This window comes from Halopseudomonas yangmingensis, from assembly GCF_900114825.1.
GTDB lineage: Bacteria > Pseudomonadota > Gammaproteobacteria > Pseudomonadales > Pseudomonadaceae > Halopseudomonas > Halopseudomonas yangmingensis.
The window spans coordinates 1-54689 of the sequence record NZ_FOUI01000017.1 but is presented as its reverse complement, the minus strand read 5'-3'; the positions used below and the strand labels follow the sequence as shown (position 1 = coordinate 54689).

The 54689-nt window shown below is 62.1% G+C and carries 56 protein-coding genes and 2 riboswitches; of the genes, 27 read left to right on the top strand and 29 right to left on the bottom strand.

Annotation, left to right across the window (positions count from 1 at the left end):
* Positions 1-73: 73 nt before the first annotated feature.
* The 5 genes from BMZ23_RS13400 to BMZ23_RS13380 all read right to left on the bottom strand — a co-directional run bounded on the left by BMZ23_RS13400 (position 74) and on the right by BMZ23_RS13380 (position 6464).
* The gene (locus BMZ23_RS13400) at positions 74-823 is read right to left on the bottom strand and encodes an electron transfer flavoprotein subunit beta/FixA family protein (protein WP_093478432.1); all 750 of its coding nucleotides are present in this window, start codon (positions 821-823) and stop codon (positions 74-76) included.
* 156 nt (positions 824-979) lie between these two features.
* Entirely contained in the window at positions 980-2113 is a 1134-nt protein-coding gene (locus tag BMZ23_RS13395; protein ID WP_093478429.1) for an acyl-CoA dehydrogenase family protein, read from the bottom strand.
* 11 nt (positions 2114-2124) lie between these two features.
* Positions 2125-3321, bottom strand: a complete 1197-nt coding sequence (locus tag BMZ23_RS13390) for an acyl-CoA dehydrogenase family protein (RefSeq protein WP_093478426.1) — start codon at positions 3319-3321, stop codon at positions 2125-2127.
* A gap of 61 nt (positions 3322-3382) precedes the next feature.
* On the bottom strand, positions 3383-5476 hold the full coding sequence (locus tag BMZ23_RS13385) for a 3-hydroxyacyl-CoA dehydrogenase NAD-binding domain-containing protein (protein WP_093478423.1): 2094 nt from the start codon (positions 5474-5476) through the stop codon (positions 3383-3385).
* Between the two features lie 193 nt (positions 5477-5669).
* Positions 5670-6464, bottom strand: a complete 795-nt coding sequence (locus BMZ23_RS13380; protein ID WP_093478420.1) for an IclR family transcriptional regulator — start codon at positions 6462-6464, stop codon at positions 5670-5672.
* 203 nt (positions 6465-6667) lie between these two features.
* On the opposite strand from BMZ23_RS13380, the gene BMZ23_RS13375 reads away from it, so the two are divergent.
* Together BMZ23_RS13375 and BMZ23_RS13370 are read left to right on the top strand one after the other, a co-directional pair.
* Entirely contained in the window at positions 6668-8293 is a 1626-nt protein-coding gene (locus BMZ23_RS13375; RefSeq protein WP_093478417.1) for an AMP-binding protein, read from the top strand.
* Positions 8290-8955, top strand: a complete 666-nt coding sequence (locus BMZ23_RS13370) for a crotonase/enoyl-CoA hydratase family protein (protein WP_093478414.1) — start codon at positions 8290-8292, stop codon at positions 8953-8955. The genes BMZ23_RS13375 and BMZ23_RS13370 overlap by 4 nt, the downstream gene beginning before the upstream one ends.
* Positions 8956-8957: 2 nt before the next feature.
* Here BMZ23_RS13370 and BMZ23_RS13365 read toward each other — a convergent pair whose 3' ends face one another.
* The 8 genes from BMZ23_RS13365 to BMZ23_RS13330 all read right to left on the bottom strand — a co-directional run bounded on the left by BMZ23_RS13365 (position 8958) and on the right by BMZ23_RS13330 (position 17202).
* A complete protein-coding gene (locus BMZ23_RS13365) occupies positions 8958-9779 on the bottom strand; it encodes an acyl-CoA thioesterase (protein WP_093478411.1) in 822 nt (273 codons plus the stop codon).
* An 8-nt stretch (positions 9780-9787) separates the two neighbouring features.
* On the bottom strand, positions 9788-10600 hold the full coding sequence (locus BMZ23_RS13360; protein WP_093478408.1) for an acyl-CoA thioesterase: 813 nt from the start codon (positions 10598-10600) through the stop codon (positions 9788-9790).
* Positions 10601-10845: 245 nt separating this feature from the next.
* A complete protein-coding gene (locus tag BMZ23_RS13355) occupies positions 10846-12075 on the bottom strand; it encodes a nucleoside recognition domain-containing protein (RefSeq protein WP_093478405.1) in 1230 nt (409 codons plus the stop codon).
* Entirely contained in the window at positions 12075-12932 is an 858-nt protein-coding gene (locus BMZ23_RS13350) for an N-acetylmuramoyl-L-alanine amidase (protein ID WP_093478402.1), read from the bottom strand. The genes BMZ23_RS13355 and BMZ23_RS13350 overlap by 1 nt, the downstream gene beginning before the upstream one ends.
* A gap of 255 nt (positions 12933-13187) precedes the next feature.
* Positions 13188-14834, bottom strand: a complete 1647-nt coding sequence (locus BMZ23_RS13345; protein ID WP_177197289.1) for a GGDEF domain-containing protein — start codon at positions 14832-14834, stop codon at positions 13188-13190.
* 53 nt (positions 14835-14887) lie between these two features.
* Entirely contained in the window at positions 14888-15766 is an 879-nt protein-coding gene (locus BMZ23_RS13340) for an endonuclease/exonuclease/phosphatase family protein (RefSeq protein ID WP_425431698.1), read from the bottom strand.
* Positions 15767-15777: 11 nt separating this feature from the next.
* On the bottom strand, positions 15778-16428 hold the full coding sequence (locus BMZ23_RS13335) for a thiol:disulfide interchange protein DsbA/DsbL (protein WP_093478397.1): 651 nt from the start codon (positions 16426-16428) through the stop codon (positions 15778-15780).
* A 159-nt stretch (positions 16429-16587) separates the two neighbouring features.
* Positions 16588-17202, bottom strand: a complete 615-nt coding sequence (locus BMZ23_RS13330) for a c-type cytochrome (RefSeq protein ID WP_093478395.1) — start codon at positions 17200-17202, stop codon at positions 16588-16590.
* Between the two features lie 279 nt (positions 17203-17481).
* Between BMZ23_RS13330 and yihA the strand changes: the two genes are divergently transcribed.
* The 4 genes from yihA to BMZ23_RS13310 all read left to right on the top strand — a co-directional run bounded on the left by yihA (position 17482) and on the right by BMZ23_RS13310 (position 21689).
* On the top strand, positions 17482-18132 hold the full coding sequence (gene yihA / locus BMZ23_RS13325; RefSeq protein ID WP_093478392.1) for a ribosome biogenesis GTP-binding protein YihA/YsxC: 651 nt from the start codon (positions 17482-17484) through the stop codon (positions 18130-18132).
* Positions 18133-18465: 333 nt separating this feature from the next.
* Entirely contained in the window at positions 18466-19278 is an 813-nt protein-coding gene (mutM, locus tag BMZ23_RS13320; RefSeq protein ID WP_093478389.1) for a bifunctional DNA-formamidopyrimidine glycosylase/DNA-(apurinic or apyrimidinic site) lyase, read from the top strand.
* 166 nt (positions 19279-19444) lie between these two features.
* Positions 19445-19747 carry a hypothetical protein gene (locus BMZ23_RS13315; RefSeq protein ID WP_425431699.1) on the top strand — a complete coding sequence of 101 codons (303 nt, stop codon included), beginning with the start codon at positions 19445-19447 and terminating at the stop codon, positions 19745-19747.
* A gap of 64 nt (positions 19748-19811) precedes the next feature.
* Entirely contained in the window at positions 19812-21689 is a 1878-nt protein-coding gene (locus tag BMZ23_RS13310; RefSeq protein ID WP_093478383.1) for a Na/Pi cotransporter family protein, read from the top strand.
* On the opposite strand, the gene ggt is transcribed toward BMZ23_RS13310, so the two are convergent.
* From ggt to BMZ23_RS13280, 6 genes are all read right to left on the bottom strand, one after another.
* Complete coding sequence (gene ggt, locus BMZ23_RS13305) at positions 21690-23375, bottom strand: gamma-glutamyltransferase (protein WP_245748230.1); 1686 nt, start codon at positions 23373-23375, stop codon at positions 21690-21692.
* A gap of 2 nt (positions 23376-23377) precedes the next feature.
* A complete protein-coding gene (locus BMZ23_RS13300) occupies positions 23378-23629 on the bottom strand; it encodes a YfhL family 4Fe-4S dicluster ferredoxin (RefSeq protein WP_093478380.1) in 252 nt (83 codons plus the stop codon).
* A gap of 22 nt (positions 23630-23651) precedes the next feature.
* A complete protein-coding gene (coaD, locus tag BMZ23_RS13295) occupies positions 23652-24131 on the bottom strand; it encodes a pantetheine-phosphate adenylyltransferase (RefSeq protein WP_093478377.1) in 480 nt (159 codons plus the stop codon).
* A gap of 96 nt (positions 24132-24227) precedes the next feature.
* On the bottom strand, positions 24228-25823 hold the full coding sequence (locus BMZ23_RS13290) for a GMC family oxidoreductase (RefSeq protein ID WP_093478374.1): 1596 nt from the start codon (positions 25821-25823) through the stop codon (positions 24228-24230).
* 25 nt (positions 25824-25848) lie between these two features.
* Positions 25849-26382, bottom strand: a complete 534-nt coding sequence (locus tag BMZ23_RS13285; RefSeq protein WP_093478371.1) for a twin-arginine translocation pathway signal protein — start codon at positions 26380-26382, stop codon at positions 25849-25851.
* Positions 26383-26417: 35 nt separating this feature from the next.
* The gene (locus BMZ23_RS13280; protein ID WP_093478368.1) at positions 26418-27842 is read right to left on the bottom strand and encodes a coniferyl aldehyde dehydrogenase; all 1425 of its coding nucleotides are present in this window, start codon (positions 27840-27842) and stop codon (positions 26418-26420) included.
* An 89-nt stretch (positions 27843-27931) separates the two neighbouring features.
* On the opposite strand from BMZ23_RS13280, the gene BMZ23_RS13275 reads away from it, so the two are divergent.
* Entirely contained in the window at positions 27932-28570 is a 639-nt protein-coding gene (locus BMZ23_RS13275; protein ID WP_093478365.1) for a TetR/AcrR family transcriptional regulator, read from the top strand.
* A gap of 12 nt (positions 28571-28582) precedes the next feature.
* On the opposite strand, the gene BMZ23_RS13270 is transcribed toward BMZ23_RS13275, so the two are convergent.
* From BMZ23_RS13270 to BMZ23_RS13255, 4 genes are read right to left on the bottom strand one after another with little or no spacing between them, the layout of a single operon-like run.
* Complete coding sequence (locus BMZ23_RS13270) at positions 28583-29584, bottom strand: hydrolase (protein WP_245748229.1); 1002 nt, start codon at positions 29582-29584, stop codon at positions 28583-28585.
* On the bottom strand, positions 29566-30162 hold the full coding sequence (rsmD, locus tag BMZ23_RS13265) for a 16S rRNA (guanine(966)-N(2))-methyltransferase RsmD (RefSeq protein WP_093478361.1): 597 nt from the start codon (positions 30160-30162) through the stop codon (positions 29566-29568). Before rsmD ends, BMZ23_RS13270 begins: the two co-directional genes overlap by 19 nt.
* Entirely contained in the window at positions 30159-31661 is a 1503-nt protein-coding gene (locus BMZ23_RS13260; protein ID WP_093478358.1) for a M16 family metallopeptidase, read from the bottom strand. The genes rsmD and BMZ23_RS13260 overlap by 4 nt, the downstream gene beginning before the upstream one ends.
* Positions 31658-33019, bottom strand: a complete 1362-nt coding sequence (locus tag BMZ23_RS13255; protein WP_093478355.1) for a M16 family metallopeptidase — start codon at positions 33017-33019, stop codon at positions 31658-31660. The genes BMZ23_RS13260 and BMZ23_RS13255 overlap by 4 nt, the downstream gene beginning before the upstream one ends.
* A 129-nt stretch (positions 33020-33148) precedes the next feature.
* Here BMZ23_RS13255 and ftsY point away from each other — a divergent pair, with 129 nt between their 5' ends.
* The 5 genes from ftsY to BMZ23_RS13230 all read left to right on the top strand — a co-directional run bounded on the left by ftsY (position 33149) and on the right by BMZ23_RS13230 (position 37642).
* Positions 33149-34348, top strand: coding sequence for a signal recognition particle-docking protein FtsY (gene ftsY / locus BMZ23_RS13250; RefSeq protein WP_093478435.1), 1200 nt, complete (start codon positions 33149-33151; stop codon positions 34346-34348).
* A 2-nt stretch (positions 34349-34350) separates the two neighbouring features.
* Positions 34351-35013 (top strand): cell division ATP-binding protein FtsE, encoded by a 663-nt coding sequence (gene ftsE, locus BMZ23_RS13245; protein WP_093478352.1) that lies wholly within the window; start codon positions 34351-34353, stop codon positions 35011-35013.
* Position 35014: 1 nt separating this feature from the next.
* Complete coding sequence (gene ftsX / locus BMZ23_RS13240) at positions 35015-36034, top strand: permease-like cell division protein FtsX (protein WP_093478350.1); 1020 nt, start codon at positions 35015-35017, stop codon at positions 36032-36034.
* An 86-nt stretch (positions 36035-36120) separates the two neighbouring features.
* Complete coding sequence (rpoH, locus tag BMZ23_RS13235) at positions 36121-36978, top strand: RNA polymerase sigma factor RpoH (protein WP_093478348.1); 858 nt, start codon at positions 36121-36123, stop codon at positions 36976-36978.
* A 61-nt stretch (positions 36979-37039) separates the two neighbouring features.
* Entirely contained in the window at positions 37040-37642 is a 603-nt protein-coding gene (locus tag BMZ23_RS13230) for a hypothetical protein (RefSeq protein WP_093478345.1), read from the top strand.
* Here BMZ23_RS13230 and mtgA read toward each other — a convergent pair whose 3' ends face one another.
* Entirely contained in the window at positions 37643-38401 is a 759-nt protein-coding gene (mtgA, locus tag BMZ23_RS13225) for a monofunctional biosynthetic peptidoglycan transglycosylase (RefSeq protein WP_093478342.1), read from the bottom strand.
* Between the two features lie 111 nt (positions 38402-38512).
* On the opposite strand from mtgA, the gene BMZ23_RS13220 reads away from it, so the two are divergent.
* The 5 genes from BMZ23_RS13220 to BMZ23_RS13200 all read left to right on the top strand — a co-directional run bounded on the left by BMZ23_RS13220 (position 38513) and on the right by BMZ23_RS13200 (position 42465).
* The gene (locus BMZ23_RS13220) at positions 38513-39739 is read left to right on the top strand and encodes an FAD-dependent oxidoreductase (RefSeq protein ID WP_093478339.1); all 1227 of its coding nucleotides are present in this window, start codon (positions 38513-38515) and stop codon (positions 39737-39739) included.
* A 75-nt stretch (positions 39740-39814) separates the two neighbouring features.
* Complete coding sequence (gene thiS / locus BMZ23_RS13215) at positions 39815-40015, top strand: sulfur carrier protein ThiS (RefSeq protein WP_093478336.1); 201 nt, start codon at positions 39815-39817, stop codon at positions 40013-40015.
* Positions 40016-40067: 52 nt separating this feature from the next.
* Positions 40068-40859, top strand: a complete 792-nt coding sequence (locus BMZ23_RS13210; protein WP_093478333.1) for a thiazole synthase — start codon at positions 40068-40070, stop codon at positions 40857-40859.
* Between the two features lie 8 nt (positions 40860-40867).
* Complete coding sequence (gene trmB, locus BMZ23_RS13205; RefSeq protein WP_093478330.1) at positions 40868-41596, top strand: tRNA (guanosine(46)-N7)-methyltransferase TrmB; 729 nt, start codon at positions 40868-40870, stop codon at positions 41594-41596.
* 2 nt (positions 41597-41598) lie between these two features.
* Positions 41599-42465, top strand: coding sequence for a prenyltransferase (locus BMZ23_RS13200; RefSeq protein WP_093478327.1), 867 nt, complete (start codon positions 41599-41601; stop codon positions 42463-42465).
* A gap of 106 nt (positions 42466-42571) precedes the next feature.
* On the opposite strand, the gene BMZ23_RS13195 is transcribed toward BMZ23_RS13200, so the two are convergent.
* The 3 genes from BMZ23_RS13195 to BMZ23_RS13185 are packed head-to-tail and all read right to left on the bottom strand — an operon-like array spanning position 42572 to position 44361.
* A complete protein-coding gene (locus BMZ23_RS13195; protein WP_093478324.1) occupies positions 42572-43213 on the bottom strand; it encodes a transmembrane anchor protein in 642 nt (213 codons plus the stop codon).
* Between the two features lie 12 nt (positions 43214-43225).
* Positions 43226-43960 carry a HupE/UreJ family protein gene (locus tag BMZ23_RS13190; RefSeq protein ID WP_093478321.1) on the bottom strand — a complete coding sequence of 245 codons (735 nt, stop codon included), beginning with the start codon at positions 43958-43960 and terminating at the stop codon, positions 43226-43228.
* A 47-nt stretch (positions 43961-44007) separates the two neighbouring features.
* Positions 44008-44361, bottom strand: a complete 354-nt coding sequence (locus BMZ23_RS13185; RefSeq protein ID WP_093478318.1) for a hypothetical protein — start codon at positions 44359-44361, stop codon at positions 44008-44010.
* Between the two features lie 117 nt (positions 44362-44478).
* Here BMZ23_RS13185 and BMZ23_RS13180 point away from each other — a divergent pair, with 117 nt between their 5' ends.
* The 4 genes from BMZ23_RS13180 to BMZ23_RS13165 all read left to right on the top strand — a co-directional run bounded on the left by BMZ23_RS13180 (position 44479) and on the right by BMZ23_RS13165 (position 47825).
* Positions 44479-44769, top strand: a complete 291-nt coding sequence (locus tag BMZ23_RS13180; RefSeq protein WP_093478315.1) for a metal-sensing transcriptional repressor — start codon at positions 44479-44481, stop codon at positions 44767-44769.
* A gap of 30 nt (positions 44770-44799) precedes the next feature.
* Positions 44800-45150, top strand: a complete 351-nt coding sequence (locus BMZ23_RS13175) for a DUF3147 family protein (protein ID WP_093478312.1) — start codon at positions 44800-44802, stop codon at positions 45148-45150.
* A gap of 46 nt (positions 45151-45196) precedes the next feature.
* Positions 45197-45280: riboswitch (glycine riboswitch) on the top strand.
* Positions 45281-45379: riboswitch (glycine riboswitch) on the top strand.
* A gap of 40 nt (positions 45380-45419) precedes the next feature.
* Positions 45420-46019, top strand: coding sequence for a trimeric intracellular cation channel family protein (locus BMZ23_RS13170; RefSeq protein ID WP_218143609.1), 600 nt, complete (start codon positions 45420-45422; stop codon positions 46017-46019).
* A 345-nt stretch (positions 46020-46364) separates the two neighbouring features.
* The gene (locus BMZ23_RS13165) at positions 46365-47825 is read left to right on the top strand and encodes a spinster family MFS transporter (protein WP_218143608.1); all 1461 of its coding nucleotides are present in this window, start codon (positions 46365-46367) and stop codon (positions 47823-47825) included.
* A 72-nt stretch (positions 47826-47897) separates the two neighbouring features.
* On the opposite strand, the gene BMZ23_RS13160 is transcribed toward BMZ23_RS13165, so the two are convergent.
* Together BMZ23_RS13160 and BMZ23_RS15070 are read right to left on the bottom strand one after the other, a co-directional pair.
* Positions 47898-49025 carry a zinc-binding dehydrogenase gene (locus BMZ23_RS13160; protein ID WP_093478303.1) on the bottom strand — a complete coding sequence of 376 codons (1128 nt, stop codon included), beginning with the start codon at positions 49023-49025 and terminating at the stop codon, positions 47898-47900.
* Between the two features lie 69 nt (positions 49026-49094).
* The gene (locus BMZ23_RS15070; protein WP_143069598.1) at positions 49095-49274 is read right to left on the bottom strand and encodes a hypothetical protein; all 180 of its coding nucleotides are present in this window, start codon (positions 49272-49274) and stop codon (positions 49095-49097) included.
* A gap of 235 nt (positions 49275-49509) precedes the next feature.
* Here BMZ23_RS15070 and BMZ23_RS13150 point away from each other — a divergent pair, with 235 nt between their 5' ends.
* From BMZ23_RS13150 to BMZ23_RS13125, 6 genes are all read left to right on the top strand, one after another.
* Entirely contained in the window at positions 49510-49770 is a 261-nt protein-coding gene (locus BMZ23_RS13150; protein WP_093478297.1) for a helix-turn-helix transcriptional regulator, read from the top strand.
* 196 nt (positions 49771-49966) lie between these two features.
* Positions 49967-50872: a HipA domain-containing protein gene (locus BMZ23_RS13145; protein WP_245748227.1), complete on the top strand. Its 906-nt coding sequence runs from the start codon at positions 49967-49969 to the stop codon at positions 50870-50872.
* A gap of 361 nt (positions 50873-51233) precedes the next feature.
* Positions 51234-52340, top strand: a complete 1107-nt coding sequence (locus tag BMZ23_RS13140; protein WP_093478294.1) for an ATP-binding protein — start codon at positions 51234-51236, stop codon at positions 52338-52340.
* Positions 52341-52474: 134 nt separating this feature from the next.
* On the top strand, positions 52475-53245 hold the full coding sequence (locus BMZ23_RS13135) for a nuclease-related domain-containing protein (protein WP_093478291.1): 771 nt from the start codon (positions 52475-52477) through the stop codon (positions 53243-53245).
* 472 nt (positions 53246-53717) lie between these two features.
* Positions 53718-53987, top strand: a complete 270-nt coding sequence (locus BMZ23_RS13130; RefSeq protein ID WP_086904841.1) for a type II toxin-antitoxin system Phd/YefM family antitoxin — start codon at positions 53718-53720, stop codon at positions 53985-53987.
* Complete coding sequence (locus BMZ23_RS13125) at positions 53988-54287, top strand: type II toxin-antitoxin system RelE/ParE family toxin (RefSeq protein ID WP_093478288.1); 300 nt, start codon at positions 53988-53990, stop codon at positions 54285-54287. It begins immediately after the preceding gene.
* Positions 54288-54689 lie beyond the last annotated feature (402 nt).

Here is a 54689-nt window from a genome sequence, read left to right as displayed (position 1 = left end):
GCCGCTACGGTGTTCAGGGTCGCGGCGTTGAGCGCGGCGTTGTTGTGTTCGGCAATAACCAGAATGCTCATGTTCAGATCACCTTGGCTTCGTTCTTGAGTTTGTCGACCAGCTCGTCGACGCTCTTGACCTTGATGCCGGCGCTGCGTGCGGCCGGGGCTTCCACCTTCAGGGTCTTCACGGTCGAGGCGGTGCTGACGCCCAGCTCTTCCGGCTTGAGGGTTTCCAGCGGCTTCTTCTTGGCCTTCATGATGTTCGGCAGCGAGGCGTAGCGCGGCTCGTTCAGGCGCAGGTCGGTGGTGACGATGGCCGGCAGCTTCAGGTCAACGGTTTGCAGACCGCCGTCGATTTCACGGGTGACCTTGACGCGGTCGCCGTCGACATTGACTGCCGAGGCGAAGGTGCCCTGGGCATAGCCAGACAGCGCTGCCAGCATCTGGCCGGTCTGGTTGTTGTCGGAGTCGATCGCCTGCTTGCCGAGGATCACCAGCTGCGGCTGCTCCTTGTCGACCACTGCCTTGAGCAGCTTGGCGATGGCCAGCGAGTTCAGCTCGTCGGCGGTTTCGACCAGCACGGCGCGGTCAGCACCCAGTGCCAGGGCGGTACGCAGTTGCTCCTGGGCAGTGGCCGGACCGACGGAAACGGCAACGATCTCGGTTGCCACGCCTTTCTCTTTCAGGCGCACGGCCTCTTCCACGGCGATTTCGCAGAAGGGGTTCATGGACATCTTGACGTTGGCGAGATCGACACCGCTGTTGTCCGCCTTGACGCGAACCTTGACGTTGTAGTCAACCACGCGCTTTACGGCGACGAGGATTTTCATGGACGCTAGTCCTCCACAGGTCTGTGAGACGCCCCAGGGGCGCATGACATTGAAAGGGATGCATAGGATACCGGTCGCCGGCGGCGACCGATAGTGCAAATCATCAGTAGTAGCCGACTGGCCGGCGGCACCTTGCGGCGCTGCCGGCCAGAGCGGTCAGGCCAGGCTCAGCTGGTCAGCGTAGGCTTCCAGGTGGTGGTCGTCATCACCGAACTGGTGGCTGATCATCACCAGCCGTTTGGCATAGTGGGCACCGTTGTATTCCCAGGTCATGGCGATACCGCCATGCAGCTGGATCGCCTGCTCAGCTACGTAGCGGCCAGCCTTGTTGATCACGAACTTGGCGGCGGTCAGCTTGGCGGTACGCTCGGCGCTGTCTTCGTCATCGGCCAGACAGGCGGCGAGGGTGGCCATCGAGGTGGCACGCTCCAGTTCGCTGACCATATCGACCATGCGGTGCTGCAGCACCTGGAACTTGCCGATCACCACACCAAACTGCTTGCGGGTCTTCAGGTAGTCCAGGGTCAGGTCGCACAGGGTACGCATGGCACCGACGGCCTCGCCACACAGGGCAGCAATGGCGCGGCCGCTCTGGTAACGGATGGCGTCATAGGCGTCGCCGGCGTTGCCGAGCAGTTCGCCCTTGACGTTGTCGAGGAACAGTTCGCAACCCTTGCGGCCGTCCATGGTGGCGTATACGCGGCGGCTGACACCGGCCGCAGCCGGGTCGATGACAAACAGGCTGATGCCCTGCTGGTCACGCACATCACCGGCGGTGCGCGCGGAGACCAGGATCTTGCCGGCGGTCTGGCCACCGATCACCACGCCCTTGCGGCCACTGATCAGCCAGTCGCCGCCATTCTGGCGGGCGGTGGTTTCCACGTGGGCCAGGTTGTAGTGGCTGCCCGGCTCTTCCAGGGCCACGGCGGCCTGCAGTTCACCGGTGGCGATACCACCCAGCAGCTCTTCCTGCTGCGCGGCGTTGCCCAGTTGGCTGATCAGGCCGCCGGCGAGGATCACCGACTCCATGTAGGGCTCCAGGCAGATACCGCTGCCCAGTTGCTCCATGATCAGCATGGTTTCCACGCCGCTGCCGCCAAAGCCGCCCAGCTCTTCGGAGAAGGGTACGGCGGTCAGGCCCAGTTCACCCAGCTGCTGCCAGAACTCGCGGCTGAAACCGGCGTCGCTGGCGCTGAACTCCTGGCGCTTTTCAAAACTGTATGTATCACGCACCAGACGCTGTGCGGTTTCCTGCAGCATCTGCTGCTCTTCGGTCAGTTTGAAGTCCACGGTCGGCCTCCTCAGAGTTCAAGAATCATTTTCGAGACGATGTTCTTCTGGATCTCGTTGGATCCGCCGAAGATCGACAGTTTGCGCATGTTGAAGTAGACCGAGGCCAGCGAGGCGCTGTAGTCATCAACCAGGAAGTCGCCGTCATAGTCCAGCTCCATCTCTTCCGGCAGGAAGGGCATGGCGTACGGACCCAGCGCCTTGCGCATCAGGTGGGTGATGGCCTGACGGATTTCGGTGCCCTGCACCTTGAGGATCGAGCTTTCCGAACCCGGTACACCACCTTCGGAGGCGGCGGCGACGATGCGCAGGGTGCTCATCTCGGCGGCCATCAGCGACATTTCCACTTCGGCGATCTGGCTGCGGAACAGGGTGTCCTCGATCAGCGGGCGACCGTTCTTGTGCTGCTTGGCGGCGATCCGCTTGAGCTGGCGCAGGGCGGCCTTGGAGGCGCCGATGCCGGCCAGGCCAGTACGCTCGTGGGTCAGCAGGTACTTGGCGCAGGTCCAGCCCTTGTTCTCTTCGCCGACCAGGTTCTCGACCGGTACCTTGACGTCGTCAAAGAACACTTCATTGACTTCATGGTCGCCGTCCAGGGTGAGGATCGGACGCACGGTGATGCCGGGGGTGGCCATGTCGATCAGCAGGAAGGAGATACCACGCTGCTGCTGGGCTTCCGGATCGGTACGCACCAGACAGAAGATCCAGTTGGCGTGCTGGCCGAGGGTGGTCCAGGTCTTCTGGCCGTTGACGATGTAGTAGTCACCGTCACGTACCGCGCGGGTCTTCAGCGAGGCCAGGTCGGAACCGGCGCCCGGCTCGGAGTAACCCTGACACCACCAGTCTTCACCGGACAGGATGCGCGGCAGGTACTTGGCCTTTTGCTCTTCGGTGCCGAACTTGATGATCACCGGAGCAACCATGTTGACGCCGAACGGCACCAGACGCGGGGCACCGGCAGCGGCCGATTCCTCGTCAAAGATGTGCTTTTCGATCGGGCCCCAGGTAGTGCCGCCGTGCTCGACCGGCCAGCCCGGTGCATACCAGCCCTTTTTCGACAGGATTTGCTGCCAGCGCTGGTGGTCTTCCTTGCTCAGGTGCTTGGCCAGACGTACCTTGGAGGCGATGTCGGCGGGCAGCTCCTGCTTGAGAAATTCACGCACTTCGTCGCGGAAGGCGAGCTGTTCGGGGGAGAAATGGATTTCCATTGTTTGTCCTCGTTGCAATACGGGTATCCGGTGACCGGCCCGCGCCGGTCACCCCGATTGGTTACAGATCAGCGAACTTGCGTCCTTCCCTGGCCAGCTTTTCCAGCAATGCCGCCGGCTTCCACCAGGCACCATGTTGCTGGTGGAATTCGCAGATGCGTGCGTACACGCGATCCAGACCTATCGCATCAGCATAGAACATCGGGCCGCCCTGATGGGCCGGGAAACCATAGCCGTTCAGGTAAATGACGTCGATGTCGCTGGCACGTTGGGCGATGCCTTCCTCGAGGATCTTGGCGCCCTCGTTGATCAGTGCATAAATGGTGCGCTCGATGATGTACTCATCGCTCAGTTGCTGGCGCTCGATGCCCTGCGCCTTCGAAGCGGCCTCGAGAATCGCCGGCAGCTCCGGGTTCGGCAGCGGGGTACGCGAACCCTTTTCATAGACGTAGAAGCCCTTGCCGGTTTTCTGCCCGAGCATGCCGGCCTCGGCCATCTTGTCGAGAATGGTTGGCAGCTTGAACTCGGCGGGCAGGGTCTGGCGCTGGCGGGTGCGGATCGCCAGACCAATATCCAGGCCCGACAGGTCGCGCATGGCGAACGGGCCCATGGCCAGGCCGAACTTGCGCAGCACGCCGTCGACTTGCTCCGGGGTGCCGCCTTCTTCCAGCAGGAACTCGGACTCGCGGCCGTACTGGAACACCATGCGGTTGCCGACAAATCCGTCGCAGACGCCGACCGGCACCGAGACTTTCTTCAGCTTCTTGCCAACCGCCATGGCGGTGGCCAGCACCTCATGGCTGGTCTTGGCGCCGCGCACCACTTCCAGCAGGCGCATCACGTTGGCCGGGCTGAAGAAGTGCAGGCCAACGACGTCTTCGGGACGCCGGGTGAACTCGGCAATGGCGTTCAGATCCAGTGAGCTGGTGTTGGAGGCCAGAATGGCGCCCGGCTTGCAGTGGGCATCCAGCGCTTCGAAGACCTTCTGCTTGACGCCCATGTCCTCGAATACCGCCTCGACTACTACATCGACGTCAGCCAGGTCGGCATAGTTGGTGACGCCGCTGATCAGCGCCATGCGCTTCTCCAGTGCGTCCTGGGTCAGGCTGCCGCGCTTGACGCTCATACCGTAGGTGTCGCGGGCACGTTCCAGGGCCTTGTCACGGGCTTCGCTGGTGATTTCCAGAATCTTTACCGGGATACCGGCGTTGGCAAAGCAGATGGCGATGCCGACACCCATGGTGCCGCCACCGATCACACCGGCAGACTTGATCTCGCGTACCGGGGTGTCCTTGGGCAGGTCGTCAATCTTGGAGGCTTGACGTTCGGAGAAGAACGCATGCACCAGCGCGGCACGCTGCGGCGATACCAGACACTCGCCGAACAGCTCGCGCTCACGCTTCAGGCCTTCAGCCAGCGGCAGGCTGAAGGCGGCTTCAACGGCGGATACACAGCGCTGCGGCGAGAACAGGCCGGGCATCTTCTTCTCGACCTCGGCGCGCTTGGCGGCCACGGCAGCGGCATTGTCGGCACCGTCGAGCTTGTCGGTACGCTCGCCAGTGCGGCGCGGGCCTTTGCCCTCGGCCAACAGTTGTTCGGCGAAGGCAATACCGGCAGCGGTCAGGTCACCCTCGATCAGCGCATCGATAACGCCCAGATCATGGGCCTCGACGGCGCTGATCGGGTTGCCGCTGACAATCATGTCCAGCGCCTTGGCTACGCCAACCAGACGCGGCAGACGCTGGGTGCCACCCGCGCCCGGCAGCAGGCCGAGTTTGACTTCCGGCAGGCCGACCTTGGCGCTCTTCAGCGCGATGCGGTAGTGGCAGCTGACCGCCACTTCCAGGCCACCGCCCAGCGCGGTGCCATGGATAACCGCGACGCTCGGCTTGCTGCAGGCTTCGATGCCATTCACCACTTCCGGCAGGCCCGGCGACTTCGGCGGCTTGCCGAACTCCTTGATGTCGGCCCCGGCCATAAAGGTCGTCCCTTCACAGACCAGCACTACGGCTTTCACCTCGGCATCGGCCTCGGCGGCGTTGAAGCAGTTCTGCAGTCCTTCACGCACGGCGATGCCCAGGGCATTCACCGGCGGATTGTTGACTCTGATGACTGCGATGGGGCCTTGGCGTTCCAGTGTGACCACGTCCGACATGCTCAACCTCCGTTAGGGTTTGTCTGGCAGTTTCACTATGCGAAATAATGAAACCATGTTTCGCTAGGCAAAATACAAAAAATAAAACCGCTTGTCGATGGCTGAAAGGGGGGAGAGGGGTGAAACTCGCTGTTTTGTGCGTGGGTCAGGGGCTGAAGGCTTCAAGCCACAAGCTTCAAGCCCCAGGGCGGGGCTATACTCCGAGCCGCTCGATATCGCGTGCCAGCATCGCTAACTGGTGGGCTAGCTGGTTTTTAACCTTGTCTTCGGAGACCAGGTAGGACGGGGCGCCGCAGGTCAGCGCCATCAGGGTGCCGTCCTGCAGGAACAGTGGCACGCCGGCGGCATTTACATTGCGGTCCCAGTCGCCCAGCGACAGGCAGAAGCCGTGTTCGGCATAGTCGGCAAAGCTTTGCTCAAGCCCTTTTTCCAGCTCCGCCCAGTTATCCGGGTTGCGTGTGCGGATGGCGTCCAGCAGGTGCTGGCGCTCCTCGTCCTTCATCGCTGCCAGGTAGGCGCGACCGGCGGCGGTGGTGGCCAGTGGCAGGCGCACACCGACATCCATGCGCAGTGAGGTGGCTTCCGCCGGGCGGCAGTTTTCCACGTAGATCATCGACAGCCGGTCGCGGCAGGTCAGGCCAACCGAGGTGTTGGTGGTGCGCGCGAATTCATCCATATAGGGCTTGGCCAGCTGGCGTACCCGCAGGTTGGACACGTAGGCGTAACCCAGCGCCAGTACTCCGGAGTCGAGCTGGTATTTTTCCAGCTGTGGCGAATAGCTCAGATAGCCCAGTTTGGTCAGGGTGTAGGTCATGCGCGAGACGGTTGGTTTGGGCAGTCCGGTGATGCGGGCGATGTCCTGATTGCCCATCACCACGGAGCCTTGGCTGAAGGCACGCAGCACATCCAATCCGCGGGCCAGCGCCTCGACGAATTTGCGGTCCTTGGGACCGTCGGTATTTCTCGGATTGTCCAGATCGTCATTCATCGGTGTGGCCTGTCGGTAGTGATGCGCCTTGCGCGTTGATATCCCTGTCGCGCTCGCAAGGCGCGCACCTTAGCAGATGATCGCGCCTGCGGCAGCTGTTCGTCATGAGCCCTTTGTCGCATTGCATGACAGATGCAGCTAGCATAGCATTTTTTTGGTATTGTATTTCGCACTGCAAAACAATAGACCGAAGTGAGGGTGTCATGTCAACGACCGAGCAGTATGAAGTCGCCAGGCAGCTGGCAGAGCTGGGCCACAGCAACATCGCCGATGTGCTGGACAAGGCCTGTGTCGACTATGGCGACAAGCCAGCCTTTTCCTGCGGTAAGGACACCCTGAGCTTTATCCAGTTGCGCGACCAGTCCGAGGCACTGGCGCGTTTCCTGCGCCAGCGCAGTGGCCTGCAACCGGGCGACCGGATTGCCATCCAGCTGCCCAACCTGCTGCAGTACGTGATTGCGATTTTCGGTGCGCTCAAGGCCGGGCTGGTGATCGTCAACACCAACCCGCAGTACACCGCGCCGGAGGCCCGCCACCAGTTTGCCGATTCCGGTGCCCGCGCGCTGATCGTGCTGGACAAGCTGCTGCCGCTGGTCCGGGCGATCCAGCCGGCAACGCAGATCGAGCAGCTGATCGTCACCAGCATGGACGATCTGACCAACCCGCACTACAGCAGCGACGAGGCGGATGTCACCCGCCTGATGCAGGCGCTGCGCGAGGGCGCCACGCTGCCGGCGGTCGAGGCACAACGCGGTCTGGATGACCTGGCCATGCTGCAGTACACCGGTGGCACCACCGGGGTATCCAAGGGCGCCATGCTGACCCACCGCAATATCCTCAGCAATGTGTTGCAGGCGGTCAGCGTGATCAAGCAGGGCGATGTCGAGTACGGCAATGAGGTGCGGGTATCGCCGCTGCCGCTGTACCACATCTTCGCCTTTACCGCGAACTGCATTGCCTCGGTGTTTACCGGCTTCCACAGCGTGCTGATCAGCAATCCGCGTGATCTGGACAGCATGTTCGACGACCTCAAGCGGCACCCCTTCACCCTGCTCACCGGCATCAATTCGCTGTTCGTCTCGCTGATGGCCCACCCGGCCTTCGACAGCCTGGATTTCAGCCGGCTGAAGTGGGTCAACTCCGGTGGCGCGCCGCTCAACACCGAGATCGCCAGACGCTGGCAGGAACGCACCGGCAGCGTGATCCGCGAAGGCTTCGGGCTCACCGAAACCTCGCCGGTGGTGGTCGCCTCCACCGCCTTTACGCCCTACAAGGAGGGCTATATCGGCAAGGCGGTGATTGATACCTGGATGAAGACGGTGGACGACGACGGCAAGGAAACCCCGCGTGGCGAGCCGGGCGAGCTGTTGATCCGTGGCCCGCAGGTGATGCAGGGCTACTGGCAGCGCCCGGATGAGACGGCGGCCGTCTTCACCGAGGATGGCTGGCTGAAAACCGGTGATGTCGGGGTAATCGACGAGGAGGGCTTCCTCAAGCTGGTCGACCGCAAGAAGGACATGATTCTGGTGTCCGGTTTCAACGTCTACCCCAACGAAGTGGAAGACGCGGTGATGCGCCACCCGGGGATTCGCGAGTGTGTGGCGGTCGGCGTGCCGGACCTGCGCAAGGGCGAGGCGATCAAGCTGTTTGTCAGCCTGCATGACAAGGCGCTGGACGAGAAAGCCATTCTTGCCCACTGCCGCGAACAACTGACCGGCTACAAGGTGCCCAGCTACGTGGAAATTCGCGATGACCTGCCCAAGTCCACGGTCGGCAAGCTGTTGCGCCGGGTACTGCGCGATGAGGCGCGGGCGCAGGCCGACGCATGAGCGGGCTGAGCCTGACGCTGGCCAACGGCTGCGCCGAGATCGCGCTGGACGACGGCAAGGTCAATGCGCTGTCCGAACGGCTGCTGGAGGATTTGCTGGCGGCCATCGGCGAGGCCGCGGCGGCTGACTGTGCCTTGCTGATCCATGGCCGCCCTGGCGTGTTCAGCGGCGGCTATGACCGCAAGCTGATCGACGCTGGCGGGCCGGCCTGTGACGCCATGCGCGCCGCCGGCGACCGGCTGACCCTGGCCATGCTGGATTATCCAGCGCCCCTGGTGATCGCCAGTACCGGCCATGCGATGGCCAAGGCGGCCTTTATGCTGCTGCTGGCCGACTACCGGCTGGGCGCCGCCGGCGCCTTTCGTATCGGCCTGAATGAGGTGGCGATCGGCATGAGCATGCCGGAGGCTGCCATGCCGCAGGCGCGTGCCCGGCTGGCAGCGCCATGGCTGAACCGTTGTGCACTGCAGGCCGAGCTGCTGGACCCGGTACAGGCGCAGGCGGCCGGCTTCTATGATGAACTGTTACCACCTGAGCAGTTACTGCCGCGTGCCCGGTTCAAGCTGCAGCAACTGGCGGCACTCGACCGGCGTGCCTACCGCGAGACCCGCCAACTGCTCAACGCCCCGCTGCGCAAGGAACTGGCCTGGGCCTTTGGCTGAGGCTATTCCTTGAAATACACCGTCTGGCTGCTGCTCAGCAGCAGCTCGCCGTCCGCCGCCCAGAAGTGTGCGCTCTGATCCATGTAGTTGTTGTGCCCGCGATTGGCCTGTGCCTGGCCGAGCAGATGCGCAGAGCCGACCTGTGCCAGACGTTCGCTATCGACATGGAAGTGGTGGGTCAACGACACGGTGCCGGCCGGCACGAAGCGCTGGCGGCGGGTGAAGATGCGCGGGAAGAAGCAATCGCCAATGGCTGCCAGCGACAGGAAGTCGAGTGGTCGTGGCGGCTCGTCGCGTACCCACAGGCGGGTCAGTGAGTTGTCCAGCGGCTGCTGGCTGTGCGGATCAAAGCCGCCGCAGACAAAGCGCAGGTCGTACTGGCTGATCCAGCGCAGCATGCCCCGGGCATCCAGCGCCGGCAGGCTGTCGGCAGGCGCTACTGCCGGACAGGCCAGCTCCTGCTCCGACCAGCTGGGTCGGCGGATCGCGGTAAAGGCCGTGCCACTGCTGACCAGCTCACTGTTCTGGTACTGCAGCAGCAGCCAGTGCTGGGTCGAACGATTGCTGCGCAGCGGCCGCGCTTCAATCTCGAAGGGGCCGGGTTGCAGCGCGGCGGCAAAGTTGACGGTGAGCGAGACCGGCTCGCCGATGCGTTGCGGGTGTTGCAGCACCGCATTCAGCAGCACCGCCGCCGTGGCGCCACCAAAGGGGCCGACCATATTGGCGTAGGCCTCACTGGTATGACCGCTGAACCTGTCATCGCCCAGTGGTTGCAGGTGCATGGCCTGATCAAAGGCGTGGGCTGTCGGGTTGGCTGTATTCATCAGTGCTCCTATTCCTTGTAGTAGGCCACCTGGGTGGTGGTCAGCAACAGGGTGCCGTCGGGTGCCCAGAGATGGGCGATCTGGTCTGCGTAGTTGTTGTGAAAGCGGGTGACTCCGGCCTGGCCGAGCAGAAAGCCGCTGCCGGCTCGCTCAAGATCAGCCTGATGGGCATGGAAATAGTGGGTCATGCTCACGGTGCCGGCCGGCGTAAAGCGCTGGCGGCGGTTGAAGATGCGCGGGGCGAAGATGTCGCCGATGGCGGTCAGCGAGGCAAAGTCCAGCGGTCTTGGCGGGTTGTCACGCGCCCACAGCAGGCTCTCGGTGCTGCAGGGCAGCTCGCCGGTGGGATCAAACAGACCGCTGACATAGCGAAAGTCGTAGTGCTTGAACCAGCCGCGGCCGGTTCGCGGCATGGCGGCAAATTCCTCGGCCGGCGGCGCAGCCGGGCAGGGCAATACCTGTTCCGACCAGGTCTCGCGGCGCGTGGCAAAGAATGCCGTGGCGCTGGTCACCACCTCGCCCTGCTGGCGTTGCAGCAACATCCAGTGCTGGGTCGAGCGGTTGGTGCGCAGCGGCAGCGCCTCGATTTCGAACTCCCCGGGGGCTGCCGGCCCGGCAAAATTGACGGTCAGCGAGACCGGCTCGCCGATACGTTCGGGATGCTGCAGGGCAGCATTCAGCAGGGTGGCGGCGGTCATGCCACCAAAGGGGCCGACCATGTTCTGGTAACTGTCGTCGATCTGGCCGCTGAAACGGTTGGCCGGGAGCGGCTGCAGGGTGATGGCCCGGTCGAATGCATGCTGACTGGCTATCTCGGTCATGGGGGGTTCCTGTTACTCGAATGCGGCCCCGGATCATAGCAAGGCCGGCCGTCGCTGGCAGCCCGTCACTTAGGGAAACGCTGATCAATTTCACAGCATCTTCGGAACGCGATAACCGATGACCTGTTCTGGACCGTCGATGCCCCGGACGGGCATCGCCGAGCGTACAGGGACGTATTTACAGCGTGTCCAGAACAGGTCATCGGTTGTCGCGTAGGCGCCGCAGCTATTTGATCAGCGTTTCCCTAGCCAAAGAACCAGTAGCAGACCCAGATCGCGGTAAGCATGCCGGCCAGGTCGGCGAGCAGTGCGCAGCCCAGGCCGTGGCGGATGCGCCGGATGCCGACGGCACCGAAGTACACCGCTATCACATAAAATGTGGTCTCGGTGCTGCCCTGGAAGGTTGCCGCCAGCAGCGCGGCAAAGCTGTCGACGCCATGGGTGTTCATGGTCTCGATCATCATCGCCCGTGCGCCGCTGCCCGACAGCGGCTTCATCAAGGCGGTTGGCAGCGCGTCGATAAAACGGGTATCCCAGCCGAAGGCCTCGGCCAGCCAGCGGATGCCGTCGAGTCCGGCATCCAGCACACCGCTGGCGCGCAGCACGCCAATCGCAACCAGCATCGCCACCAGATACGGCAGCAGCGACACGGTAAAGCTGAAGCCCTCGCGGGCACCCTCAATAAAGGTCTCGTATACATTCACCCGGCGCAGCGCGGCAATGCCGAGAAAACCGATGATGATGCCGAACAGGGTCAGGTTGCCGACCAGCGTCGAGGTGGCCGCCAGCGCCTGTGCCGACATGCCGGCCAGGGTGCTGAGCAGCAGCCCCATGCCCAGCGCAATACCGGCCAGCCAGGCCAGTACCACCGGATCCCAGAGTTTCAGGCGCTGCATCAGCGCGACACTCAGCAGGCCGACCAGGCTGGAGGCGCTGGTGGCCAGCAGGATCGGCAGGAAGACGGCCGTGGGGTCGCTGGCGCCCTGCTGGGCGCGGTACATAAAGATGGTCACCGGTAGCAGTGTCAGCGACGAGCTGTTCAGCACCAGAAACAGGATCTGCGCGTTACTGGCGGTGTCCTTGCTCGGGTTCAGGCTCTGTAGCGCGTGCATCGCCTTGAGCCCGATCGGCGTGGCGGCATTGTCCAGCCCCAGCACGTTGGCGGCGAAGTTCATGGTGATATGCCCGGCTGCCGGGTGGCCGCTGGGCACTTCCGGCAGCAGGCGGCGGAACAGCGGGTCCAGCAGGCGTGCCAGCAGACGGATCAGCCCGGCCTTCTCGGCGATCGCCAGAAAGCCCAGCCACAGGGTCATGGTGCCGACCAGCACCAGAATGATCTCGACGCTGAGTTTTGCCATGTCGAACAGCGCCGTCACCAGCCGCGAGAATACCTCGGCATCCCCGAGTCCCAGCCATTGCCAGAGCGCCGAAGCGAAGGCGACCAGAAAAAAGCCGAGCCAGATGGCATTCAGCATCAGTCGACCATCCGCGTCTGCTCGGTGATCGGCTCCACCAGCCAGACCTGCAGCGGCTGTTGCAGGGCCTCGCGCGCGGCCGGTGCGAGGGCCGCCAGCAGCGCGGCGGTATCGGCATCCGGCAGCCCGCGATGATCGTCCGGGCGGAAGCGCATCTGGAAGGCTGCCAGCACATTGCGCGTGGCCGGGGTCCAGAGGCCGTCATCCGGTACTGCATAGCCGACCTCGGCGAGGGCCTGCTGATACCAGCCGAGTGCCGGCAGGCGGCCCTGCAGCAGTTCGAGGGCTTGCTGGCGTAATGCGTCTTCCGGCCAGATTGCCACGCCGGCCTCGGCCAGCTGGCGCCAGGGGAACAGCGGGCCGGGGTCCAGCTTGCGCTGTGGCGCCACATCGCTATGGCCGATTACCCGATCCGGGCCGAGTTGATGGCGCGCCAGAATATCCCGCAGCAGCAGGGTCAGCGCATCAATCTGTGCTTGCGAGTAGGGCACCCAGTGACGCTGGCCGTCGCGTTCGCGGTAGCCGGGATGCACCAGCTCAATGCCGATCGAGCTGGCGTTCAGCCAGGTACGGCCTTGCCAGCTGCTGTCACCGGCATGCCAGGCGCGGCGGTTTTCATCCACCAGCCGGTAGATGGTGGCCGGGTCGCTGTCGATCAGGTAGTGACTGCTGACCCTGCCTTGGGTCAGATGGCCCAGGGCGCGCGGGAAATCCGATGAGGTGTAATGCACCACCACATACTGCACACGGCTGTCGTGGTTGGCCGACTGGTAACGGGTATCCACCGGCAGCGAGGGTGGCAGGGCACAGGCAGTCAGCAGCAGGCAGCACAGTAATAGCAGGAGAGGGCGCGACATGGTTGGCTCGGGGGCAGATTGACCAGTCGCTATCTTCCGGTTTGCCGAGGGCGCCTTCAAGCCCTGTTGGCGGTTTTCCCGGCGGACTTACCGTTCACTGGCACCGGCGGCATGCGCCAGGGCTTGCCGCCACAGCGTGAGCGGTTCTGGCAATCAGGGGTACAACCCCGGCAGGGCAGGCTCATGGCAATAATCTTCTACAAGAATTGATCGATGATACTTTCTTGTACAGAAAGTCTGGCTGGTTGGCAAGGCTCAGGTGCCTTCGACAACCTGATTGCGTCCCTGCTGTTTGGCTTGATACATCGCCTGGTCTGACCGCTCAAAGACGCTTTCCAGGCTATCGCCGCGATGCAGTGCGCTGTAGCCGATGGAAATGGTCACCGAGACGGGTTCGTTTTTGTAATGGAAGGGGCTGTTTTCGATGCCCTGGCGAATCTCGTCAAGTACCTTGTGGCCCTGCTCGGGAGTGGTCCCCGGCATCAGTGCGACGAACTCTTCTCCGCCAAAGCGACCGATAAAGTCGCTTTTTCGCAGCCGCCGGGATAATTGCTGGGCGATCAACCGCAGCACCTTGTCACCGGCCAGATGGCCGAAGCTGTCATTGATTTGCTTGAAATGGTCGACATCTATCACTGCCAGCAGTAACTGGCCGCCATAGCGCTGCCAGCGCTCGAACTCTTCCTGCATGCGCTTTTCCAGCCCTGCACGGTTGGCCAGCCCGGTCAGGTTGTCGAGCATGGCCTTGCGCTGCTGGTCATCCAGATGCTGGCGGAAGGTCTGGGCTTCGGTCTCCATCAACTGGATGCGCTCCACCATGCCTTGGAGCTTGCTGGCGACTGCCAGTTCGTGTTGCTGGCGAAGCTGGCGGCTCTGATCGACCTCTTCCATGAGTTGTTCGAGCTTGTTCTCCACGGTGTGTTTCAGTGCTTCCAGATCAACTGCGTCACGAACATCCGCATGCAGTCCGGCTACCTGCTGGCGAAGCATGCCCTCGAACTGCTGTTCGAAGTTGCTGGATTGGCGATAGGCGTCATGTGTATCACCAAGGCTATGCTGGAACTGGGCGAGGCGCTGGTTGAGCTGCTTGAGATACTCTTCGAAATCGTCCTGACGGCCATTCTGGTTGGACAGAATCATCAGGCTCAGGTCATCCAGCAGGGCAGCCAGTTCGTACCAGTTGAGTCCGCTGGCCAGACGCGATCGCAGGCGATCGCGCCGGCCGTGTTCGTGGCTGGCTACCTGCAACTGGTCGAGCAGATTGAGCAATATCGATTCAACGTGTGCCGCGACCTGGGAGTAACTCTGCTCCTCGCCGGCAATGATCGGGCCGGACACTGAGCGGCTGTCGCCGGAGTCGGTATTTTCCGGATTACTGGCCTCTGGCAGTTCCTCTGTTGTGGTGTCACTCGGGCTGCGACGCAACAGGCGTGAGAGCAGGCTGCGCGGGCGGACTACCGCAGGGGAGGCGGCGCCATGGTCGCCAGCCAGGAACAGTTCGATGCTGCGTGCTGCAAGGTCAATTAACGGTGCCGCATGTCGGGCGCTGTCAGACAGGATTTTTCTGAGGCTGTCCAGCTCTGGTTGACGGTCTTCCGGCAGGGTGGACTGCAGGCTGTTGAGTAGCTTGTGCAACGCCGAACGCACCCGTTCGAGCTCATTCTGTCGCCGGTCATCCAGCTCCAGAACGCTGCGTTCGAGTTTTGGTAGCAGCTTGGCAAATTGCTCGGGCGCTGAGGTGCCTCGCAGTGCTTCGCGTAGCTGGGTCAGTTGCTGGTCGAGTGCCGGGTCAATATTTTCTGCGGCTATGCTCAGGCGGATCAGGGCACGCTTGAACAGCTCCTCCCGCGCGCCGCCAGACGGGTCGGAGGATGCGGGGCTGGCCTCGGGGTGATCTGCCATCGGAAGTTCCATTATCGGTCTGGGTTGCCTGGCAACGGTTGCTGCAAGGTTAATCAGTTATTCGCGGACTCGCCAGTGCTGGAAGTCAACCGCGCCGGCAGGCGGATATGCATGGCGACCGGCAGATGGTCGGAAATCGCCTGCGGTAACACATCGACCTGCTCGATGCCGAGATCCGGGCTGAGCAGGATATGGTCCAGTACACGTGATGGCTTCCAGCTCGGGTAAGTGGCAGGCAGTGCCGGGCAATACAGGTTGGCGCTGCTCAGCGGGGAGTGAATCAGCAGATCTTCGGCATGCGTGTTCATGTCGCCCATCAGCACCACATGTTTGAAGTCACTGATGCGTTCGCGGATGTAACCCAGTTGCAGGGCGCGTGTTCTGGTACTGAGGGCCAAGTGCATCATGACCACCAACAGGGCATCAGGACCATCGCCGAACTGGGTGATGATGGCGCCGCGCCCCGGCAGCATACCGGGCAACTTGTGGTCTTCCAGCAGGCTAGGTGCGTAGCGCGTCAGCAGGCCATTGGAGTGCTGGGCAAAGCGCCCGAGGTTGCGATTGAGTTGCTGGTACCAGTAGCGGAACTGCCCTTCACGGGCCAGATGTTCGACCTGATTGACAAAGCCTGAACGCAAGCTGCCGCCGTCAACTTCCTGGAGGGCGACCAGATCAAAGCCATGCAGCAGCTGCGCAATCTGTGACAGGGTCTGCTGGCGACCGGCATGCGGCAGCAGGTGCTGCCAGCCGCGAGTCAGATAGTGGTGGTAGCGCTGGGTATTGATGCCGACCTGGATGTTGAAGCTGAGCAGGCGCAGCACGTCAGGCAGGCTGGATTCGGTATCAATGCAGTGCGGGTTCCGGCACAGATCACCCGCCACCATGCGGCCGCGGGTGATGCGCTGCCAGGGGATATTGCCGGCGGCCCGCATGTGCGGCCCTGTTACCGCTCTACAGGGGTGTTGGCGGCCGTCGGCTTGCGCTCCTGTTCAACCAGGAATTCGGCCACTTTGAGCATTTCTTCAAAGCCCCCGACCATGCCACCTTCGATGCGGTACTTGCCATTCACAATCAGTGTCGGCACGCCGGTGGCGCGGTAAGCGCGGGCCAGTCGGTTGGCCTCACCCATCTTGCTGCGTACACCGAAGGAGCCCCAGGCGCGCTTGAACTCATCGGCTTCGATACCATAAGGGGCAACAAACTCAAGCATGGCCTTCTCGGTGTCCAGACGGTTGCTCTGGTTGTGGATGGCCTGGAAGATTGCCGGGTGAACCTCGTCCAGCTTGCCAAGGCTTTCCAGGGTGAAGAACAACTGACCATGGATATTCCAGAGGTTGCCAAACAGGGCCGGAACCTGACGGAAATGCACATCTTCCGGCAGGGTTGTCTTCCAGTTCTGGATGATGGGCTCAAGGGTGTAGCAGTGACCACAGCCGTACCAGAACAGTTCGGCCACTTCGATCTTGTCCGGTTCCTGGGTGGTGGCCGGCGCCGGCAATACCACGTAATGCTTGCCGGCCTGAAAGGGTGCAGCCTGGGCCAGCGTCAGGGAGCCCAGAAGCCAGATCAGGGCAAAGGATAGCCAGTTGCGCATGTAAGTCCCTCGTCAAGGTATGTTGCAAGTCTGACCCCGGCGCAGGGTAAAGATTCCTTGCGGGGTGTCATGAAAAAAGGGTGGCACAGGCCACCCTCTTTGCACAGTGCCGCGAAACATCCGGCAAACAGCATCCGCCAGTGGCGGACACTGCAGCCCTCAGCGCAGGCCCTGAATGTAGGCAGATACCGCTTCGATATCCTTGTTGCTCAGACGGCTGGCGGTGGTACGCATGGTCATGGTGTCGCCATCGTTGGTGCGATCGCCTTCACGGAAATCGGTCAGCTGCTTGGCGATATAGGCGCCGTGCTGTCCAGCCAGGCGCGGATAGCCAGCCGGATCATTACCTTTGCCGGTTGGCGAGTGGCAGCCGGTGCAAGCGGGGAGGCCAGTTTCCAGATTGCCGCCACGGAAGATGGCTTCGCCACGGGCAAGAACTTCAGCATCCGCATTGGCTACGCCGGGCTTGGGTGTCTGGCTGTCGTAGAAAGCGGCGATATCCCAGAGATCCTGAACGCTGAGAGCGTCAAGCATGCCGGTCATTTCGACCACCGGTCGGCGGGCTTCCTTGATATCCAGCATCTGCTTTTGCAGATACTTTTGTCCCAGACCGGCCAGGCTGGGGAAGTTGGGCAGCATGCTGTTGCCATCGGCACCATGACAGGCCGCGCACATGGCAACCTTGTCCTTGCCTGCTTCGGCATCACCGGGCAGGGCCTGGGCCGTACCGGCCACACCGAGGGATAACACCAGACTTACGAGTAATTTATTCATCGGCTAATCCAATAACGGCTGAAAAAACGTGTTCGGCTGCGATCTTCAAGGTCGCGGCCCTTGTTCGGTCTGCTTCCGGCTTGGGCAAATGTCCGGTTCTGCGCCGGCTTTCATGCTGCACCATGCTAGCGATCCCGACCGGCAGGTGCAACGTCAAGGAGCCCATGGCTGCTCAAATGCGCTGTCGGCGGATATAAAACCGCAGCATTATATACTAAGCTTGCACCAAACGTGAAAGATCTCCCTGCCCGTGTGGCAGCTCTTCCTGATGGAACCGTCATGTCCGAAATTTCCGTGCTGCGCAGCCTGTGCCAGCAGTCGACCTTTATCAAAAGCGCGAGCCTGTTTGCCCAGTGCCCCCCGGATGAGGGCGTTGAGGTTGCCTTTGCCGGCAGGTCCAATGCCGGCAAGTCGAGCGCCCTGAACACGCTGACCCACGCACGCCTGGCGCGTACCTCGAAAACCCCTGGACGCACTCAGCTGATCAACTTTTTCCGGCTGGATGACGGGCGTCGGTTGGTGGATTTGCCCGGTTATGGTTTTGCCAAGGTGCCGCTGGAGCTCAAGGAGCACTGGAAAAAGCATCTGGATGCCTATCTGAACCAGCGTCAGTCGTTGGTCGGAGTGGTGTTGGTGATGGATATCCGACATCCGCTGTCGGATTTTGACTGCATGATGATGGACTGGGCTTCGGCTGGCGGTCTGCCGGTGCATGTGCTGCTGAGCAAGGCCGACAAGCTGGCGTTCGGCGCGGCCAAGGGCGCTCTGTTGAAGGTGCAGTCGCGCATCCGCAAGGAGTTTTCCGGCGAGATCAGCGTGCAGCTGTTTTCTGCGCCCAAGCGTCAGGGTGTCGATGAGGCCCATGCGCAGCTGAATCGCTGGTTGTTTGCCGATGAGGATGTCGAGGAGCTGCCAGCGCAGCCGGAATAGAGTAAACGCTGATCAAGGTTTCCTGGCTGGTGGTTTGGCTGAAAATCAGGCAAAAAAAACCCCGAACTTCATATGGGGAGGGAAAGTTCGGGGTCTAACTACCGGGCTGTGCCAGGGATAGGAGGGGATGCCCGGTATGTCTGCCAACACTAAACCAAATCACATCTAAGGAGCTTGAAGGGCTTGACCAGCCATTCAACAATTCTGACCGGGCCAACAATGTTTGGTTCAACTTTTCTAAAGAATCAATGGCTTTTTTTTCCGGTTTTTTGATAGCGGTAACTTATAAGTGCTTCTGTGCCGCTGTTGTTTGCTATTGAGTGTCGAGGTCCCATGCCCGAACTGCCTGAAGTCGAAACCACCCGCCGCGGCATCGAGCCCTATTTGCTCGGCCGGCGGGTTGAAGCCCTGACGGTACGCAACCCGCGCTTGCGCTGGCCGATACCGGAAGATCTGGCTATCCAGATCGAAGGCCAGTGTTTCTCCGCGATACGCCGCCGAGCAAAATATCTGTTGATGGATATTGGCGGCGGCACTCTGATCAGTCATTTGGGGATGTCCGGAAGTCTGCGTCTGGTGTCGGCGCAGACGGCGCCAGGCAAGCATGATCATGTGGATATTGCCCTGGATTCCGGGATGCTGCTGCGCTACCACGACCCTCGTCGTTTTGGTGCGATGCTCTGGTGTCGTGCCGGTGAAACCCATCCATTGCTGGCCAGTCTGGGGCCGGAACCCCTGTCCGACGAGTTTGATGGGGAGCGCCTTTACCAGTGCTCGCGGGGCCGGCAGATGGCGGTCAAGCCCTTCATCATGGATAACGCTGTGGTGGTTGGCGTTGGCAACATTTACGCCAGCGAAGCCTTGTTTGCTGCCGGGATCGACCCGCGTCGCGAGGCTGGGCGCATCAGTCGTGCGCGCTACCAGCGGTTGGCGGAGGAAGTGCGCCGGGTTCTTGCGCATGCCATCCAGCGCGGTGGAACCACCTTGCGTGATTTTGTCGGAGGTGACGGCAAACCAGGCTATTTCCAGCAGGAACTGTTCGTTTACGGGCGCGCGGGCGATCCGTGCAAGATCTGTGGCAGGACGCTGTCCGAATGTCGTCTGGGACAGCGCAGCAGCGTATTCTGTCGCAATTGCCAGCATTAGCACGCAGTAGATTGCAGACGGGCGATTCCTCAAGCGCCACAAATGTGCCTACAATGCAAGGGCAGTGCGTATCTTCCGGGAAAGGAGATACCTCACCAACAACAACGCCTGTCGGGCCACAACCAGGGATTACATCATGCGCCTGTTAACTACTGTCACCGCTTTTATGGCTGGATTGCTGCTGTCTGGCAGCGCCATGGCCAACACTTATGGCTACCAGGAAGAGGTCGAAAACCCCGGCTTTTATGCCATGGTTGGCGATCTGGTCATTGCCAGACCGCTGCTGCTGGGCGTTACTGCGGTCGGCGCGGCTGCTTTTGTGGTCAGTCTGCCGTTTACCGCGATTGCCGGTAATACCCGCGAGGCGGGCCAGGAACTGGTCGTGCGCCCCGGCCGTGAAACCTTTGTACGTTGCCTTGGTTGCACCAAGACCGGGGCTGGCCGTCAATACATGGACGAACAGCGCTGATGTGTTCTCGGGTGACCTGCCATGTGCCAGCGCGCAGGCCACCCGGTTGCGTCGAGTGATCTGAATGCCCGCTTATCTCAAGCCTGGCTGGTTGCCAGCCAGCTTGCTGGTTCTTGTCGTGCTGTTTTTCTGGCGTCCCGAACTGGCTACGCTGGGGGCTGGTGTCGCCTTGTTCATGATGGGCATGCACCACCTTGAGGATGGCTTTCGTGCCTTTACCGGCGGGGCTCTTGAGCGCTGGCTGGGAAAAAGCACCAACCGGCTGTGGAAAAGCCTGTTGTTCGGCGTGGTCAGTACCGCGCTGGTCCAGTCCAGTTCTCTGGTAACCCTGCTCAGTATTGCCTTTCTGAGTGCCGGGCTGATCAGCCTGGTTGCCGGTATTGGTATCGTCTTTGGTTCAAACCTGGGTACCACCACCGGCGCCTGGCTGATTGCGCTGGTCGGACTGAAAATCGACCTGGCCACGGTGGCCATGCCGATGCTGGTGCTCGGGGTGATCATGGCCCGCCGTACCGAGCCGTTCTGGAGGGGCGTCGGTCAGGTGTTGCTGGGTATCGGACTGCTGTTCCTCGGCATCGACCTGATGAAGGAAGGCTTTGAGGCGTTTGAAGGCGTACTGGATCTTAGTGAGTACCATCTCAGCGGCTGGCTGGGCGTGTTGGCGTACACCCTGCTTGGCCTGCTGGCCACAGTGCTGATGCAGTCCAGCCATGCCACCCTGATGATTACCCTGGCGGCACTGGCCAGCGGCCAGCTGGCCTATGCCAACGCCCTGGCCATGGCGATTGGTGCCAACCTGGGGACCACGGTCACCGCACTGATAGGCGCGCTCGGCAGCAACAACGCCGGGCGCCGGCTGGCCGGCGCGCATATCCTGTTCAATCTGATAACGGGTGCTGTGGCACTGCTGATCCTGCCATCGCTGACCAGACTGGTCGACTGGCTGGCCGAACTGCTGCATATCGCCGCAGATGCCTGGACCCTCAAGCTGGCGCTGTTCCACAGCCTGTTCAACGTGCTCGGGCTGTTGCTGATGCTGCCGCTGATTCCGCTGATGGTGCGTTTGCTGATGCGCTGGCTGCCTGATCCGCAACCGGTCAGCGGTCCGCAGATCGAACCGGTGGTGCTGAGTGAGCAGCCGCGTACCCGGGCCATTTACCTGAACGAGTCATCGCTATTGCACGCGGATGCGGCGCTCAAGGTGCTCAGTCAGGAGTTGCGGCATATGGCGGCCCTGAGTCGTCAGGTGGTGGCCGCAGCACTCTATTTGCCGCCGGGGCTGCAACAGGGCATGAGCCGCGAGCTGCTGCACCGGCATCTGCAGGTAGCGGTACCGGCGGATCAGCGTGAGGATGCCGACAGCCTGTATGAACGCCACATCAAGGGCGTGTATGCCGATGTGGTGGACTTTATCAGCCATATGGACCTGTCGTTGTTGCCGGAGCAGCAGCAGGCACTGATGGATCACAACCTCGCTGCCCGTGATCTGGTCGAGGCGGTCAAGGCCGCCAAGCATCTGCAGGGCAACCTGCGGCGCCAGGTCGACAGCGACCAGCCGGCATTGCGCGAAGCTTATCTGGGGCTGCGCGAACAGGCCGGGCAGGCGCTGCTGGACATGCTGCGGATCTCCGATGTCGAGGGCGATCACGAGGCACGTAGTGCCCTGCTGGCGGAGTTCCACAGCCAGCAACAGCGCTTTGCCAATGAATTCCAGCAGCAGGTACAACTGCGGTTGCGTAACCGTGAGCTGGACGGCTGGCAGGCCACTTCACTGCTGAATGACCTGCATTACCTGCTGGCGGTGCGGGAAAACCTGCTGCAGGCGCACATGGCCTTGTATGACGGCGCCAGGCTGCCCTTGCCGCCAGAGTCCGACAAGGATGCCGAGGGCGGCGGCAGTGCTGGCCGGCGCGAGAAAATCGAGCCGGTGGTCGGCGTCTGATCAGTGCCTTTCGGGCTCCGGCCTGACCTCGGCCAGACCCACCCCGCGCGGGTCGCTGGCGGCTTGCAGTCGGTTGGCGGCCTTGTCCCAGTGCACCGCCTGCATGTCGCCGTAGTCGCGCTCAACTTCCTGTAATTCATGCCCCAGCGCCTGCAGCGCCTCGCGCTGCTCGGGCAGTGCCTGGCGTTCCAGCTGGATGCGGTCCGGCAGGTACTGGTGGTGGAAGCGCGGCAGGCTGACCCACTGCTGCACTGGCTGCCCCTGAATCGCCTGCAGGCTGCCGAGCAGCACCATGCTGATGATCCGGCTGCCACCCGGCGTGCCGAGAATCGCCAGATGCCGGTCATTTTCCAGCATGCTCGGGGTCATGCTCGACAGCGGGCGCTTGCCCGGCGCGATGGCATTCGCCTCGCTGCCGGCCAGTCCGTATTCATTGCGTCCTGCCGGGTCGGCGGCAAAGTCGTCCATTTCATTGTTCAGCAGCACACCAGTGCCGGGCACGCTGAAGGCGGCGCCGAACGGCAGATTGATGCTCAGGGTGGCGGCAACCGCATTGCCCTCGGCGTCGATCAGCGAGAAATGCGTGGTATGGGTGCCTTCCTTGAAGGTCAGCGGCGGGCCCAGTTCAGCACTTGGGGTGGCGCGCTGCGTGTCGATGTTGGCGGCCAGCTGCGCCGCCCAGGCTGGCGAAATCAGCTGGGCCACCGGAACCTGTACATGGTCGCTGTCACCCAGCAGCAGGGCGCGGTCGCGGTAGCTGCGGCGCATCAGCTCGACCAGTTGGTGGGTCTGCTGCACCGAGCCGGGGGCGGTGGCTGGCAGTTGCTCCAGACCTTGCAGAATGCCGGCCAGGGCGATACCGCCAGCCGAGGGCAGTGGCGCACTGATGATCTCGAAGCCCTGACTGTGGAAGCGGATCGGTGTGCGCCAGACTACCTGGTATTCATCCAGATCGGCCTGCTGCCAGATACCGCCGTGGTGTTGCACATGACTGACCAGTTGCTTTGCCACGGCACCGGCATAGAAACCGTCACGTCCCTCGTGAGCCAGCGCACGCAGGGTAGCTGCCAGCTCTGGCTGCCTTACCACATAACCTTCAGCCGGTAGTTCACCCTGATCGAGGAACAGCCGGGCGGTTTCCGCATCGGCCTGCATCGCCGCGACCCGGAAGCTGCCCAGTGCGCGGTAGCGCGAGGTCACCGCAAAGCCCTGCTCGGCGGCGGCAATCGCCGGTGCCAGAGTGGTCGTCAGCGGCAGCCGGCCATGCTGTTCGGCCAGTTCCACCAGCGCCGCCGGCAGGCCGGGGATTGCTGCGGCCAGGGCACCATTGAGCGACGCCTGCCGGCTGACCTGGCCATCGGCATCCCGATAGAGATCACGGTGGGCAGCCAGCGGCGCGCGCTCTCGGGCATCCAGAAACAGGTAGTCGGTTTCTGCGTCCTTGGCACGGCGCAACAGGAAGAAGCCACCGCCACCAATGCCCGAGCCATAGGGCTCGACTACACCAAGGGTGGCAGCGGCGGCAATCGCCGCATCGAAGGCATTGCCGCCGGCGGCCATGATCGCGTGGGCGGCTTCGGTCGCTTGTGGGTGGGCGGTGGCCACCGCCGGCTGGCCTGGGCCGGACGCCTGCGCGCTGGCGGCCAGCAACAGGCCAAGCAGCAGACACAGGCGGCGCAACAGCATGGTTATGCCTTGCCGGTGAGGATGCGGTATTTCTCCATCAGTTCCTCAGGGCTTTCGACATGGGCCGGGTCCAGCGGAATGCAGTCTACCGGACATACCAGCTGGCACTGGGGTTCGTCGTAATGGCCAACGCACTCGGTGCACAGGTTGGGGTCGATGACGTAGATCTCCTCACCCTGGGAGATAGCACCGTTCGGGCACTCGGGCTCACAGACGTCACAGTTGATACAGTCATCGGTGATGATCAGGGCCATGGTGGACTGGATCTCCGCAGGGTCAGGCGTGGTAGCGCTTGATCAGCGCCTGGTGTACGGCCGGGTGGACGAACTGGCTGACATCACCATCCAGCGCGGCGATTTCGCGCACCAGCGTCGAGGAAATATAGGAATATTTTTCCGACGGGGTGAGGAACAGGCTTTCCACATGCGGTGCCAGCTGGCGGTTCATGTTGGCCAGCTGGAACTCGTACTCGAAGTCGGAAACGGCGCGCAGGCCGCGCAGCAACACATTGGCCTCGACCTCATCGACAAAATGCGCCAGCAGGCTGGAAAAGCCGACCACTTCGACATTCGGCAGGTGCCGCAGGACTTCTCTGGCCAGTTCGACACGCTGTTCCAGCGGGAAGGCCGGATTTTTCTTCGGGCTGGCGGCAATGGCTACCACCACGCGATCGAACAGGCGGGCAGCGCGTTCGACCAGATCGGTATGACCCTTGGTGATAGGGTCGAAGGTGCCCGGATAGAGAACGGTGTTCATGCGGCGAATCCTGCTTCAGTGGCTCGTTGCGCAGATGGTAGCTGAATGCAGGCGTCGGGTCACGGGTCTGCGTTGTTTGCGGGCATTCTTGCCGGATCAGCTCTTGCCCAGTTGTTCGGCCAGCTGATTGGCTAGTTTGGCGACAACGGCATATATCGACAATTGCGGGTTGGCACCAACACTGGTGGGGAACAAGGAGCCGTCAAGGACCGACAGATTCTCCAGTTGGTGGTGGCGACCCTGGCTGTCGACCACCCCCTGTTGCGGGTCTTCACCCATGGCGCAACCACCCATAACGTGGGCGCTCGACAGCCGCACATCATGGATGCGCCAGTCGAGCAGGTCGACCTGTTGGCGCAATTCGGCAAGGTTGCGACTGGGGACCCCCCGCACATGGATCGGCGTCACACGGCGGGCGCCAGCCGCGAACTGGATTTCTGCCATGGCCAGGGTGGCGCGACGGGCAGATTCCCACAGATAGTCGTTGAGCGGGTAGTCCAGCGTTGGTGTGCCGTCGCTGCGCAGTTGTACGGCGCCGCCGGGGCTTTGCGGGTCGAAGCCGTCACGCATCAGGGCCAGCATGATATTGCTATTGGCCAGTTGGCGCATGCGCTCCAGGTTCAGATTGCCATGCCCGCCCAGCAGGGCTGAGCTGATGCTGGGTTGCATCGGTGGTACCTCGAGCTTGAAGCCCATCGGTCCGTCAGTACCCTGCGGCCATTGGAAGTGATCCGAGTAGATTGACTGGGGTGCGCCGTAGAACCCGTTGATCGGATGCTCGAATTCCGCCAGGGTGAAACAGACCGGGTGCAGGAAGGTGCGCTTGCCGAGCCTGTTGTAAGGGTCCGGTGCCTTGGAGCGTAGCAGCAGGGCGGGGCTGTTGATGCCGCCGCCAGCCACAATCACATGGCGGGCACGCAGCAGCAGAGTCGGGCCGTCGGCACGGGTTTGCTGGCGGTTCATTGCCCGACACTCGACCGCGCTCACCTGATTACCCTGGAACACCAGCCGCTGGGCGCGTGCCCTGTGGATCAGGATGGCGCCTTGCTCGAGTGCTGCCGGAAGCGTGGTTACCAGCATCGATTGCTTGGCGTTGACCGGACAGCCGGTGCCGCAGTAACCCAGATTCCAGCAGCCGCGAACGTTGCGGGGGATTACTGCCCAGTGCCAGCCCAGTGCCTCGCAGCCCTTGCGCAGCACGTCATTGTTGGCGTTGGGTGGCAGGCTCCAGCGTTCGATGCCCAGTCGCTGCTCCATCCGGGCGAACCAGGGCGCGAGACTCTCGCTAGTCAGGTCTTGCACCGCATGCTGGCTGGCCCAGTGCTGCAGGGTCAAAGGTGGTGTACGAAAACTGCTGGTCCAGTTGACGGTAGTGGTGCCACCTACCGCGCGCCCCTGCAGAATGGCTATTCCGGCATCCCGGGTAGTACGCAGCGAGCCTTCCTGATAGAGATCGGCATAAGCCTTGGCTTCGTCGTTGTGAAAGTCACTGGAGGTTTTCAGGGCACCTTCTTCCACCAGCAGAACGCGCAGACCGGCTGCAGCGAGTATCTCGGCGCTGGTTCCACCACCGGCTCCTGTGCCGATAATAACTACATCCGCGTCGAACTGGCTGTCATCCGACAGTTCGGCGGCATCCAGCACCTGCCAGCCGCTGGCCATGCCCTGCGCAAAGGGGTCTGTTCGTGACATGGGTGTGGTCTCTCGGGTGGCAGGTTCAGAGTTGTGGCGGGCCGGGGTAGCCGGTCTCTGCCCAAGACATTGGCTGGGCGTACCAGGCCATCAGCAGCAGTTGGCTGAGGGCAACGTAGCCCTGGCGCAGCAGTTGCACGCGGCTGTCGCGCCAGCCTTGCAGAAAGGTCTCGACTTGTTGCGCGCTGGCGTTGTTCCAGCTGCCCCAGATACCGGTTAGCGGACCACGGAGCAAGCCCAGACTGAGCATGCCTAGCAGGTCATGCAGGTCCTTGTGAACCTGTGGCGAACTGTACAGCAGGCTTTTATCCAGTTGCTGGAGGGTGCTATTGACGGTGTCGGGACTCATCGCCGGGTGGTCGCCGACAATAACCGGAACCAGTGCGCGCAGCACCTCAAGGTCAGCATCTCTCAGCACGGCAAAACTGCTGGCCGGCTGGTTCGGTGAGCAGCTACCGAGTGTTGCGGCAATCCCGGCACCGCCCAGTAGCAGGCTGGCACCCATGCCGAGCTTGAGCAGTTGGCGTCGGCTTAGCGAGCTGTGGTTAAGAGGCGGCATGGCTATCTGTTTCCCGGGGCAGGCAATTGATCGGCTCAGCGGATAAACAGCCGATAGACCAGCTTGAGCAGCCTGCCGCCGTAGGGGGGATAGATCACCCGGGCGGCGTTGAAGCGCTGCTTGATGAACACACCCTTGGCCTTGCTGAAGGTCAGGAAGCCCTCATGGCCATGGTAGTGCCCCATGCCGGAGGGGCCGATGCCACCAAACGGCAGGTCGTCCTGGGCTACATGCAGCAGGGTGTCGTTGATGCACATGCCGCCGGCGTGGCTGTGCTGCATCACCCGCTGCTGCTCGCTACGGTCGTAGCCAAAGAAATACAGCGCCAGCGGGCGCGGCCGCTCGGCAATGTAGCTGAGTGCCTGATCCAGCGAGTCGCAGGGCACAATCGGCAGGATCGGGCCAAAGATCTCCTCGCGCAGTAGCGCACAATCCGCCGGGGCGTCAAGCACCAGGGTCGGCGCGATCAGCCCGCTGCCCTCAAGATTTTCCGCCGCCGGGTTGATTTCGATCAGCTGGGCGCCAGCGCTGGCGGCCTCGTCCAGCCACTGGCGCAGGCGCTGGTACTGGCGCTGATTGATGATCCGCGTGTAGTCCGGGTTGTTCAGCAGGCTCGGGTACATGTGCGACAGCTGGCGGTGCAGCTCATCCACCAGCTCGGCGATGCGCTCACGTGGGCACAACACATAGTCCGGGGCAACGCAGGTTTGCCCGGCATTGAAGGCCTTGCCGAAGGCGATGCGCTCGGCGGCGTCGCGCAGCGGCACGCTGGCGGAAATGATCGCCGGCGACTTGCCGCCCAGCTCCAGGGTGACCGGAGTCAGGTTGTCGGCGGCGGCATGCATGATCGCCCGGCCAATGCCGGTGCCACCGGTAAACAGTAGGTGGTCGAAGGGCAGCCGCGAGAAGGCAATCCCGGCCTCCACCTCGCCGCCGAACACCGCCACCTGCGCGGTGTCGAACAATTCCCCCAGCAGTTGCTGCAGCGCAGCGCAGGTGGCCGGGGTGGATTCGCTCATCTTGATCATCACCCGGTTGCCGGCGGCCAGTGCGCCGACCAGCGGGCCGATGGCCAGGTACAGTGGGTAGTTCCACGGCACCATGATGCCGACCACCCCGAGTGGCTGGTAGATGACCCGCGCGCTGGCCGGCTGGAAGGCCGCGCCAACCCGGCGCTTCGAGGGTTTCATCCAGCGGCGGATGCGCTTGCGCGCGTAGTGTACCGCCTCGATGCTCGGCAGCAGCTCGGCCAACCGGGTTTCGTCGGCACTGCGGCGGCCGAAGTCCCGGTCAATCGCCTCGATCAGCGCCTGCTGGTGGGCTACCAAAGCCTTGCCAAGCCCGTGCAGCATCTGCCGGCGACTCTCGGCGTCGGGCATTGGCTGCGCAGCAAAAGCCTGACGCTGGCGGGCGAACACCTGCTGCATCGCTTCGATAAGGCTGTCTTGCTCGGTGGTCATGGCGGCTCCGGCGCTGTGTTTGTTGTTGTGGCTGACATTTTTAGAGTAGTTGCTCTAGACTGTCAACCAGTCGAGAAACGGAGAAACCCATGAAAACCCGCGAGCGCATCCTTCAGGCCAGCCTGCAGCTGTTCAACGAACAGGGCGAGCGGCAGGTCAGTACCAACCATATAGCCGCGCACCTGGGGATCTCGCCGGGCAACCTGTACTACCACTTTCGTAACAAGCCGCAGATTGTCGCCGAGCTGTTCGCCCGCTACCGCAGCCAGTTGATCAGTCTGCTGGATCTGCCATCCGGCCGGGAGCTGGGTACCGAGGACAAGCGCCGCTATCTGGAGGGCATATTCAGCGGCCTGTGGCAGTACCGCTTCCTGCACCGGGATCTGGAAAGTCTGCTGGAGGCGGATCTGCAGCTGGCGGCGGAGTACCGGCGCTTTGCCCACCAATGCATCGACAGTGGCCGGCGTATCTATCAGGCGCTGGTCGATGCCGGCATTCTGCGTGCCGGCGAGGCCGACCCGCAGGCGCTGGCGGTGAACAGCTGGCTGCTGCTGACCGGCTGGCTGAAGTTCGTCAGCAGTGTGCTGGTCGAGGACAGCAGTGCGCCGCTGCAGCCGGAGCATATGCGCCAGGGTATCTATCAGGTGCTGGTACAGGAGCGCGGGCTGGTCAGCGAAGCGGCACGCGATGCGTATGAGGCGATGCTGGCGGAGTATCGGCCAGCCTGAGCAGGCGCTGGTTCAGTGGCACAGCTGCTTTTGCAGCCACAGCGGCAGGCGGCGCTCCAGGTAATAGGCGGGTCGCCAGGGCGGGCCCTCGACAAAGCCGACATGGCCACCACGGGCATGCAGCTCGAAGGTCACGCAGTCGGGCAACTCATTGGCTTGGGGCAGGCTCTGCGGATACACAAAGGGGTCATCCAGCGCCTGAACCAGCAGGGTCGGCACGCGGATCTGCGGCAGGAAGAAGCGGCTGCTGCAGCGCCGGTAATAGTCCTCGGCACTGGCGTAGCCGTGCAGCGGTGCGGTCACCCGGTCATCGAAATCCCACAGACTGTCGAGCCCGTCGAGGCTGCCCAGGGCGGTCAGACGGGCCGCCTCGGCATGCCGGCCGTGGTGCTCGAACAGCCGCTGCTTGGTCCGTACATAGGCCAGCAGGTCGCGCATAAAACGCGCCTGGTAGACGCGCGAAAAGCCGTGACGGATGCGCAGTGCGCTGTGATCCAGGCGAAACGGCACCGATACCGCCACCGCGGCCTGCAGGGCGGCTGCTTCGCCGGCCTCGCCGAGGTATTTCAGCAGCAGGTTGCCGCCCAGTGAAAAGCCGATCGCCGCCATCCGCCGCTGCGGCCAGCGGCTGCGCAGGTGCGCCAGCAGTTCGGCAAGATCCTCGCTGGCGCCGGAATGGTAACTGCGTGCGCGCTGGTTCGGCTCGCCCGAGCAGCCGCGCCAGTTCACTGCCAGCGTGTCCCAGCCGAGTGCCGCAGCGGCCTGCTGCTGGCCGAGGATATAGCTGGAGGCGGAGCTGCCGGTCAGCCCGTGCAGCAGAATCAGCAGCGGTGCATCCGGCTGGCGTTGTTCCAGCCAGTCCAGATCGAGGAAGTCGCCATCCTCCAGTGCCAGCCGCTGGCGTCGGCGCGGCAATGCCGGCGGGCGCCGCAGCAGCGGAGCAAACAGCGTCTGCGTATGCCCGCCGGGCAGCCAGCGGGCCGGGCGAAAGGGCGTCACGGCTGGCGGTGCCACAGGCTGTAGAACACCTGCCCGGCGGACTTCTCGCGGTACAACTGCCAGTTGCCGGGCAGTGTCAGCCGGCTCGGAGGCTGCTCGCTTTCCAGATAGACCCAGGCGCGCGGGCTCAGCCAGCCCTGCTGTTCCAGCGCCTCGCAGGCCGGCTGCAGCAGGCCCTGATGGAACGGCGGATCGAGAAATACCAGATCAAAGGGCGTTTCCGGGCTGCCGGCCAGCAGTTGCAGGGCATCCTGCTGGCGCAGTTCGGCGCGCTCGCAGCCAAGCGTCTGCAGGTGCTGGCGCAGGCTGTCGATGGCCTGACGATCCTGGTCGCAGGCCAGCGCAAAGGCCGCACCGCGCGACAGCGCCTCAAGGGTCAGCGCGCCACTGCCGGTGAACAGGTCCAGGCAGCGACGGCCTTCAATTTCGCCGCTGAGCCAGTTGAACAGGGTTTCGCGCACCCGGTCCGGGGTTGGCCGCAGCCCGGGCGCACAGCTGAAGGCAAAGCGCCGGCTGCGCCATTCACCGGCGATGATGCGCAACTGGTGGTGGCTGCGCTCGGCACCGACTGCCGGACGAGGGCGGCGGCTCATGGCTGCACCTCGCTGCCGGCCTCTACCTTGACCTCGACTTCGGCCTCCGGCGCCGGGCCGAGCACCAGGTGCAGGCGCTGGTCGGCTGGCAGGTGGCGGCGGAAGGCATCACGTACCTGCTCCGGCTGTAGCTGCTGGATCTGCTCAAGGAACAGCTGCATATGGTTCAGCGGCAACTGGTGGAAGCCGATGGCCGCCAGTTGCCCGACAATCGCTGCATTGCTGGCGGTGCTCAGCGGAAACTCGCCGAGGATCTGCCGCTGGCTGCGCGCCAGTTCGCTGGCATCCGGCCCCTGTTCGGCAAACTGCTGCAGGGTCTGCTCGACCACCTCCAGCGCCAGCTCGGCCTGATCGGCGCGGGTCTGCAGGCTGATCATCCACAGCCCGCCGCCCTGCATCGGCAGCAACTGGCTGCTGACCGAGTAGGACAGTCCGCGCTGCTCGCGGATCGCTTCCATCAGCCGCGAACCAAAGCCCGAACCGCCAAGCATCTGGTTGGCCACATACAGCGCCGGATAGTCCGGATGGGTGCGCTCGATCAGCGGCTGGCCGATCAGGATATGTGCCTGCTGCGAGGCAAACGCGACATGCCGGGGGCCCTGGCCGTGGCTGTCGGCGGCGGCCGTGGCCGGCAGTCGCGGCCCGGCCGGCAGGGCGGCGGCCAGTTGCTCGGCGAGCGCCTCTGCTTCGCTGCGGCTGAGGTTGCCGACCAGTGCCAGGACCGCGTTGCCGGCGCTGTAATGCTCACGGTAGAACGCCTGCAGCTGCTCCGGCTGGAGTGCCAGCAGGCTTTCTGCGGTGCCCTCGGGCAGTTGCGCATAGGGATGCTTGCCCCAGAACTCGCGCCAGAATGCCTCGCTGGCCTGCGCCGCCGGGCTTTGCAGGCGCATGCGCAGGCCGGCCAGCTGCTGCTGGCGCAGCCGCTCCAGTGCCTCGGCAGTGAAGGCTGGGCCGGCCAGCACCTCGCGCAGCAGCGCCAGTGCCGCCGACTGCACCGCCGGATCACTCAGGGTGCGCAGGCTGATCACGCCCATGTCGCGGTGCGAGCTGTGGCTGAACTCGGCACCCAGACTCTCGAAGGCGTCGGCCAGCGCATCGGCATCCAGGCGCGCGGTGCCTTCGGAGATCAGCGCATTGGTCATGCTCGCCAGCCCCGGATAGTCACCATCGCGGGCCGAGCCGGCGGCGAACAGCAGACGTACATCAAGCATCGGCAATTCGCTGGCCGGCATGAAATACACCGGGGTGCCCTGACTGGTGTTCCAGTGCTGCAGGTTCAGCTGGCGGCGCGCCGGCGGGCTCTGCCCGGCCAGCAGCGCCAGTGATTCCAGCGCCGGCAGGTCTTCCAGACCGGCAATCTGAGGTGCCGCATCCGGGGCTTGCGGTGCTTCCGGTGGCGCCGGTTGTTGCAGGGTGCTCCACAGCAGAGTCGCCAGCAGGGCCGGCAACAGCAGCAGGGCAAGCAGACGGCGCAGGCCGCGACTGGGCTGGGTCGTCATGGCTGGTTCTCCTGGTCGGGCAAGACATGGGCGCGGGTCAGACGTTCACGTTGCAGGTAACGGCGCGCCACCTCGCTGACCTGTTCCGGGCTGATCTGTGCCAGCCGCTCGGTATCGCTGTCGATCAGTTGCCAGGACAGGCCAAGGCTTTCCAGCTGGCCGATCTGCGTGGCCTGCTGGCTGATGCTGTCGCGTGCATAGACCTGCGACGCCTGCATGCGGGTGCGTGCCCGTTGCAGCTCGGCCTCGGTCGGTGGCTGGTTCTGCAGTTCCTCGATCTGTTCCCAGAGGGCCTGCTCCAGCTGCTGCAGATCAACCCCGCGGGCATTGTTGGGAATACCGCTGAAGACAAACAGGCTGTCGCCCCGGGTAAAGCCGTCATAACTGGCCCCGGCGCGGGTGGCCAACTGGCTGCCGCGCTCCAGTCGACTGATCAGCCGGCTGCTGTAGCCGCCATCCAGCACTGCCGCCAGCAGGCGCAGGGCATCGGCCTCCCAGGGTTCGGCGGCGGTCTGCAGGCCGGGCACGTTGAAGGCCATCAGCAGGGTCGGCAACTGCACACCGGGGCGCAGCTGGATAAACCGCTCGCCGCCAGCGGACAGTTCCAGCGCGGCCTTGCGTGGCGGCGCCGGAGTGCCGGGAACTGGCCCGAAATAGCGCTCGGCGAGCCCGCGAACCTCGTCCAGGGTAACGTCACCGACCACCACCAGCAGGGCGTTGGCCGGCCGGTAATGGCGCTGGTACCAGTAGCGCAGGTCGTCGATACTCAGGCGTTCGATGTCATGCATCCAGCCAATCACCGGCTGCCCGTAGGGGCTGGCCATCCAGGCCTGGGTGGAAAAGCGTTCCCAGGCCAGCCCGTTGGGGTTGTCGTCCACACGCAGGCGGCGTTCCTCGCGGATCACCTCCATCTCGCGCAGGAACTCGTCCTCCGGCAGGCTCAGGCGGTGCATGCGCTCGGCCTCCAGTTCCAGCGCGATGGCCAGCTGGTCGCGGCCGATGATCTGGTAATAGGCGGTGTAGTCGCGGCTGGTAAAGGCGTTTTCCTGGGCGCCGAGCTGGCTCAGCAGGCGCGAGGCCTGGCCCGGCGCGACCCGCTCGCTGCCCTTGAACATCATGTGCTCAAGGGCGTGGGAAATACCGGTCAGGCCCGGTGGCTCGTCACTCGAACCGACCCGGTACCACAACTGGGAGACCACCACCGGAGCGCGGTGATCCTCGCGAACAATCACCCGCAGGCCGTTGTCCAGGGTGAATTCGTGGGTCGGCTGCGAGCTGTCGGCCTGGCTGTTGTCGGCCAGCAGCAGCCAGCCGAGCAGCGCGCCGAGCAAGGCCGGGCGGCGTGAAAGTAACCTCATGCGCTGTTGATCCTTTGCCTCAAGGGAGTCATACCGCCGTTGGCGGAACTGGGGTAGGATAACCCGAATCCGTCGATCCCCATTCAATGCGGCCGTCTGTCGGCTGCCCCACTCAGATAGTGAATGCGCATGTTTGGTTCCAAAGACAAGCCTGAACAGCCCGCCGACAAGCCCGCCGAGCACCAGGAGGGCGGTGCGCGCAAGAGCCTGTTCGGCTGGATGCGGCGCCGTGACGAGGCCGAGCAGGCCGCCGCCGACAACAGCCGGCAGCAGGCCACCAGCCCCACGCAAGCCGCCGATGCCGACCAGCAGGCCCGTCAGGTCGCCGCCGAGCTGTTTGCCGGTCTGGCCGATGCCGACCAGAAAGCCGAACAGCCAGAGCCTGCCGCTGCGCCCGCCGAGGAACCCCAGGGCTTCTTCGCGCGGATGAAGGCCGGTCTGTCGAAGACCAGCGTCAATCTCGGCGAGGGCATGGCCAACCTGTTCCTCGGCGAGAAGGAAATCGACGACGAACTGCTCGAGGACATGGAAACCCGCCTGCTGATGGCGGATGTCGGCATCGAAGCCACCACGCTGATCATGGAGTCGCTGCAGGCACGGGTTACCCGGCGCCAGCTGGCCAGCCGCAAGGCCTTGTATGCCGCACTGCAGGAAGAGCTGGAGCGGCTGCTGCGCGATGTCGCCAAACCCTTGCAGATCGACAGCGCGAAAAAGCCCTATGTGATTCTGGTGGTCGGCGTGAATGGCGTCGGCAAGACCACCACCATCGGCAAGCTGGCCAAGCGGCTGCAGGGTGAGGGCAAGCAGGTGATGCTGGCTGCCGGCGACACCTTCCGCGCCGCTGCGGTCGAGCAGTTGCAGGTCTGGGGTGAGCGCAACCGTATTCCGGTGATCGCCCAGCACACCGGCGCCGATTCCGCCTCGGTGGTGTTCGATGCGCTGCAGGCCGCGCAATCGCGTGGCGCCGATGTGCTGATCGCCGACACCGCCGGCCGCCTGCACAACAAGGACAACCTGATGGACGAGCTGAAAAAGGTCCGTCGGGTACTCGGCAAGCTCGACCCGGAAGCGCCCCACGAGGTGTTGCTGGTGCTGGATGCCGGCACCGGCCAGAACGCCATCAGCCAGACCAAGCTGTTCAACGAGGCGGTCGACCTCAGTGGTCTGGTGCTGACCAAGCTGGACGGCACTGCCAAGGGCGGGGTGATCTTCGCCCTGGCCAAACAATTTGGCCTGCCGATCCGCTTTATCGGGGTTGGCGAGCAGATCGACGACCTGCGCCCGTTCACCGCGGCCGAGTTCGTCAAGGCCCTGTTCGGGCGCGACTGACCATGATCCGCTTCGAGCAGGTCAGCAAGCGCTATCCGAACGGCCACCAGGGGCTGGATAACCTCAGCTTCCATATCCGTGCCGGCGAAATGGTGTTTATCACCGGGCACTCGGGCGCCGGCAAAAGTACCCTGCTCAAGCTGATCATGTGCATGGAGCGACCCAGCAGCGGTCAGGTGCATGTCGGTGGTCAGGACCTGGCCCGGCTGCGCCAGCACGATATTCCGTTCCTGCGGCGCCAGGTCGGCGTGGTGTTCCAGAATCACCAGTTGCTGTTTGACCGCACGGTGTTCGACAACGTCGCGCTGCCACTGATCATCAACGGCACCCCGCGTGACGAGATTGGCCGGCGGGTGCGCGCAGCGCTGGACAAGGTCGGCCTGCTGGGCAAGGAAAACTGCCTGCCGATCACCCTCTCCGGCGGTGAGCAGCAGCGTGTCGGCATCGCCCGTGCGGTGGTGCACAAACCGGCGCTGCTGCTGGCCGATGAACCGACCGGCAACCTCGACCCGGCATTGTCGGCGGAGATCATGGCGCTGTTCGAGGACTTCAACCGAGTCGGGGTGACGGTGATGATCGCCAGCCACGACCTGCCGCTGATCGCCCGTCTGCATCACCGCACGCTGACGCTGGCCGACGGTCGCCTGCTGCGGGACGGGGAATAGCATGTCAGTCGCCCGCAACGATACCGGCAAGGGGCCGGGCAACGAACAGAACCGCCGCAAGGCCGCCAGTGGCGCCGAACGCTCGCAGGTCAGCTGGCGTGACGAGCTGCGCAGCTGGCGCCTGAGTCATGCCGACAGCTGCCGCCAGGCGCTGCAGCGGATTGCCCGTCAGCCGCTCGGCGCGCTGCTGACGGTACTGGTGATGTGCGTGGCACTGGCCCTGCCGATGGGTTTGGCAGTGCTGGTGGCACAGGTTGAGCGGCTGGGCTTTGACTGGCAGCGCGGTGCGCAGCTGTCGGTATACCTGCCACAACAGACAGCCAGTGCCGACGCCCGCGCCCTGCAGCAGGAACTGGCGGCGCGCAGCGGGGTGGCTGAGGCGCTGCTGATCGAGCCGGAACAGGCGCTGGCGGAGTTTCGTGAGCATTCCGGGCTGGCCGATACCCTTGCCGAACTGCCCTACAACCCGCTGCCGCCGGTAGTGGTGGTGCGGCTGCAGGAGGGCGAGGCGCTGGGTGAGCGGCTGCAGGCCCTGCAGGATGAATTGCAGGGCGATAGCCGGATCGAACTGGTGCAGGCCGACCTGCAGTGGGTGGAACGCCTGCAGGCGCTGCTGGCGCTGGTCGAACGCTTTACCCTGGGGCTGGCACTGCTGCTGGTGCTGGCGCTGCTGCTGGTGATCATCAACAGCATCCGCCTGGCGGTGGAGAGTCGCCGCGAGGAAATCCAGGTGGTCAAGCTGGTCGGCGGCACCGATGCCTTCGTACGCCGGCCGTTCCTCTACATGGGGGTGTTTTACGGCGCCGCCGCCGGGCTGCTGGCCTGGTTGCTGCTGGCCGGCGGGCTGGCCTGGCTGAATGTCGCGGTGCGCACGCTGGCCGCCAGCTACCATAGCGACTTCGCCCTGGGCGGGGTGCCCTGGCAGGATGGCTTGACCCTGGTGGCCGGCGCAATGCTGCTCGGACTGGTCGGCGCCTGGCTGGCGGTGGCCCGGCATATCCGCGAGATTGAGCCGCAGTAGCGCGCTGCGGCTGAACTTTCCCTGCCTTTACACAGTCTGATCGGGCAGTGATATAGTTGCTGTCGAATTTTTCCGGGAGTCCGTACATGACTACTGCCTTGCAGCCCGTACATAACCTGGTTCCAGGCGCGAATCTGGACGCTTATGTCCAGACCGTGAGCAGCATTCCGATCCTTACCGCCGAGGAAGAGCGGGAGCTGGCGGATCGCCTGTACTACCACGAGGATCTGGACGCCGCCCGTCAACTGGTCATGTCGCACCTGCGTTTTGTCGTGCACATCGCCCGCAGTTACTCCGGCTATGGCCTGGCCCAGGCCGATCTGGTGCAGGAAGGCAACGTTGGCCTGATGAAGGCAGTCAAGCGCTTCAACCCGGAAATGGGTGTGCGTCTGGTGTCCTTCGCGGTGCACTGGATCCGTGCCGAGATCCACGAATTCATCCTGCGCAACTGGCGCATCGTCAAGGTCGCCACCACCAAGGCCCAGCGCAAGCTGTTCTTCAACCTGCGCAGCGCCAAGAAAAAACTGGCCTGGCTGACCCACGACGAAGTCAATGCGGTAGCCGAGGATCTGGGTGTGGCCGCGCGCGAAGTGCGCGAGATGGAAAGTCGCCTGTATGGTCAGGATCTGGGCTTTGATGCCGGCGCCGACGATGACGACGATGCCGCCTACGCCCCGGTGCACTACCTCGAAGACAAGCGCTATGACCCGGCCACCATGCTGGAGACGGCGGACTGGTCGGACAACTCGGTCGGTCACCTGCAGGACGGTCTGGCCAGCCTCGACGAGCGCAGCCGTGACATCCTCTACCAGCGCTGGCTGGCCGAGGAAAAGGCCACCCTGCACGAGCTGGCGGCCAAGTACCAGGTATCCGCCGAGCGCATCCGCCAGCTGGAAAAGAACGCCATGAACAAGCTGAAGAAGAGCCTGCAGGCCAGTCTCTGATCAGTCAACGCAGTAACAGGGGCATCCGGAATGGATGCCCTTTTTGTTTGGAGAAACACGCATGGACATCAGACGCGGCGTACGCATTGCCACCCTGCTCAGCGTGGTGCTGCTGGCGTTCTTCGTGATGGGGCGCTGGATGGGCAGCTACGACGCGCTCAAGCCGCTGGACTGGAGCCAGAACTATGCCGACAGCCTGTGGCAGCCACTGCAGGACCAGCGCCTGCAATTGGGTGACCTGGCGCCGGCCGCCGGGGAAGGTCGACTGTGGCTGATCAGTGCCGACGACCAGCCATTACTGGTCAGTCGCCACCACCTGCGCAGCGACGGGCAGAGCTGGCGCCTGCAGGCGGTGGTCGGGCTGGAGCTGGCGCAGCTTGACAGCCTGGTGCAGGCGCAGGCCTGGCAACCCGGCATGCGCGACCTGCCGCTGGATGCCGCGCTTGGCATGCCACTGGCGCAACAACCGATCCTGCGCCTGAGCATGATCCCGGAGCAGCCGGTGGAGCTGCGCTATGTGCAGGGCAGCTGGGGCAACCCGGATATGCGTCTGGAGCTGGGCGAGGGCGATCAGGCCTGGGTCTACGCCAAGCAGGGGCTGGTGGTGGCGGTCAGCGGCGAGGATGCCCACTCGATGATGTTCGGCCTGCGCGAAGAGCCCTGATCAGTCCTTCACCAATCCCAGCCAATGGCTCGGGCGCAGCCATTTCAGCCAGTCCTGGCTCTGTCCGTTGCGCTCCAACTGGCGCAGGTAATGCGCCCCGCCCAGTTGACGACTTTGTCGCTGAATCCAGTCGGCACGCTGGCGCACATGCGCCGATGGCTGGCTGGCACTCCACTGCCGCGGATTGGGCAACACCGCCGCGAGCAGCGCCACCTGGCGGTCCGACAGGTAGCTGGCACCGGTGCCGAAGTGATGTTGGCTGGCTGCTTCGGCACCAAACACCCCGTGATCCCACTCGACAATATTCAGGTACACCTCAAGGATGCGCTGTTTTGGCCAGAGCAGCTCGATCCACAGGGTGAACCAGCTTTCCAGGGCCTTGCGCGGCCAGCTGCGGCCGGACCAGAGGAACATATTCTTGGCGGTTTGCTGGCTGATGGTGCTGGCACCACGCAGGCGTCCACCACTGCGATTGTGGCTAAAGGCCGCGCGAATTGCCGGCAGATCGAAGCCATGGTGCGTGGCAAAGTGCTGGTCTTCGGCCGCAATCACCGCCATTTTCAGGTTGTCGGGGATGCGCTCCCAATCAACCCATTGATGCTGCAGACCGAACTGGGCGTCGCCACGTGCCTGCCAGCTGCGTTCGAGCATCAGCATGGAGCCCGGTGGCGGCAGCCAACGCATGGCCAGCACCGGCAGCAGGCTCAGCAGAATCAGGGCCAGCAGGGCAGTCAGGATCAGGCGAAACAGGCGTTTCATGGGCAATATAATGCGAGGAATGTGCGCGCAGTATAGTCCGCAGGCCTGCCCCGGGGTCAAACCACCAGGGTGCGCGTGCTAGTCTGGTTGCAGTGAGCGGGGGGCGGGCTGATGAAAGGGCGTGTGGCGGTTATAGGTAGCGGTATGGCCGGATTGGCAGCAGCCTGGCTGTGTCGTCAACGGGGTTATGCGGTAACCCTGTTCGAGGCGCATCAGGGCTGGGGTATGGATGCCCATCGCCTGCAGGTGGATGGCGGCGTGATTGATGTGCCGTTGCGGGTCATGAGCCCGCAGGCCTGGCCCAGTGTGCTGGCACTGGCGCATGAGGTTGGCGTGGGAACCTTTCCGGTAAGCACGCCGCTGTCTTGCAGCTGGACTGACCGGCAGACCTGGTTTCGTACTGGCCGTCTGCCGATACTGGGTTGGCCCTGGGTTGGTGAGTGGCGATATCTGGACCGCCGCGCTCTGGGTATGGCGCGGGGTCTCTGGCAACTGCGCAGGCTGACCAGGCAGTTGCAGGAGCAGCCGGAGCTTACGCTGGCGCAGGCCTTACAGATACAGCCGTTTGATCCCCTGTTCTGGCGAGGGCTGGTACTGCCGGTGCTGACTACCATATGCACCTGTTCCGAAGAGCACCTGCTGGCCTGGCCGGCGGCCGGCCTGTTGCAGTTGCTGGAGGGTATTCTGCATGGCGGCGGGTTATGCCGTCTGAATGGCGGCACCTCGGCCCTGGTACAGGCCCTGGCGAAAGACTTGCCGATCCATGCAGGCAGCCCGGTGGAGCAGCTGTGCTTGCAGGGCGATAGCGTGCTGGTCCGCAATGCGCGTGGCGAGGGAGGCTGTTTCGAGCGCGCGGTGGTGGCCACACAGAGTAACCAGTTGGGCTTTCTGGATCCGGCACAGTTCGCCGAGGAGCGCCGTGTGCTGGCCGATATCCGCTTTGATCGCGGCGAATTGTGGGTGCATCGCGATCTGCGGTTCATGCCGCAACGCCAGCAGGACTGGACGGCGCTGAACTTCCAGACAGACCGTCAGTTAAGCCAGCCGATGTTCAGCGTCTGGGTGAATGCGGTGGAGCCTACGCTGATGGGCTGCGCACCGGTATTGCAGACATGGAATCCGCTCTGCGAACCGGCCCCGGAACTGGTGTTGGCGCGTATTCCGTTACAGCGGGCAGTGGTGCATGGCGGAACTGCACGGGTTCACCAACAGTTACGCGAATGGCACGCACGGCCGGGCCGTCGGGTATTCTTCTGCGGCTCCTGGGCGCATGCAGGGGTGCCGTTGCTGGAATCGGCCGTGCGATCAGCGCAGGCCGTGGTTGAGACCATCGACTGAGGAGGCATCACCCTCGGAAAATGGCTCAATCCGCGCTATCATGCCCTGCCTGTCCATAGTTTCACCGGAATGCCCATGCAGATCCTGCTTAACGGTCAACCTCACAACCTGTCGCAACCGATGACTCTGGCCGAACTGCTCGAACAGCTCGGGCTGGCCGGCAAGCGGCTGGCCGTCGAACACAATCTGGAAATCGTCCCGCGCAGCCGCTACGCCGAGCTGCAACTCAGCGAGGGAGACCGGCTGGAAATCGTCCACGCTATTGGCGGCGGTTGACCCGCTGCCTGCTCCCCGCTGTTCGCCACCTTTCAACCGGAGACCGCCCCGCATGACCGATCTTGCCCAGGATGCCTTTGAAATCGCCGGTGTTCGCTACAACTCACGGCTGCTGGTCGGCACCGGCAAATACAAGGACCTGGAAGAAACCCGCCAGGCCATCGAAGCCTCCGGCGCCGAGATAGTCACCGTAGCAATCCGCCGCACCAATATCGGCCAGAACCCCGACGAGCCGAACCTGCTCGACGTGATCCCGCCGGACCGCTACACCATCCTGCCGAACACCGCCGGCTGCTACACCGCCGACGATGCCGTGCGCACCTGCAGACTGGCGCGCGAACTGCTGGATGGCCACAAGCTGGTCAAGCTGGAAGTGCTGGCCGACCAGAAAACCCTGTTCCCCAACGTGGTGGAAACCCTGAAGGCCGCCGAGGTGCTGATCCGGGACGGCTTCGACGTAATGGTTTACACCAGCGACGACCCGATCATCGCCCGCGAACTGGCAGCCATGGGCTGCGTCGCGGTCATGCCGCTGGCCGGCCTGATCGGCTCCGGCATGGGCATCTGCAACCCCTGGAACCTGCGCATCATTCTTGAGGAAGCCACAGTACCGGTACTGGTCGACGCCGGCGTCGGCACCGCCTCGGATGCCACCATCGCCATGGAACTGGGCTGCGCCGGAGTACTGATGAACACCGCCATTGCACACGCCAAACAGCCGGTGCTGATGGCCGAAGCGATGAAGCACGCGATCCTCGCCGGCCGCGCCGCCTACCTGGCCGGGCGCATGCCGCGCAAACTCTACGCCAGCGCGTCATCCCCGATTGACGGCACCTTTTTCTGAGAAATCCGATGTCTGACAGCCTCACCGACAAGCCAGAGAGCGACAGCCCCGTCGCCGCCGAACACCGCCGCAGCATCAAGAGCTTTGTGATGCGCGCCGGGCGCATGACCGAAGCCCAGCAGCGCGGTATCGAGCAGGGCTGGCCGCAATTTGGCCTGAGCCTTGAACAGGGCCGACTGGATCTGGATCAGCTGTTTGGCCGCAGCGCCCCGCGCAGCCTGGAAATCGGCTTCGGCATGGGCCAGTCACTGCTGGAAATGGCGGAAAAGGCCCCTGAGCAGGACTTTATTGGCATCGAAGTGCACCGCCCCGGCGTCGGCTCGCTGCTCAACGGCGTGCTCAAGGCCGGCATCAGCAACCTGCGGGTGTATGACTGCGACGCCATCGAGGTGCTGGACAAGGCCATCCCGGATGCCAGCCTGGATCGCCTGATGCTGTTTTTCCCCGATCCCTGGCACAAGAAAAAGCACCACAAGCGGCGCATCGTACAGCCGGCCTTTGCCGACAAGGTCCGGCAGAAACTCAAGATCGGTGGCATCTTCCACATGGCCACCGACTGGCAGGCCTATGCCGAGCACATGCTCGAGGTGATGAACGCCGCCCCCGGTTACCGCAACCTGTCCGCCGACGGCAGCTGGGTACCGCGCCCCGAAGAACGCCCGATGACCAAGTTCGAACGCCGTGGCGAACGGCTCGGGCATGGGGTGTGGGATCTCAAGTTCGAGCGGATCGACTGAACATGGGCCTGCTGTTGACCCTGCGCCCGCCGTTTCTGCTGCTGGCGCTGGTCACAGTGGCACTGGCTGCCGCACTGACCCCGCCGGAGCAACTGGCGGGCAGCGGCTGGCTGCTGGTGCTGCTGGGTGCTGTTGCCGCGCATGGCGCGGTGAATGTGCTGAATGAATACGCCGACTTTCGCAGCGGGCTGGATCTGCATACCCGGCGCACGCCCTTCAGTGGCGGCAGCGGCTACCTGCCGGCACACCCGCAGTCTGCCCCGGCGGCGTTGTGGCTGGGACTAAGCCTGCTGTTGCTAACGGTGCTGATTGGCCTGTGGCTGAGCTGGAAAACCGGCCCCGGCCTGTTGCCGATCGGGCTTGCCGGGATACTGCTGGTGGCCTGCTATACGCCCTGGATCACCCGTAACCGCTGGCTCAGCCTGATTGCCCCCGGCACTGGCTTTGGTCTGCTGATGCTGCTCGGCAGCCAGCGGGTACTGGCTGGCGAATACACGGCGGGCGGGCTGGCCGCCGGGTTGGTGCTGTGGGCGCTGATCAACAACCTGCTGCTGCTCAACCAGTTCCCCGACCGCGACGCCGACCGCCGGGTTGGCCGCGACAATCTGGTGCTGCGCTACGGCACTGAACTGGCGCGCTGCGTCTACGCCGCCAACTGGCTGCTGGCCCTTGCAACCCTGCTGCTGTCGGTCAGCTGTGGCTGGCTGCCGGTCGCCAGCCTGCTGGCCACCCCGGCCTTTCTACTCGGCCTGCACAGCCTCTGGCACAGCCGCGCCACCGGCAACCTGCTCAGCGCGCTGCGCAGTAACGTACTGCAAAGCCTGCTGGTTCCGGCGTTGATGGCGGCTGGGCTGTGGTGGCTGGGCTAGGGCGGGGGCGACGGAGTGTTGTCCACGGCCAAAAAAGGCCGGCTGATGAAACTGACAAGGTTTCCGCATTCGGGGCCAGGCTAAGCCAAACCTGGCCCCGAATTTCTCAGATTACCCGTTTGATAGCGATGTAATTGCCCTCGGTTTGCAGTGTAACGGTAACGGGCTTATTGCTGCGATTGCGCCAGAACCAGCCGTGATGGCCGTCGAAGGCTGCTTCCAGTACACCCTTATCTTCGGGTGTGGCGCGTCCCTTGCCATAACCATGGTAGAACTCACGGGGCGCATTGTAGGGATCGCCATGGGTATCGTAGTTGACCACGCCGCCATTGGCTGTCCAGAAGTAAGCCACCTGGGTTCCCTTGAGCATCTCCACCTTGATTTCAGCGCCCTGACCTGGGGCCAGGGAAAAGCTCATTTCATGCTTCTGCCGTTGCGTGTCAGGCTCTACTACCTCAATCACTGCCGGTTGGTTAACCTCAACAGTCTCTGGCGCAATCTCCACTGCAGCAGGTGTGACAGGCGCAGCGGCATCCGCAGCGGCTTCTTCGGCCAGTTGCAGCTTGACTTCGGCCATCTGGGTCAAGCCCAGCATACGACCGGCTCCGGTGGGGTCGATTGCGTATTCCGCCGGCATGACTACGGTCACCAGTAGCACGCCGGCGGCGATCAGCGCCAGTAGGGTTGAGCGCAGCAGCTGGCGGCTGGTCGGTAATTCGCTCTGGGTTGGAAGTTGGCTATTGAACATATTGAGAATTCCTTACTGAGAGACGATCAGGCCGGTGAGCTGGTAACCCATCAACAGGAAACCGGCGCTCATCATGGCAACGTTGGAGGTATAGGCATGGCGCCAGAAACTGGCGGTGCGTCGCCAGTAGCCCATGACAATCAGAATGGCACTCAAGGCTAGCAGCTGGCCGATTTCAACGCCGACGTTAAAGGCGATCAGATTGGGAATCAGGCCATCGGGCGAGATTTCGTATTCCTGAATCTTGGTAGCCAGGCCGAATCCATGCAGAAGGCCGAAAATCAGCGTAGCGCCTTTGGTATTGGGCTGATAACCAAGCCAGCGCTGAAATGCGCCCAGGTTATCCAGGGCCTTGTATACCACCGAGAAACCAATGATGGCGTCGATCACATAGGCGCTGATGCTGACTTCCGCCAGCACGCCAAACAGCAGCGTTACGGTGTGACCCATGGCAAACAGGGTGACGTAGAGAGCCACGTCTTTCAGACGGTAGAGAAAGAATATCACCCCGAAGAGAAACAACAGATGGTCGTAGCCGGTGATCATGTGCTTGGCGCCCATGTAGATGAACGGCAGTACCATCACCCCGGAGCTTTCCTGGATAAAGCCCTTGTCGCCCTCGGCAACAGCGTGGGCCAATGCATCAGGCATGCCGAGAAACAGCAATGCCGCAAATAGCAGTAGTAGAAACCAGCGCGTCGGGCGCAGAGCAGATGCGCCCATTGCACCCAAAGATAGCGAATGCATGGTTGAGTCCTGAATTTAAGGGAACTTGGGCCGCACGGCGGCCAGCATCAGAGAATGACGCTTGTCCGTGGTGGCCGCTCAATCAGAAACAGCGGACCCGGAGGAAAGAAATAGTGAAGCGCTTCCATCGGCATTCGGCCTTCTGACAGGGCGTCAAGGCTGAGCAGGCTACTCAGGTGCGGCGTTTCATGCAGATGGTCGGCGGTTAGCGAGGAATGGAAGTGATCGGTACAGGCGGCACAGACATAGGCGTGGTGCGCATGGGAATACGCAGGGTCTTTGTCGGCCTGGACGGACTGAGAGGCCCCTGTAAACAGCGCAGAGGTATGCCCGGACCAGGCCATCAGCATGGCCAGAGCTAGGGCAAAAACAACTTTGGCACTGATGGGTTTACTGAGCATGATCTGGCTCGGTTGGGGCTTGAATAGCGAGTATTACCGCAAGGGTCGCAGGTTTGCCATATCCCCCCCCAGGTGATAGCATGCGAGAGTAATTCATCGATGCATGAGACTCAAGGCATGAGCGAGCAAACACACGCCCATCAGCACCAAAGTCATGGCGACATCATCAAAAGATTGAAGCGGGCCGAGGGCCATTTGCGCAGCGTCGTCGGCATGATTGAGCGCGGTCGTCCTTGTGTTGACCTAGCCCAGCAGCTGCATGCGGTGGAAAAAGCGGTCTGTCAGGCCAAGCGTACCCTGATTCAGGATCATATTGACCACTGCCTTGATCATGCCGTGACAGCGGCCAGCGAGCGTGGCGATAACACTGCGCTGGACGACTTCAAGCTGATCACCAAGTATCTCTGAGCGAATGCCCTCAACCCTGCGGAGCCTTTCATGACCTGGATTTTCACCAAGTATCTGATCACAGCTCTGGTCGTGATTCTGGTGTCCGAAGCCGCCAAGTACAGTGATCGTCTTGGCGGTCTGATTGCCGCTTTGCCGTTGGTCATGGTGCTGACGCTGATCTGGTTGTACGTTGAACAGCAGCCGGAGCAGAAAATTGCCAACCATGCCTGGTATACCTTCTGGTATGTCATTCCCACGCTACCCGCTCTGCTGGTCTTTCCGGTTCTGTTGTCGCGGGTCGGCTTCTGGCTGGGCATGGCGGGTTATTTACTGCTGACCAGTTTCTGCTTTGTGTTGTTTGCCCTGCTGGTCCGGCGGTTTGGTATTCAGTTGTGGTAATCAGACTTTTTCCTGCCAGCCAGACACGATTGGATGCGCTATGATGCATGCCACCGCAGGAGAGAGGGCTCTGCCCCGCCGAAGGCGCAAACTCCCATAAACGCTCAGGCACAGTTACTGCGGGTATCATTCAACGCCGTCTGGAGAGAGGCTGCACAGCAGCCCACCGAAGGGGCAAGCAGGGCTTATGCCCCGTAAACTCTCAGGTATCAAGGACAGGGGGAGAGGCCACAGAAACGCAGGAGAACTGTGTGCTGACCTCTGTCTATATGATTGCCATAACCGCCGAAGCCATGTCCGGAGCACTTGCTGCCGGGCGTCGTAATATGGATCTGTTCGGTGTCGTCGTGATTGCCTTCTTTACCGCTCTGGGTGGTGGCACGGTACGGGATATCCTGCTGGGCAACTTCCCGGTAACTTGGACCCAGCATCCGCAATATATCTACATGACCATTACCGGCGGTCTGGCGACCATAGTGATCGCGCGTTTCATGCGCCGCCTGCATCAGTTATTTCTGGTGCTGGATGCCATTGGTCTGGTGGCCTTTACCGTGATTGGCTGCAATGTGGCACTCGGGCTGGGCTACGACACCGTAGTGGTCGTCATGGCGGGAATAACGACCGGTATTTTCGGTGGCATTATTCGCGACCTGCTGTGCAACCGGACTCCCCAGGTGCTGCGCCATGAACTCTATGCCAGCGTCTCCCTGGTAGTCGCTTTGCTCTATCTCGAGCTGCTGGACCGGGGTGCCAGCGAAAATATCACGCTGCTGGCGGCCTTCAGTGTCGGTCTTTTGCTGAGAATGGCGGCAATCCGCTGGAAGCTGTCCTTGCCGGTGTTCAGTTATTCAAAGGCCCGCTGGAGTTAGCCGGGATCAGCTGCTCCGCCACCTCGCCCAGATGCCTGAGCAAGGCATCGCCAGCAGGATGCCTCGGTTGCACTGCAGTGGCTGCGCAGGCAACTGTGTGCGGCGGCACTGGGGGAATAAATACCCGGCCGAGGTTGCTTCAGGTATGCCATTCTCTTATGTGCTGGCATTCAAAAAGACTGTTTGGAACGATCATTCCCCGCTGATGCCCGGTTACACCGTAATATCACGCTGGTGGTGACCCGTATGAGTCTGAGTGCTGGCATTGGCCGGCATTGGGTCACATGAGTGTGCGCTCACAGCCCGCATCGACCTATAACAACATAGCTAGAAGGCGTAATGTCCATGAGACCTATCACTGAGGCCGTAGCCCAAGGCCCGTTGACCGGCTACGGCTCCAAGGCGTACCGCAATTATGTGCTGTTCGCGCTGACCTTTATCTACATCCTGAATTTCGTCGACCGCGCCCTGCTGGCGGTGGTCGGCCCTGATCTGGTACCGGATCTGGGGATTACCGACACCCAGTTCGGGCTGCTCACCGGCTTCGGTTTCGCCTTGCTCTACACCGCCGTCGGCATCCCGCTGGCGCGCTATGCCGATGTCGCCAACCGTGTATGGATCATGACCGTCTGCGTGGCCCTGTGGTCGCTGATGACCGCGCTCTGCGGCCTGGCGATGGAAGTCACCATCGGCTCGGTGACCATCGGCGCCTTCTGGATTCTGCTGATGTGCCGCGTCGGTGTGGGTATTGGCGAAGCCGGCTGTACGCCGCCGGCCAACTCGCTGATCGCCGACTATTTCATCCCGCGTGAGCGCTCCCAGGCACTCGGCTTCTACGCCATGGGCGTAACGCTCGGCACCATGGTCGCCAACATCGTCGGCGGCTGGGTTACCGACGCTTTCGACTGGCGCACCGCGTTTTTCGTGGTCGGTCTGCCGGGCTTGCTGGTCGCCCTGGTTTTCAAACTCACGGTCAAGGAGCCGCCGCGCGGCTACACCGATCCGCCGCAAGCCACTAAAAAGGAACGAGCCAGCCTTGGCGAGGCGATCCGGGAGCTGATGGGCAAGCCGGCCTTCTGGCTGATGACCGCCGGCGCCACCATCGCCGCCTTCTGCGGTTACGGTATCTCCTCGTTCCAGTCGATCTTTCTGGTGCGCACCTATGAAATCACCGCCGGTCAGGCAGCGATCTGGATCAACACGCCGGTTGCCCTGTCCGCCGCCGTTGGCACCTTCGCTACCGGCTGGCTGGCGACCAGGATTTACAAGAAGCACCCGGGCGCCATCGCCTGGGTACCGGCGGCAGGCCTGTTACTGTCGGTGCCCTTCTATATCTTCGCCTTCACCACCGACAATCTGCTCTATGCAGCGATTGGCCTGATCATCGGCGGCTTTGTGAAGTACGGCTACCTGGCCGCCCAGTACACCATCGGCCAGGGCGTGGTCAGCATGCGCGTGCGCGCCATGGCCACAGCGGTGATGCTGCTGCTGGTCAACCTGATTGGCTACGGCTTCGGCCCGCTGTTCATTGGCCTGATCTCCGACATCTTCTTCAGCTCCGGCACCGCCGAGCTTGGCGTAGCGGCGGGCGAGCTGGCACGCAACCAGTGCCACCCGAAGGTGATCGGTCAACTGGGCGAGGAGCTGCAGCAGGTCTGCGGACAGGTCTACGCGCAAAGCCTGCAAACCTCGATGGTCATCATGGCTTGCCTGTACGCGGCCAGCGCGCTGTGCTTCCTGCTGACCTGGACCCGGCTGGGCAAGGACATGGTGGACAGACAAGAGCCAAAACCGGTCAGCGCATAACTGACCACCCGGAAGAGAAGAGGGCGCCTGGCGCCCTCTTTTTTTGTGCTTCTATAACCTCAGCCCTCAACCTCAGGTCTGCGGCTTGATCAGGTACTTCTCGCCGGTCGCCATTTTGCCGTAAGCCGCGATGGCATCCAGTTGCAGGGCACCGGCCAGGGAGACTTCGTGGGTGTAGTGGCTGGCGAAGGTGGTCTTGATTTCAGCCGCTACGCGTTTGCGCATGGCGATGTTGGTTTCCATGCCCAGTTTGCCCAGCGCATTGAACAGCAGAAAACCGTTCACACCCCAGGCAAAACCGAAGGTGCGGTTCAGGGTGATGGGGCCGCGATCCAGGCCGCCATAGATATACACCTGTTTGTAGATGTCAGAGCCATACACGCTGTACTCGGTGATGTTGCGCGAAACGGCGGCTTCCATGCAGGTTAGAATATCGCTGGCCAGACGACCGCCACCAATGGGGTCGAAGGCGATGGTGGCGCCGGTCTCGATCAAGGCCTGGGTCAGGTCGGCCATAAAGCTGTCGCTACTGGAATTGACCACGTATTTGGCCCCCATGTCGCGCAACAGGGCCTCCTGTTCCGGCTTGCGGACGATGTTCACCAGATCGATGCCATCGGCCATGCAGATGCGGTTGAGCATTTGCCCGAGGTTGGAGGCGGCGGCGGCGTGGACAATCGCCTTGTGGCCTTCGGCGCGCATGGTTTCCACCATGGCCAAGGCCGTCAGCGGATTCACAAAGCTGGAGGCGCCTTCGACTGCCGTGGTACCCGGCGCCAGTTCCAGACAGCTTTGCACATTCACACAGACGTAGCGGCGGTAGCTGCCGCCGCCAATAAAGGCAACGGTTTTGCCCATCAGGCTTTGCGCCGCGGCTGACGAGCCGGCAGCGACGACAGTGCCGGCACCCTCATTGCCGACCGGGATGGCCTTGCCGAGGCGCTTTTTCACCGCCCCCATGAACTTGGCCGGAACCTCGGCATGGATAACCGGACGCTCGGCGCTGCCGGACTGTTTGGCCGTGGTCATGTCGGCGACGCTGAACATCACGCCGAGGTCAGACGGGTTGATCGGCGCCGCTTCGACACGGATGACGATCTGATTCTCCCCCGGCTGCGGGATATCGATCTCGCGCAAGGCCAGTTCCAGCGTGTTGTCTTCGCTGATGGTCGAGGTAAGTGCAATGTTGGTAGCTGACACTGTGTTCTCCTGCAGGGTTATGTGGTCCGCTTCGTCGCAGACCGGAAGAATTCGCTGGCACTAGAGTAGCTAAGTTGGGCGATCAGTTCTCCCCTCAGACGCTGGCTGCCTTGCTATGGCCTCAGCCAGGGTCTCACCCTCGCGCAACCCGAACAGCTCCCGTGCATTGGTCAGGGTTGGCATCGGCGGCAAATCACTGCTCGGGCCGTCATCATCGATAAAGCAAGGTTCTTCGTGCTCCACTGTCATGGCATTCCCCTCTCTGCTCATAAAACCCGCAGGCTAGTGAAATTCATACATCCTGGCGTAAGTCATTTCAGTTGGCGGGGCTGAATTTTTGTAGCCCGTAGGATACAAATTAGCCATGGAAAGCGCATTATGTATCCTTTGGGCTACAAATCAACCTGTACACCACTTGTTCTAATGTAGCCTAGGAGCTACATTTCCAGAAATTACCTGAATTCTTGCTGCCCAAGGGCTACAAATGACTTCTCTCTACGATGTTTCCGAAATGCTGAAACAGGCGCGTGGTGATGCGAAGCTGAGCCAGCAGGCGCTGGCCAGCCGAGCCGGCGTCTCGCGCACCACCGTGGCGCGCATGGAAACACTGGCCAAAGGCGATATGAGTGTTTCGGTCCTGGTTCGGTTGCTGGAAGCCGCTGGCTACGACCTGAAACTGGTTAAGGCCGGACACCAGCGCACAGTTGAAGACATCCTCAACGAGCAGCGATCAGGGAGTGCTTGAGCATGATCCTCGACGTCCACGTCAGCTCAAGGCTGGTTGCCAAGCTGTATCGAGAGCGCGATGAATACGTACTGAAATACCTGCCAGGTACGGCAGCCGAAGACTTTGTCAGCCTGACGATGCCGGTTCGCGAAGAAGCCTGGCACGGTTCGCCGCACTGGTGCGGCAATACGCCCGGGTTGCTGTCTCGGGGGTCGTGCCTAAGTTCATTGCCGGCGACTCCGCCGAACCTCGCGAGCCGCTGGGCAAGCCGACCCTGCGCACCGGCTTGCACATCATCAAGGGTTCCGATGACAGCACCCTATATCTGGGCTTCAACGAGTTCTACACAATGCGCGTACTGGCGCGGCTGAATGTCGTGCCGGTGGCCTCCTGTCGCATGTCTGAAGACGGCAAAGTCCTGGTAGTGGATCGCTTCGACGTAGACGAACAAGGTATTCCCTGCTGCGGCGTCGAAGATGCCTGTGGTCTGCTGGGTTTACCGCCCCATGAGAAATACGCGCCCACCACTGAGCGGGTATGGAATGCCACAAGGCCCTACATTCCTGCTGACCGTCTGCAAGCGCAACGCGAGCACCTGGGCTGGCAGCTGCTGACCAACTATGTGGTGCGTAATGCCGACTGCCACGCGAAGAACATCGCACTGTTCTACACCTCACTGGCTGACGTGGCCTTTACCCCGGTATATGACCTGGTGACCACCCAAGCCTACCCACGCTTCGCCACCAATCCACCTGGCCTGTCCGTGGGCGGAAGACAAACCTGGACACCAGGCCGCTCGCTTGAAACCTTTTTCAAAGCCGTCCTGGGTATTCCACCGCGCCAGTATGCGGCTATGGTCGAACAGCTCTGCGAATCCGCTGTAGAAGTCGGCAGGGAAGTGATCGTGGCCGCTAGCAATGAGCCTGCCTGGCGGGATGTGGCCAAGCATATGGTGCACGCCTGGAATGAGGGCATGGAGACATTGCGCAGCCCCAAAGCCGCCCCGCATTTCCGCGGTCTGGATGCCGCCATCAATGAAGCCGGCTTCTCAGGCCCGCGCAAACCAGAACGAAGCCGAGAGGTGATTGGCCGCTCCGAGTTACTGGCAAAGAAGCGCTGAAACCAAAACAACGGCCATAGGGAGTACCCCTGCTAGAGCAGTGGTGCATTACAATCAGCCGAATAGCCGGAACAATCGGCGCAGCTATGGGACCAACGAATACACTCGCCCAGTGACGCCTGCCTCCAGCTCGCACGTTCCGCGACCAGACGACCCTGGCACTGTTGACCGCCGGATAGTACTCATCTCGCCATTTCTGAAGCAGGCCGCGCCCTCGGTAGGTACGCCCGGTGTCCGCGAAATCATCAGCGAGTGTGCGCCTGATCCGGTGGTTGCATCAGAACTGCGCGCTTGAACCTTTAGTTGACTTTAGTAGTTTCGATTACTAATTTAGTAAGTCAATTTACTACAGGCTGCTAAGATGACCGCCCCCCTCAACTGGCACTTCCCAAGAGCCGAGCTGGCCGAGCAAGTGATGGATCGTTTCCAGGTCGGAGCCACAATAGCGCTGACCCTGTTTGCTCCCCGCCGGATGGGCAAGACCGAGTTCGTGAACAAGGATCTCCTTCCGTTGGCTGAAGAGCAGGGCTACCTGACTGCCTATGTGAACTTCTGGGACAGGAAGCAGAACCCGGCCGATAGCCTGATAGTAGGCCTTAATAGAGCTTTAGCCAGTCTTAAGCGAACCGCAAAATTCAAGACCGCGCTGAGCAGGATCAAAGAAGTCAGCATAGACACTCCCATTGGTGGCGCGGGCTTTACGCTGGAGGATAAGGGCAGCGCGGACAAGCTGGACATCATCCAGCAACTGTTCGAGTTGCTGTTGGAAGACGGACGGCCGTTGCTGCTGGCACTGGATGAAGTGCAGCATCTGGCTAGCGACAGAAAGTTCGAGCCCATCATCTTTGCGCTACGGGGAATCATCGATCTCAACCGAGACAGAGTGCGTGTGCTCTACACCGGATCAAGCCGTGATGGTCTGCGCAGACTTTTTGCCCGACGCAACGCCGCCTTGTTCAGCAGCTCGCAACAGATCGACCTGCCGACCTTCGGCCACGCCTATCTTGAATACACCGCCGGGGTGTTCAGGCAGGCCACTGGGCGCACGCTCAACATCAACGAATGCGCCAAAGCATTTCGGGCGGTGAAGAAGGTGCCTTATGACTTTCGCGGAGTGATCGATATGCTGATCACCCACGGCGGCACCGATATAATGGCTGTCACTGATCTGTATCTGGCGGACAACTCCCAGCAAGACATCTACAGGGCCAGCTGGGAAACCCTCAAGCCGATCGACAGGCTGGTGCTGAAATACATCATCCTCCACGGCGGAGTGGGACTCTACACAGCCGAAGCACGGGCCCATATTGCCGAGCAGCTGGGACTGGACATCCTGGATACCGCACCAGTACAAAATGCCGTGAACCGGTTACGTCGGGACGGCCATATTGCATCGGTTGCCCAAGGGCAATACGAGTTGGAAGACCCCTATTTCGCGGATTGGATTGTTACGGCAGGGGCTAGCTGAGGTGGTTCGCCTTAGGCCGAAAGGCAACATTAGCCTGAACAGCCGGCTCAGCCACGACACCTGCGAGGTCACTCGCCGATTGCTGCCTGCTTTCGGTACTATCCGGATAGTTCAGGATTACTGAAGGACAGGAAATGGACTTCTCACCCATCATCGCCCAGGTCTGGGGCATGCTGGCCTGGTTTATCCCGGCCGTAGTGTTAATCGGCCTGCTCAGGTCGCCATGGGTCAAGGGCATTATTGGCGAGCTTCTGGTGCGGCTGTTTGCCCACTGGCAGCTGGACCAGCAGACCTACCGCCGCCTGCACAACGTCACCCTGGACACACCGGACGGCACCACGCAGATCGACCACGTATTCCTCTCGAGCTACGGCATCTTCGTGCTGGAAACGAAGAACATGCGCGGCTGGATCTTTGGCAGCGAAAAGCAGGCGCATTGGACGCAGAAGCTCTACAAACGCACTTATAAATTCCAGAACCCGCTACGGCAGAACTACAAGCACCTCAAGGCCCTGGAAGCCACCCTTGGCGTAAACCCCGAGCACTTGCACTCGGTCATTAGCTTCGTCGGTGGCAGCACCTTCAAAACCGACATGCCGGTCAACGTCACCCAGGGCACAGGCTTTATTCGCTACATCAAGTCATTCCAGCAGCAGGTATTCAGCGAGGCTGACGTCGACAGCATGCTGCAATGCCTGCAAACCGGCCGCCGTGCACCAACGCTCGCCACGCACCGCGAGCATGTGCAAAACCTCAAGCGCCGGAGTGATCCAACAGCCGAACGGCAGTGCCCGAAATGCGGTAGTGCGATGCTGATTCGCACGGTGAAATCAGGGGCGAAAGCAGGGCAGCAGTTTTGGGGATGCGCGGGGTTTCCGAAGTGCCGGGTTATGCAAAGTGTTTGAGATAGGGAGCCGGGAGCCCAGAGTGGGGTGTGTGTTTGAAAATAAAGTTGTCACCATTTCTTGTCTGCTTTCGGCCAGAAGCGGCCACTAATTGCCATCAAACCCTTGGCAATCAACAGCGGAAAAAGCATTATGGAAAAAACTGCTCACGCGCAGTCCCACCCTCGGCGGCATGGATGCTTTGCTTATCTCAAACAAGCATTCATTCCTCCCACCTATGGCGACCTGCTGTGAAGCGCGGGCTTATGTCGCATTCGGCTATAACGGACTTATAACGCGTTCGATATAGCGTCGCAGCAGAAGGAAGTGAAAGATGCGTAACACACTGATCTGCAAGAGAAAACTCAATATTGCTAGCGGAATGTTAGGCTGCGTATTAGTCGAGCGTTCGGTCTAATCACTGTTATGTTTCTTGACCGCACCTGTTAAATGGTGCTATTAATAGCACTAAATTGTTGGCTAGGTAACCACTATGCAAGTGAAATTTTCCGAGGATGTCATTCCTCTATCAGACCTGAAGATCAATCCCGGAAAGGTGGTTGGTCGAGCACAGGACACGCATCGCCCAATCCTGCTTACCAGCCGTGGCCGCGGCGTAGCGGTTGTGCAGGGGCTCGAGGATTATGAGAAAAGTGCAGAGGAATTGCGGTTTGTAAAAGCGGTGGCGCAGGGGCTTATGGATGTTCGCGAGGGCAACACCGTATCGTTGGAGGACGCCAAGAAAACGTTGGGCATCAAGTAAATGGAATTACGCATCGCACAGTCCGCTCTTGAGGACTTACAGGCTATTCAAGAGTATTACAAAGAGCAGGATGTTCCACATATCGGTGATGATTTCGTGGCTGCGATCTTGGAGCATAGCGAAATGCTTCAGCTCCACCCTGATGCTGGCCGTATTGTTCCTGAATTCAACCTGGATCATATTCGCGAATTGATTCACGCGCCATTTCGAGTTGTCTATCTCAGGCAAGCTAGAGAGGTTGTGCTCATACGAGTCTGGCGAAGTGAGAGGCAGCTTGAATTGCCTGCAAACGAAACATAACCAGGCCATGCACCGGATGCCAAACCCTTCGCTTCGCTACGGCTTTGTCACCGGTGATGGCAGCGTTATGCATTCCTGGAGAAAGTAGTTGAAAAGGATATTTCCGCTGTTAGCAGTAATCGTCGTCACAATGATATTAATCTCAGATATCGGATTGATCATAAAGTACTATCAAAAACCAAAAGCATATGCACTAATGGAAAATATTTCATTTGTCCATTATTTTTTCTTACATAGAAACGGATATCAGTTCGCACTGACCAAGTCATTTTTTTCGGCTCTATTATTGGCTATGTGGCTATGGCGACTAATCTATCCAGCAAAGGTATATGCGCTCGGATATGCCACATTTCTGTATTCGTTTGTCTGGGTTTCAATTGGCGTTCTTGTTCTGACTGGCGT

Excerpts from the sequence above, each read along its gene's own strand:
- BMZ23_RS13400 (WP_093478432.1), bottom strand. The coding sequence starts at position 823 with ATGAAAATCCTCGTCGCCGTAAAGCGCGTGGTTGACTACAACGTCAAG.
- BMZ23_RS13390 (WP_093478426.1), bottom strand. The coding sequence starts at position 3,321 with ATGGAAATCCATTTCTCCCCCGAACAGCTCGCCTTCCGCGACGAAGTG.
- BMZ23_RS13385 (WP_093478423.1), bottom strand. The coding sequence starts at position 5,476 with ATGTCGGACGTGGTCACACTGGAACGCCAAGGCCCCATCGCAGTCATC.
- BMZ23_RS13380 (WP_093478420.1), bottom strand. The coding sequence starts at position 6,464 with ATGAATGACGATCTGGACAATCCGAGAAATACCGACGGTCCCAAGGAC.
- BMZ23_RS13375 (WP_093478417.1), top strand. The coding sequence starts at position 6,668 with ATGTCAACGACCGAGCAGTATGAAGTCGCCAGGCAGCTGGCAGAGCTG.
- BMZ23_RS13370 (WP_093478414.1), top strand. The coding sequence starts at position 8,290 with ATGAGCGGGCTGAGCCTGACGCTGGCCAACGGCTGCGCCGAGATCGCG.
- BMZ23_RS13365 (WP_093478411.1), bottom strand. The coding sequence starts at position 9,779 with ATGAATACAGCCAACCCGACAGCCCACGCCTTTGATCAGGCCATGCAC.
- BMZ23_RS13360 (WP_093478408.1), bottom strand. The coding sequence starts at position 10,600 with ATGACCGAGATAGCCAGTCAGCATGCATTCGACCGGGCCATCACCCTG.
- BMZ23_RS13355 (WP_093478405.1), bottom strand. The coding sequence starts at position 12,075 with ATGCTGAATGCCATCTGGCTCGGCTTTTTTCTGGTCGCCTTCGCTTCG.
- BMZ23_RS13350 (WP_093478402.1), bottom strand. The coding sequence starts at position 12,932 with ATGTCGCGCCCTCTCCTGCTATTACTGTGCTGCCTGCTGCTGACTGCC.
- BMZ23_RS13345 (WP_177197289.1), bottom strand. The coding sequence starts at position 14,834 with ATGGCAGATCACCCCGAGGCCAGCCCCGCATCCTCCGACCCGTCTGGC.
- BMZ23_RS13340 (WP_425431698.1), bottom strand. The coding sequence starts at position 15,766 with ATGCGGGCCGCCGGCAATATCCCCTGGCAGCGCATCACCCGCGGCCGC.
- BMZ23_RS13335 (WP_093478397.1), bottom strand. The coding sequence starts at position 16,428 with ATGCGCAACTGGCTATCCTTTGCCCTGATCTGGCTTCTGGGCTCCCTG.
- BMZ23_RS13330 (WP_093478395.1), bottom strand. The coding sequence starts at position 17,202 with ATGAATAAATTACTCGTAAGTCTGGTGTTATCCCTCGGTGTGGCCGGT.
- yihA (WP_093478392.1), top strand. The coding sequence starts at position 17,482 with ATGTCCGAAATTTCCGTGCTGCGCAGCCTGTGCCAGCAGTCGACCTTT.
- mutM (WP_093478389.1), top strand. The coding sequence starts at position 18,466 with ATGCCCGAACTGCCTGAAGTCGAAACCACCCGCCGCGGCATCGAGCCC.
- BMZ23_RS13315 (WP_425431699.1), top strand. The coding sequence starts at position 19,445 with ATGGCTGGATTGCTGCTGTCTGGCAGCGCCATGGCCAACACTTATGGC.
- BMZ23_RS13310 (WP_093478383.1), top strand. The coding sequence starts at position 19,812 with ATGCCCGCTTATCTCAAGCCTGGCTGGTTGCCAGCCAGCTTGCTGGTT.
- ggt (WP_245748230.1), bottom strand. The coding sequence starts at position 23,375 with ATGCTGTTGCGCCGCCTGTGTCTGCTGCTTGGCCTGTTGCTGGCCGCC.
- BMZ23_RS13300 (WP_093478380.1), bottom strand. The coding sequence starts at position 23,629 with ATGGCCCTGATCATCACCGATGACTGTATCAACTGTGACGTCTGTGAG.
- coaD (WP_093478377.1), bottom strand. The coding sequence starts at position 24,131 with ATGAACACCGTTCTCTATCCGGGCACCTTCGACCCTATCACCAAGGGT.
- BMZ23_RS13290 (WP_093478374.1), bottom strand. The coding sequence starts at position 25,823 with ATGTCACGAACAGACCCCTTTGCGCAGGGCATGGCCAGCGGCTGGCAG.
- BMZ23_RS13285 (WP_093478371.1), bottom strand. The coding sequence starts at position 26,382 with ATGCCGCCTCTTAACCACAGCTCGCTAAGCCGACGCCAACTGCTCAAG.
- BMZ23_RS13280 (WP_093478368.1), bottom strand. The coding sequence starts at position 27,842 with ATGACCACCGAGCAAGACAGCCTTATCGAAGCGATGCAGCAGGTGTTC.
- BMZ23_RS13275 (WP_093478365.1), top strand. The coding sequence starts at position 27,932 with ATGAAAACCCGCGAGCGCATCCTTCAGGCCAGCCTGCAGCTGTTCAAC.
- rsmD (WP_093478361.1), bottom strand. The coding sequence starts at position 30,162 with ATGAGCCGCCGCCCTCGTCCGGCAGTCGGTGCCGAGCGCAGCCACCAC.
- BMZ23_RS13260 (WP_093478358.1), bottom strand. The coding sequence starts at position 31,661 with ATGACGACCCAGCCCAGTCGCGGCCTGCGCCGTCTGCTTGCCCTGCTG.
- BMZ23_RS13255 (WP_093478355.1), bottom strand. The coding sequence starts at position 33,019 with ATGAGGTTACTTTCACGCCGCCCGGCCTTGCTCGGCGCGCTGCTCGGC.
- ftsY (WP_093478435.1), top strand. The coding sequence starts at position 33,149 with ATGTTTGGTTCCAAAGACAAGCCTGAACAGCCCGCCGACAAGCCCGCC.
- ftsE (WP_093478352.1), top strand. The coding sequence starts at position 34,351 with ATGATCCGCTTCGAGCAGGTCAGCAAGCGCTATCCGAACGGCCACCAG.
- ftsX (WP_093478350.1), top strand. The coding sequence starts at position 35,015 with ATGTCAGTCGCCCGCAACGATACCGGCAAGGGGCCGGGCAACGAACAG.
- rpoH (WP_093478348.1), top strand. The coding sequence starts at position 36,121 with ATGACTACTGCCTTGCAGCCCGTACATAACCTGGTTCCAGGCGCGAAT.
- BMZ23_RS13230 (WP_093478345.1), top strand. The coding sequence starts at position 37,040 with ATGGACATCAGACGCGGCGTACGCATTGCCACCCTGCTCAGCGTGGTG.
- mtgA (WP_093478342.1), bottom strand. The coding sequence starts at position 38,401 with ATGAAACGCCTGTTTCGCCTGATCCTGACTGCCCTGCTGGCCCTGATT.
- BMZ23_RS13220 (WP_093478339.1), top strand. The coding sequence starts at position 38,513 with ATGAAAGGGCGTGTGGCGGTTATAGGTAGCGGTATGGCCGGATTGGCA.
- thiS (WP_093478336.1), top strand. The coding sequence starts at position 39,815 with ATGCAGATCCTGCTTAACGGTCAACCTCACAACCTGTCGCAACCGATG.
- BMZ23_RS13210 (WP_093478333.1), top strand. The coding sequence starts at position 40,068 with ATGACCGATCTTGCCCAGGATGCCTTTGAAATCGCCGGTGTTCGCTAC.
- trmB (WP_093478330.1), top strand. The coding sequence starts at position 40,868 with ATGTCTGACAGCCTCACCGACAAGCCAGAGAGCGACAGCCCCGTCGCC.
- BMZ23_RS13200 (WP_093478327.1), top strand. The coding sequence starts at position 41,599 with ATGGGCCTGCTGTTGACCCTGCGCCCGCCGTTTCTGCTGCTGGCGCTG.
- BMZ23_RS13195 (WP_093478324.1), bottom strand. The coding sequence starts at position 43,213 with ATGTTCAATAGCCAACTTCCAACCCAGAGCGAATTACCGACCAGCCGC.
- BMZ23_RS13190 (WP_093478321.1), bottom strand. The coding sequence starts at position 43,960 with ATGCATTCGCTATCTTTGGGTGCAATGGGCGCATCTGCTCTGCGCCCG.
- BMZ23_RS13185 (WP_093478318.1), bottom strand. The coding sequence starts at position 44,361 with ATGCTCAGTAAACCCATCAGTGCCAAAGTTGTTTTTGCCCTAGCTCTG.
- BMZ23_RS13180 (WP_093478315.1), top strand. The coding sequence starts at position 44,479 with ATGAGCGAGCAAACACACGCCCATCAGCACCAAAGTCATGGCGACATC.
- BMZ23_RS13175 (WP_093478312.1), top strand. The coding sequence starts at position 44,800 with ATGACCTGGATTTTCACCAAGTATCTGATCACAGCTCTGGTCGTGATT.
- BMZ23_RS13170 (WP_218143609.1), top strand. The coding sequence starts at position 45,420 with ATGATTGCCATAACCGCCGAAGCCATGTCCGGAGCACTTGCTGCCGGG.
- BMZ23_RS13165 (WP_218143608.1), top strand. The coding sequence starts at position 46,365 with ATGAGACCTATCACTGAGGCCGTAGCCCAAGGCCCGTTGACCGGCTAC.
- BMZ23_RS15070 (WP_143069598.1), bottom strand. The coding sequence starts at position 49,274 with ATGACAGTGGAGCACGAAGAACCTTGCTTTATCGATGATGACGGCCCG.
- BMZ23_RS13150 (WP_093478297.1), top strand. The coding sequence starts at position 49,510 with ATGACTTCTCTCTACGATGTTTCCGAAATGCTGAAACAGGCGCGTGGT.
- BMZ23_RS13140 (WP_093478294.1), top strand. The coding sequence starts at position 51,234 with ATGACCGCCCCCCTCAACTGGCACTTCCCAAGAGCCGAGCTGGCCGAG.
- BMZ23_RS13135 (WP_093478291.1), top strand. The coding sequence starts at position 52,475 with ATGGACTTCTCACCCATCATCGCCCAGGTCTGGGGCATGCTGGCCTGG.
- BMZ23_RS13130 (WP_086904841.1), top strand. The coding sequence starts at position 53,718 with ATGCAAGTGAAATTTTCCGAGGATGTCATTCCTCTATCAGACCTGAAG.
- BMZ23_RS13125 (WP_093478288.1), top strand. The coding sequence starts at position 53,988 with ATGGAATTACGCATCGCACAGTCCGCTCTTGAGGACTTACAGGCTATT.